The organism is Micromonospora sp. C95 (genome assembly GCF_018070465.1).
Lineage (GTDB): Bacteria > Actinomycetota > Actinomycetes > Mycobacteriales > Micromonosporaceae > Micromonospora.
On the sequence record NZ_JAGPXT010000003.1, the window covers coordinates 57,672 to 115,342 of the forward strand.

Annotated in this window: 25 protein-coding genes (2 of these 25 cut by a window edge); 6 read left to right on the forward strand and 19 right to left on the reverse strand. The window is 71.5% G+C overall.

Features of this window, described 5'->3' with window-relative positions; genetic code table 11:
- The 8 genes from KBX00_RS29615 to KBX00_RS05115 form a co-directional block, all read right to left on the reverse strand.
- Positions 1 to 2,059: the 5' portion of an AMP-binding protein gene (locus KBX00_RS29615; protein WP_307868089.1), read on the reverse strand. 1,160 nt of this gene lie to the left of the window's left edge; only the first 2,059 of its 3,219 coding nucleotides appear in the window; its start codon is at positions 2,057 to 2,059; the stop codon falls past the left edge of the window.
- A gap of 187 nt (positions 2,060 to 2,246) precedes the next feature.
- Entirely contained in the window at positions 2,247 to 5,366 is a 3,120-nt protein-coding gene (locus KBX00_RS05085) for a type I polyketide synthase (RefSeq protein ID WP_210823769.1), read from the reverse strand.
- 1 nt (position 5,367) lies between these two features.
- On the reverse strand, positions 5,368 to 11,922 hold the full coding sequence (locus tag KBX00_RS05090) for a type I polyketide synthase (protein WP_210823771.1): 6,555 nt from the start codon (positions 11,920 to 11,922) through the stop codon (positions 5,368 to 5,370).
- Between the two features lie 10 nt (positions 11,923 to 11,932).
- Entirely contained in the window at positions 11,933 to 16,642 is a 4,710-nt protein-coding gene (locus KBX00_RS05095) for a type I polyketide synthase (protein WP_210824167.1), read from the reverse strand.
- Positions 16,633 to 19,677, reverse strand: coding sequence for a type I polyketide synthase (locus KBX00_RS05100; RefSeq protein ID WP_210823773.1), 3,045 nt, complete (start codon positions 19,675 to 19,677; stop codon positions 16,633 to 16,635). Before KBX00_RS05100 ends, KBX00_RS05095 begins: the two co-directional genes overlap by 10 nt.
- A 51-nt stretch (positions 19,678 to 19,728) precedes the next feature.
- A complete protein-coding gene (locus tag KBX00_RS05105; protein WP_210823775.1) occupies positions 19,729 to 20,457 on the reverse strand; it encodes a thioesterase II family protein in 729 nt (242 codons plus the stop codon).
- Positions 20,454 to 21,704 carry a cytochrome P450 gene (locus KBX00_RS05110; RefSeq protein ID WP_210823777.1) on the reverse strand — a complete coding sequence of 417 codons (1,251 nt, stop codon included), beginning with the start codon at positions 21,702 to 21,704 and terminating at the stop codon, positions 20,454 to 20,456. Before KBX00_RS05110 ends, KBX00_RS05105 begins: the two co-directional genes overlap by 4 nt.
- Positions 21,701 to 21,991, reverse strand: coding sequence for an acyl carrier protein (locus KBX00_RS05115; protein WP_210823779.1), 291 nt, complete (start codon positions 21,989 to 21,991; stop codon positions 21,701 to 21,703). The genes KBX00_RS05110 and KBX00_RS05115 overlap by 4 nt, the downstream gene beginning before the upstream one ends.
- A 383-nt stretch (positions 21,992 to 22,374) precedes the next feature.
- Here KBX00_RS05115 and KBX00_RS05120 point away from each other — a divergent pair, with 383 nt between their 5' ends.
- Positions 22,375 to 23,895, forward strand: a complete 1,521-nt coding sequence (locus KBX00_RS05120) for an FAD-dependent monooxygenase (RefSeq protein ID WP_307868096.1) — start codon at positions 22,375 to 22,377, stop codon at positions 23,893 to 23,895.
- 71 nt (positions 23,896 to 23,966) lie between these two features.
- On the opposite strand, the gene KBX00_RS05125 is transcribed toward KBX00_RS05120, so the two are convergent.
- The 10 genes from KBX00_RS05125 to KBX00_RS05170 all read right to left on the reverse strand — a co-directional run bounded on the left by KBX00_RS05125 (position 23,967) and on the right by KBX00_RS05170 (position 49,015).
- Positions 23,967 to 24,704: a thioesterase II family protein gene (locus KBX00_RS05125; protein WP_210823783.1), complete on the reverse strand. Its 738-nt coding sequence runs from the start codon at positions 24,702 to 24,704 to the stop codon at positions 23,967 to 23,969.
- 35 nt (positions 24,705 to 24,739) lie between these two features.
- Positions 24,740 to 28,552, reverse strand: a complete 3,813-nt coding sequence (locus KBX00_RS05130) for an amino acid adenylation domain-containing protein (RefSeq protein ID WP_210823785.1) — start codon at positions 28,550 to 28,552, stop codon at positions 24,740 to 24,742.
- A 4-nt stretch (positions 28,553 to 28,556) separates the two neighbouring features.
- On the reverse strand, positions 28,557 to 36,320 hold the full coding sequence (locus KBX00_RS05135) for a non-ribosomal peptide synthetase (RefSeq protein WP_210823787.1): 7,764 nt from the start codon (positions 36,318 to 36,320) through the stop codon (positions 28,557 to 28,559).
- A gap of 10 nt (positions 36,321 to 36,330) precedes the next feature.
- A complete protein-coding gene (locus KBX00_RS05140) occupies positions 36,331 to 44,082 on the reverse strand; it encodes a non-ribosomal peptide synthetase (protein WP_210823789.1) in 7,752 nt (2,583 codons plus the stop codon).
- A 40-nt stretch (positions 44,083 to 44,122) separates the two neighbouring features.
- A complete protein-coding gene (locus KBX00_RS05145) occupies positions 44,123 to 45,310 on the reverse strand; it encodes an NAD(P)/FAD-dependent oxidoreductase (RefSeq protein WP_210823791.1) in 1,188 nt (395 codons plus the stop codon).
- A 120-nt stretch (positions 45,311 to 45,430) separates the two neighbouring features.
- The gene (locus tag KBX00_RS05150) at positions 45,431 to 45,661 is read right to left on the reverse strand and encodes an acyl carrier protein (protein WP_210823793.1); all 231 of its coding nucleotides are present in this window, start codon (positions 45,659 to 45,661) and stop codon (positions 45,431 to 45,433) included.
- Positions 45,662 to 45,678: 17 nt separating this feature from the next.
- Entirely contained in the window at positions 45,679 to 47,253 is a 1,575-nt protein-coding gene (locus tag KBX00_RS05155; RefSeq protein WP_210823795.1) for an amino acid adenylation domain-containing protein, read from the reverse strand.
- A 74-nt stretch (positions 47,254 to 47,327) separates the two neighbouring features.
- On the reverse strand, positions 47,328 to 48,035 hold the full coding sequence (locus tag KBX00_RS05160) for an LmbU family transcriptional regulator (RefSeq protein WP_307868097.1): 708 nt from the start codon (positions 48,033 to 48,035) through the stop codon (positions 47,328 to 47,330).
- 80 nt (positions 48,036 to 48,115) lie between these two features.
- Positions 48,116 to 48,766, reverse strand: a complete 651-nt coding sequence (locus KBX00_RS05165; RefSeq protein WP_301547387.1) for an FMN-binding negative transcriptional regulator — start codon at positions 48,764 to 48,766, stop codon at positions 48,116 to 48,118.
- A 33-nt stretch (positions 48,767 to 48,799) separates the two neighbouring features.
- Positions 48,800 to 49,015: an MbtH family protein gene (locus KBX00_RS05170; protein ID WP_164449084.1), complete on the reverse strand. Its 216-nt coding sequence runs from the start codon at positions 49,013 to 49,015 to the stop codon at positions 48,800 to 48,802.
- A gap of 382 nt (positions 49,016 to 49,397) precedes the next feature.
- Between KBX00_RS05170 and KBX00_RS05175 the strand changes: the two genes are divergently transcribed.
- The 4 genes from KBX00_RS05175 to KBX00_RS05190 all read left to right on the forward strand — a co-directional run bounded on the left by KBX00_RS05175 (position 49,398) and on the right by KBX00_RS05190 (position 53,931).
- Positions 49,398 to 50,351 carry an ATP-binding cassette domain-containing protein gene (locus tag KBX00_RS05175; RefSeq protein ID WP_210823797.1) on the forward strand — a complete coding sequence of 318 codons (954 nt, stop codon included), beginning with the start codon at positions 49,398 to 49,400 and terminating at the stop codon, positions 50,349 to 50,351.
- Positions 50,348 to 51,109: an ABC transporter permease gene (locus KBX00_RS05180; RefSeq protein WP_210823799.1), complete on the forward strand. Its 762-nt coding sequence runs from the start codon at positions 50,348 to 50,350 to the stop codon at positions 51,107 to 51,109. Before KBX00_RS05175 ends, KBX00_RS05180 begins: the two co-directional genes overlap by 4 nt.
- A 186-nt stretch (positions 51,110 to 51,295) precedes the next feature.
- The gene (locus KBX00_RS05185; protein ID WP_210823801.1) at positions 51,296 to 52,252 is read left to right on the forward strand and encodes an ABC transporter ATP-binding protein; all 957 of its coding nucleotides are present in this window, start codon (positions 51,296 to 51,298) and stop codon (positions 52,250 to 52,252) included.
- Positions 52,249 to 53,931, forward strand: a complete 1,683-nt coding sequence (locus tag KBX00_RS05190; protein ID WP_301547388.1) for an ABC transporter permease — start codon at positions 52,249 to 52,251, stop codon at positions 53,929 to 53,931. The genes KBX00_RS05185 and KBX00_RS05190 overlap by 4 nt, the downstream gene beginning before the upstream one ends.
- A gap of 82 nt (positions 53,932 to 54,013) precedes the next feature.
- Here KBX00_RS05190 and KBX00_RS05195 read toward each other — a convergent pair whose 3' ends face one another.
- The gene (locus KBX00_RS05195; protein ID WP_210823802.1) at positions 54,014 to 55,225 is read right to left on the reverse strand and encodes a sodium:proton antiporter; all 1,212 of its coding nucleotides are present in this window, start codon (positions 55,223 to 55,225) and stop codon (positions 54,014 to 54,016) included.
- 197 nt (positions 55,226 to 55,422) lie between these two features.
- Between KBX00_RS05195 and KBX00_RS05200 the strand changes: the two genes are divergently transcribed.
- Positions 55,423 to 57,671, forward strand: the 5' end (the start) of a protein-coding gene (locus KBX00_RS05200; protein ID WP_210823805.1) for a SpvB/TcaC N-terminal domain-containing protein. It continues 5,011 nt past the right edge of the window; only the first 2,249 of its 7,260 coding nucleotides appear in the window; the start codon lies at positions 55,423 to 55,425; its stop codon lies off the right edge, out of view.

The window sequence follows — 57,671 nt, forward strand, 5'->3', positions numbered from 1 at the left end:
TCTGCTCGACCACGACGACCCGGCCGCCGGTGAGCAGGGGCATCCACAGTTCGAGCGCGAGCGCGTCGGAGGCGGGCGACGTGTGCCACAGGACGGTGTCACGGCCGTCGCGTGGCCAGCGTCGGTCCAGGACGAAGCGGGCCAGGTTCCGCTGGGTGACCACGACGCCCGTGTCCGGGTCGGCCGAGGCGGAGCCGTACAGCACGGCGACCGCGCCGTCGGGATGGGCCCGGGCCGGCGCGGCGCCATCGCTGGCGGATGCCGCAAGGTCGTGGCACATCACCACCGGCACCGTCAGGTCGGCCCGGAGCCGGTGGGCCGGCGCGGCGTCGACGAGCAGCATGCTGGCGGCGGACGTGTCGAGCTGCGCGCGGAGCTGGTCGACCGGCAGGCCCGGGTCGACCGGCAGGTAGGCGGCGCCCGCCCGGACCACGCCCAGGAGCGCGACGACCAGGTCCACCGATCGGGCCATCGCCACCGCCACCACGGTCTCGGGTCCGATGCCGCGGCCGCGCAGCGCCGCGGCCAGCCGGCCGGATCGCTCGTCCAGTTCCCGGTAGGAGACCGACGAGTCGCCGGCCACCAGGGCGACCGCGTCGGGGTCCCGCGCCACCCGCCGCGCGAACAGCTCCGGAACCGTCGGAACCGAGGCCGACGTCTGCTCCGGCACCGTCAGCATCCGGTCCCGCTCGGTGTCGCCGGCCACGTCCAAGGCGCCGATCGGCTGCGCGGCGCCGGCGACGACAGCCCGGATGAACGCGATCAGATCCTCGCCGATCAGGCGCAGCTCCGCCCGCGAGTACAGGCTCGCGGCCGCGTCCAGCCGGATGAACAGGTCGCTGTCGGGGGTTCCGTCGCGGTACACGCCGATCGACAGCTCGTTGAAGCTTCCGGTCGTCGCCCCGGAGTAGCGCGCCGGGTGGTCGGCGAAGTGGATCTGGTCGACGAACTCGATGACGTTCATGACGACGCCGAAGCTTCCGCGTTCGCTGGGAGTCACCGCGATCGCGCGCTGGATGTCGGAGTAGTGGCGCAGCGTGTGCCCGGAGATCTCGTAGGTCTCCTCGACGATCGCGTCGGCCAGCTCGGCGACGGTCGCGCTCAACGGCACGCGGATCCGCACCGGCACCACGTTGACGGCCAGCCCGGGAGTCGTGCCCGCCGGTCCGCTCCGGTTGCCGGCGGCCAGGGAGAGCAGGAACTCGGGAAGGTCACAGCGGTGCCGCAGGAACGCCGCCGCGGCCGTGGTCAGCACGGACGACATCCACACGCCCATCGACTCCGCGGCAGCGGCCCACGCGTCGGCCTCGGCTCGTGCGACGGTAAGCGTCCGGCTGGCCATGCCGATCGCGCCGGCCACCTCGGCCCAGCTGTCCGCGCTGCTCATCGGGGCTTCCAGCTCGGGTCGCCGCGCATCGGGGACGACGATCCGGGGGACCTGCGCCGGCGGGGGTGCTTCCTTCAGGTAGTCCTGCCAGAACTCCGCGTCCGCGGTGGACTGATCCGAGGCGAGGTAGTCGGTGGCGAGCGCCGCGAACGACTCGACGTCCCAGCGGTGCGGCAGCGCCGGGATGTCCTGTCCCCGTACCAGCGCCGTGTACACCTCGGCCAGGCGCCGCGACAGCAGGCCGCCGGCACCGTAGCCGTCGGCGATGAGGTGGTGGTAGGCGATCACCAGCAGCGACCGGTTCGCGGCGAGCCTGACCACGCCCAGCCGGAACAGCAGGTCGCGCGTCACGTCGAACGGCTTGCTGATCATTTCGGCCAGCGCGTCCCGGGCGGCCTGCTCGGGATCGCCCGCGTCCGCGAAATCCAGGAAGAACGGCCGCCAGTCGGTCAGTTCCCGGGGCACCAGCTTCAGTCCGTCGCCGTCGTCGGCGAAGGTGACCCGAAGGATCTCCGCCTCGTCGAGGACGTGCCGGAACGCCGACGCGATGGCTGTCTCGTCCAGCTCACCCGCCACGTCCCACATCGTCAGCGCGTGGTTGAGCGTGGCGGACGCCATGCCGTCCGCCAGCCACAGTCCCTTGTGTGCGGGCGACGCATCGAACGAGCGCACACGAATCACCCCTCAGCAATAGCGCGGGAATCGAATAAGTTCGCCAACCACCTCCCACATTCCGCGAGGTGATCCAGCTTTACAAGCCATCTGGAAAGCGGGGGCGGCCTGCTCGCCGCCAATACCCGCCGCGTCCCGCTGGCGGGACAATGCATCGGCGGCAGAGCCCGGAAGGCCCCTTTTTACGCTATTGCGGCTCGCCGGCCGCAAGAGTGGACACGATATGCCCGGCGACCATTCGTGGTGACGGATGGCGCAACACCAGGTTCGCCCGGAGTTTGACCCCGGTCGAGGTGGTGAGACGCTTACTCAGCTCCATGGAGAGCAGCGAGTCGAATCCGATCTCCTTGAACTGCTGGTCCGGATTGATGGTGGTGCCGCAGCTGCGCCCCAGCACGACGGCGACCTTGTCGAGGACGTGCGCGAGGACGAGTGCCGTCGCGTCCTCCGCGGGCAGGGCGGAGATCTGGTCGGACAGCGGCGCCTGGGGCTCGTCGGCCGTCGGTGGCACCGTCGACGGCAGGTCCGACACGGCCTCGCGGCGTACGGAGTCCACCCAGTAGCGTTGCCGCTGGAAGGCGTAGGTCGGCAGATCCACCCGGCGGCTCGACCCGACCAGGGCGGTCCAGTCCACCGCACCGCCACGCACGTGAAGTTGCCCGAGCGAGCCGAGCAGGGTAGCCACCTCGTCACGATCGCGGCGGGTCGACGACAGGACCAGCGCGTCGTCGAGATCCTCGACGATCTCCTGCACCGGAACGGTCAGCACCGGATGCGGACTCATCTCGATGAAAAGGCGGAATCCGTCCTCGGTCGAGCGTCGCACTGCGGATTCGAACAGCACCCTTTCACGCAGATTGTCGTACCAGTACTCCCGGTCGAGTTCGGCGGTGTCCAGGCGCCTGCCGTGCAGCGTCGAATAGAGCGGCACCGGGGCGGTGACCGGCGCCACGCCGTCCAGCGCATCGATCACCTTGTCGCGGACCCGGGTCACCTGGTGCGAATGCGACGCGTAGTCGACGGAAATCCTGCGCGCCTGGATGTCGTCGGCCTGCATCGCCGCGATGAACTCGTCGAGCGCCTCCGGCTCGCCGGACACCACCACCGAGCGAGGGCCGTTGACGACAGCGATGCTCACCCGCCCCTGCCACGGGGCCAGGCGCTGCGCCACGACGTCGGCACCGGCCACGACCGAACCCATGCCGCCGTGCCCGATCAGGTCCACGAGTGCCTGGCTACGCAGGGCCACGATCCGGGTGGCGTCCCGCAGGGACAGGGCACCGCAGACATGGGCCGCGGCGATCTCGCCCTGGCTGTGCCCGATCACCGCAGCCGGTACCACCCCCCATGATCGCCAGAGGGCGGCCATGGACACCATCACGGAGAACAGCACCGGCTGCACCACGTCGACCCGGTCCAGCGTCGGCGCCCCGGCCACGCCGCGCATGACATCCAGCAGGGACCAGTCGACCCACTCGGCCAGCGCCGCGGCGCACCCGTCGAACGTGGTGGCGAAGGCCGGGAAGGAGTCGTACAACTGCCGGCCCATGCCGACCCACTGCGAGCCCTGCCCGGGGAACAGGAAGACGGCCCCGCCCGGGTTGCCGGCGACACCGCGCACCACCGAGGGAGAGTCCGCACCGTCGCGTACCGCCGTCAGGCCCTGGAGCAGCTCGTCCCGATCGCGGCCCAGTACGACCGCCCGATGCGGGAACCGCGTACGGTGCGAGATCAACGACCAGGCGACATCGGCGACGTCGGCGGCGGCATCGCCGGCGACGAAGTCGTGCAGCCTGGCGGCCTGCTGCGTCACAGCGGCGGCGCTCTTGCCCGACACCACCCACGGCACCAGCCCGCCGGGCACCGCCGCACGCGGACCGTGCTCGTCCGCCTCGGCGGCCGCCGGCTCCTCCAGGATGACGTGGGCGTTGGTGCCGCTGACCCCGAACGACGACACGGCGGCCCGCCGTGGCCCGTCCGCCCGGTCCCACTCGCGCCCCTCGACCAGTAGCTGGACGGCACCGGAGGACCAGTCCACGTGCGCGGAGGGCGTGCCCACGTGCAGCGTCTTCGGCAGGTACCGGTGTCGCATCGCCAACACCGCCTTGATGACACCGGCGACGCCGGCCGCGGCCTGGGCGTGACCGATGTTGGACTTCAGGGAGCCCAGCCAGACCGGGCGGCCCGCCGCCCGGTCCCGGCCGTAGGTCGCGAGCAGAGCCCCGGCCTCGATCGGGTCACCCAGCACCGTTCCGGTTCCGTGCGCCTCGACCAGGTCCACCTCGGACGGCGACACTCCGGCGTTGACCAGCGCCCGCCGGATGACCTCCTGCTGGGCCCGGCCGTTGGGGGCGGTCAACCCGTTGCTGGCCCCGTCCTGGTTAACCGCGGATCCGCGCAGCACGGCCAGCACCGGATGGCCGTTGCGGCGCGCGTCCGACAGTCGCTCCAGGAGCAGCACGCCCACCCCCTCGGCCCAGCCCGTGCCGTCGGCGCCGTCCGCGAAGGACTTGCACCTGCCGTCGGGCGCCAGCCCGCGCTGTCGGGAGAACTCCACGAAGATGGACGGCGTCGACATCACCAACGCCCCGCCGGCCAGCGCGAGCGAGCACTCCCCCGCGCGCAGCGACTGCGCGGCCAGGTGCAGGGCCACCAGCGACGAGGAACACGCCGTGTCGATCGACACCGCCGGCCCGGTCAGCCCCAGCTCGTACGCCACCCGGCCGGAGGCGACGCTCAGGGTGCTGCCCTGCAGCAGGTAGCCCTCCAACGCGCTGGGCCCGTCGAGCAGTCGCGTCCCGTACTCCGACGAGCTCACCCCGGTGAACACGCCGACCTCGGCACCCCGTACCTCGGCGGGCACGATGCCCGCCCGCTCGAACGCCTCCCACGAGGTCTCCAGCAGCAGCCGTTGCTGCGGATCGACGGCCAGCGCCTCGCGCGGCGAGATGCCGAAGAAGTCGGCGTCGAACCCGGCCATGTCGGTGAGGAACCCGCCCTGCCGCACGTACGAGCTGCCGGTGGTGTCGGGGTCGGGGTGGTAGATGTCGCGCCAGCCACGATCGGTGGGAAAGTCCGACACGACGTCCCGGCCGGCGCGGATCACCTCCCACAGTTCCTCAGGTGACGAGACACCGCCCGGGTAGCGGCAGGCCATCGCCACCACCGCGATCGGCTCGCCTCGGCCGGCCTTCAGGGCGTCGTTCTCCTGGCGGAGCCGGTCGCGTTCGGCCAGCAGGGCGCGCAGGGCCTGTTGCACCCGGTCCCCGCCCGCGCCCACGGTCGGACCGTCATTGGTCTCGCTCATGTCAGTTGTTCCTCCCGTCGAGAGCCAGGTCCAGCAGCGCCTCCAGGTCCAGCTCCGCCAGTTCGTCCGGCTCGGCACCGGCCCCCGCAACCGGACCGTCCGGTCGTACCGGTTCGGCGCAGGCCAGAATCTGCTCGAGAATGCCCAGGCCACGCAGCCGGTCGATGGAGACCGTGCGCAGCACTTCGCGGATCGCCTCGTCCCCGACCTCGACCTCGTCATCGGCGGCCGGGCCGGGCTGCGGCTCCGGACGCAGCAGGTCGTTGAGGTGCCGCGCCAACTCGTCCGGGGTGGGATAGCTGAAGACGAGCGTGGAGGGCAGGCGCAGCCCGGTCGCCGACGCCAGCCGGTTGCACAGCTCCACCGAGGTCAGCGAGTCGAACCCGAGAACGGTGAACGGCTGCTCGGCGTCGACCACCGCACCGGCCGGATAGCCGAGCACGACGGCGACCTGTTCGCAGACCCACTCCCGTACGGCCGCCTGCGCTTCGTCGCCGGGCAGCGTCGCCAGCCGGTCGCGCAGCCCGCGGGAGCCGCCGTCGGACGCCCGGCGGGAGCCGGAGCGTACCGGTCGACCGCTGTCGGCGAGTTCACGCAGCACCGGGGGCAATTCCTCGGCGGGCCTGCCGCGCAGCGCCGCGGTGTCCAGTCGCGCCGGAATCAGCACCGACGTGTCGAGCGCGCAGGCCGCGTCGAAGAGGGCCAGCGCCTGCGACGTCGGCAACGGCGCGACACCCATCCGCCGCAGCCGGGACAGGTCGGCCTGGTCCAGGTTTCCGGTCATGCCGCTGCTCTGCTCCCACCACCCCCAGCACAGCGAGGTGGCGACGCGGCCACCGGCTCGACGCCACGACGCCAGCCCGTCGAGGAAGGCGTTCGCGGCGGCGTAGTTGGCCTGACCCGCGGTGCCCAGCGTGCCGGCGAGCGCGGAGAACTGGACGAACGCCGACAGGGGGCGATCCCTGGTCAGCTCGTGCAGGTTGACCGCACCGCCGACCTTGGCCCGAAGCACCCGGTCGAGGCTCTCCCGGTCGAGCGATTCGATGGTGCCGTCCGCCAGCACGCCCGCCGCGTGCACGATCGCCGTCAGCGGGTACCGGCCGGGCACGGCGGCCAGCAGCTCCGTCACGGCCTGCCGGTCGGCGACGTCGCAGGCCACGACCCGGACCGCCGCGCCGGTGCCTTCCAGCTCCGCGACCAGCTCAGGCACTCCGGGGGACGCCGAGCCGCTACGGCTCGCCAGCAGCAGACTGCGTACGCCGTGCTCGGCGACGAGATGCCGCGCCACGAGCGAGCCCAGTCCCCCGGTACCACCGGTGACCAGCACGGTGCCGCCGCCCAGGCCGCCGCCCACATCGAGGACCAGCTTGCCGACATGGCGGCCCTGGCTCATCTCGCGGAACGTCCGACGCGCGTCACGGACGTCGCGCACCGAGACCGGGTTCAGCCGCACCCGCCCGTCGGCGAACAGCTCCATGACCTTCTCGAACATGTCCCGGAGCGCGTCCGGACCCGCCTCGTAGAGGTCGAAGGCCGTGTAGTCGACGCCCGGATGCTCGGCCGCCACCCGGTGCGGGTCCCGGATGTCCGTCTTGCCCATCTCGATGAAGGTTCCGCCCCGGGGCAGCAGCCGCAGGGAGGCGTCCACGAAGTCGTGCGCGAGGGAGTTCAGCACCACGTCGAGGCCGCGACCGTCCGTGGTGGTCGAGAACTTCGTCGCGAAATCCAGATCGCGCGACGAGGCCAGGTGCTCGTCGTCGATGCCCAGGGCCCGCAGCGCGGGCCACTTGCCGGGGCTGGCGGTGGCGTAGACCTCGGCACCGACGTGCTTGGCCAACTGGACCGCGGCCATACCCACGCCGCCGGCACCGGCGTGGACCAGGATGCGCTGCCCGGCCGCGAGCCTGGTCACCTCGAAGAGGGCGTAGTAGGCGGTCAGGAAGGCGCTCGGCATCGACGCCGCCTCGGCGAAGCTCCACCCGTCGGGGATCGCGGTGAGCAGGCGGTGGTCCGCCACGGCCACCGGCGCGAACGCGCCGGGGAAGATGCCCAGCACCCGGTCGCCCGGCGCGAGGCCGGTCACGTCGTCGGCCACCTCCAGCACGACGCCGGCACCCTCGCTGCCGAGCCCGGCGTCGAAGGCGGTCCGCTCCACCAGCCCGAGGGCGATGGTGACGTCCCGGAAGTTGAGGCCGGCGGCCTGCACCGCGACCCGTACCTGTCCGCTCGTCAGGGTGGCCTGCGCCTGCGGGCCCGGGATCCAGGTCAGGTTCTCCAGCGTTCCGGCGCTCGACATTCCCAGCCGGTGAGCGTCGTCCGGTGGCGGTTCGAGCTGGTGCTCCGCGGGCGTGACCGGCACCATCCGGGGCACGAGGTACGCGCCGCCGCGTACCGCCAGTTGTTCGTCGCCCGCGGCGAGCACGGCCGGGAAGCAGGCGCGGGTGGCCGGATCGTCGTCGACGTCCACGATCCGGAACCGGCCGGGGTGCTCCGTCTGGGCGGAGCGGATCAGGCCCCACGCCGACGCGCCGGGCAGGCTGTGGACCCCGTCGCCGGTGTCCACGGCCGACCGGGTGATCACCACGAGCGTCGTGGCGGCCAGCCGCTCCTCGGTCAGGAATCGCTGCACCAGCGTGAGTACACCGTTGGTCGCGGCGCTCACCTCGGTCACCGGGTCGCCGCCGACGACCAGATCGTCCACGCCGATCACGAGGTGCCGCGGCGGGCCGGCCGCGATCGCCGCGTCGAGGGACTCGTAACGGGTGACACCGCCGCCCTCGCCCGTCTCCCGGAGGCGGGCCGCCGGGCCGTCCTCGGCACCCAGCACCGCCCACTGTCCGGGGTGAGCTCCCCGTTCGGGCAGCTCGACCGGGCGCCACCGGAGCTCGAACAGCGACTGCTCCGGACTGCCGGCGGCCGCGCGGACCTGCTCCGCACTGACCCGACGGAACGTCAACGCGTCGACGTGCGCGACCGCACGACCGCGCTCGTCGGCGACGGTCACCGAGAAGGCGCCTTCACCGACCGGGGACAGCCGGACCCGGACCGACGGTCCGCAGTCGCCGGCCAGCCGTACGCCGGACCAGGCGAACGGCATCCAGCCCTGCTCGCCCCGTACCTCGATGGCGCCGCCGGCCACCAGGGCGTGCAGCACCGTGTCCAGCAACGCCGGGTGCAGCGCGAATCCGCTGCCGGACGAGGTCTGCGCGGCCTCGGGCAGCGTGGCGGCGGCGAACAGGTCGGCACCGTCCTGCCACACCTCGGCCAACCCGCGGAACGCCGGACCGTAGTCGAATCCCGCATCCGCGAGAGAGTCGTACAGGTCCGGCAACTCCAGCCGTCGAGCACCGGCCGGGGGCCACTGCGTGACGGTCCGGGCGGGCGGTGGCGAGGCCACCGGAGCCAGCCGGCCGATGGCGTGGCGGGTCCACGCCCCTGCCGGCTGGTCGTCGCCGGAACACGAGTAGACGGTCAGGCAGCGGCCGCCGGCCTCGTCCGGTGCACCGGCCACCAGCCGCACCCGGACGTCACCGGCGTCCGGGAGAATCAACGGGACCTCCAGGGAGAGTTCCTCGACCGCGGCGCAGCCGACCTGGTCGCCCACCCACAGCGCCAGATCCAGGTACGCGGTCGCCGGCACGACCACCTGGCCGTACACCGTGTGGTCGACCAGCCACTGGTGGGTCCGCACCGACCACCGGTCGCTGAACATCACCTCGCCGGTGTCGGGGTGGTCGACCACGGCTCCGAGCAGCGGATGATCGGGGGCCGCCAGGCCGGCGGTCGCCACGTCCGCCGTCGTCCCGGCCTGGAAGTCCAGCCAGTAGCGTCGACGCTGGAACGCGTACGTGGGCAGCTCGATCCACTGGCGCGTACCGAGCAGGTCGGCCCAGTTGATCGCGCCGCCCCGCACGTGCAGCTGCGCCAACGCGTCGGCAAGTCCCGCCGCGGCCTCGCGACCGCGCCGCGCCGACGACACCACAAGCGCGCCGTCCACGTTCGCGGTGGCGAAGGCGTCCTTGGTGATGCTGGCTAGCGTCGAGCCCGGCCCCACCTCGAAGAACACGTCGACGCCGGCGGCGCGGGCCTGCTCCACGGCGGCATGGAAGCGGACCGGTTCGCGTACGTGGTTCACCCAGTGGTCGACGGAGGTCAACTCGGCCAGGGTCGCTTCCCGGCCGAGCCGGGTCGACAGGATCGGGATCGCCATCGTGCCCGGCGCAAGCTCGCCGATCGCGTCGGCGAACTCGGCCAGGACCGGGTCCATCAGCGGGGAGTGGAACGCGTGGTCGACGTCGAGCAGCTTCGCCGACACGCCACGGGCGAGCAGCCGGTCACGTAGGTCGTGCACGTCGTCCCGGGTGCCCGAGGCGACCACCGAGTCCGGGCCGTTCACGGCGGCGACGGCGACGCGGTCGTACCGGTCGAGCAGCTCGCCGACCGTCTCCTCGTCGGCGCGCACGGCCAGCATGGCGCCGCGTTCGCGGACCGTCTGCATGATCCGCCCCCGGGCGGCCACCAGCCTGGTGGCGTCGTCGAGACTGAGCGCACCGGAGACGTGCGCCGCGGCGATCTCGCCGACGGAGTGACCGATCAGGTAGTTCGGTCGCGGACCGTACCGGCTGATGAGCCGGTACAGGCTGACCTGGAGGGCGAACAGGGCCGGCTGGGCGATGTCCGTCCGGTTGTGGTCCGCGGGCTGCTCGGCGAGCAGGATGGGCTTGAGGGCGAACGGGAGGTGTGCGTCGAAGCGCGCGCAGATCTCGTCCAGGCTCCGCGCGAAGTCGGGGAAGGCGTCGTACCACTGCCGCGCCACCCCGGTCCAGCGCGCTCCCTGGCCGGGGAACATGAAGGCCGCGCCGCCCAGTTCGGTGGCGACGCCACGCACGACTCCTACACTCTCCGCACCGTCGGCGGTCGCGGTGAGTCCGGCCAACAGCTCGTCGCGGGTGTGGCCGAGGACCACCGCCCGATGCTCGAACAACGACCGCGTCGACAACAACGAATGCGCCACATCCGCCACATCCACATCCGGCGCACCCACCACAAAATCCCGCAACCTGGCCGCCTGCGCCCGCAACGCCGACTCCGAACGCCCCGACACCACCCACGGCACCACACCACCAACAACCGGCACCCCAGAACCCGCCACCGGCCCCTCCAACGCCGGCGCCTCCTCCACAATCACATGCGCATTCGTCCCACTGGCGCCGAACGCCGACACACCCGCCCGACGCACCCGACCCCCACCACCAACCCACGGCCGCGCCCGCGTCAACAACTCCACCGCACCCGCCGACCAATCCACATGCGACGACGGCCGATCCACATGCAACGTCCGCGGCAACACCCCACACCGCAACGCCATCACCATCTTGATCACACCAGCCACACCCGCCGCAGCCTGCGTATGACCAATATTCGACTTCAACGACCCCAACCACACCGGCACACCAGAACCCCGACCCTGCCCATACGTCGCCAACAACGCCTGCGCCTCAATCGGATCCCCCAACCGCGTACCAGTCCCATGCGCCTCCACCACATCCACATCACCAACACCCAAACCCGCATCCGCCAACGCCGCACGAATCACCCGCTGCTGCGCCAACCCATTCGGCGCCGTCAAACCATTCGACGCACCATCCTGATTAACCGCCGAACCACGAATCACCGCCCACACCCGACGACCAAGACGCCGCGCATCCGACAACCGCTCCAAAACCAAAACCCCAGCACCCTCCGAAAAACCCGTACCATCCGCCGCATCCGCAAACGCCTTACACCGACCATCGGCCGACAAACCCCGCTGCCTGGCGAATTCCCGGAACACCTGCGGCGTCGCGGTGACGGTCACGCCGCCGGCCAGGGCGAGGTCGCACTCGCCCTGGCGCAGCGAACGCACCGCCTGGTGCACGGTGACCAGCGACGAGGAGCAGGCGGTGTCGGTCGAGACCGCCGGGCCCTCCAGGCCCAGCACGTACGACACCCGGCCCGACGCCACGCTCGCCAGTGATCCGGTCTGCGCGTACCCGGAGATGACCTCGGGGGTGACGAAGTGGTTGCCGTAGCCGAAGTAGGCCAGGCCCGCGAACACGCCCGTGCGGCTACCGCGCAACGAGTGCGGGTCGATGCCGGCCCGTTCCAGCGACTCCCACGACACCTCCAGCAGGAGCCGCTGCTGCGGGTCGGCGGCCAGCGCCTCGCGCGGGTTGATGCCGAAGAACTCGGCGTCGAAGTCTCCGGCGTCGCTCAGGAAGCCGCCGGTACGGGTGTAGCAGGTGCCGGGCCGACCGGCGCTCGGGTCGTACAGCTCGTCGAGGTCCCAGTTCCGGTCGGTGGGAAAGTCGGACATGACGTCCGCGCCCGACTCGACAAGGTCCCACAACGCCTCCGGAGTCACCGCGCCGCCCGGGAACCGGCAGGCCAGGCCGACCACCGCGATCGGCTCGCTGGCGGCCTCGGTCAACTCGCGCAACCGCTTGCGCGTCTCCATCAGCTCGATTGACGTCCGACGGAGGTATTCCAGGACGTCGGCATTGTTGTCGTTGGTCATCGCTCTTCCCCTAGCCGAGCTCGTGGTCCAGCAGCGAGAGAAGCTCTCCCGCCGAGGCCGAACTGATCCGGTCGACGATGCCGACCGGTGCGCCCACGCTCGCCTTCGCCGTCACCCGGCCGCGCAACTCACCCAGCAGGGCGGCGATGGTGGCCTGCTCCTCGGGCCCGAGGCCGAGGTACACGTCGTCGAGCTGGTTGCCCAGCGCCTCGATCTCCCTGGTCAGCCGATCGACGACGGAGCCGGTGTCGGTGCCGGCGTCCGGAGTGATCCGGGTGAGCAGGAACTTGGTGAGCGCGCGGGGGTTCGGATGGTCGAAGACCATCGTGGCGGGCAGTTTGCCGCCGACGATCGCCGACAGCTTGTTCCGCAGTTCCAACGCGGTGAGCGAGTCGATGCCAAGTTCCTTGAAGGCGGTGGTGGCACCGGCCGTCTTGATGTCGGAGTGCCCGAGCACCATCGCGGTCTGGGTACGGACAGCGTCCAGCAGCACCGTCTCCGCCTCGTCCGGCGGCAGCGCGCGAAGTCGCTGCACGAGTGCCGGCTCGGCGGCGTCAGCCGTCGGATCGACGGCCTCGGCCGGCGCCGCGAGCAGACCCCGCAGCAGCGGCGAGGCCAGCCGCTCGGTGACGGGCGTGTGCGGCGACGGCTGCCACAGGCGGGCGGGCACCAGCACCGCCCGGTCGTGGCCGAGTGCCGCGTCGAAGAGCGCGAGCCCCTGCTGCGAGGAGAGCGGCAGCACACCCTGCCGACGCAGCCGAACCAGGTCCGCGTCGCCGAGTTCGGCGACCATCTCGCTGCGCTCGGCCCAGAACCCCCAGCACAGGGAGCTGGCGGGCAGCCCTGCCGCCCGGCGGGTCTCGGCCAGGCCGTTGAGGAAGGCGTTGGCCGCCGCGTAGTTCGCCTGCCCGGCGGTGCCCAGCACGCTCGCGATCGACGAGAACAGCACGAACGCGGAGAGGTTCAGGTGGCTGGTCAGCTGGTGCAGGTGCCACGCGCCGCGCACCTTCGGCGCCAGCACCGTGTCGATCTGGTCCTCGGTCAGGGTCGCGACGACCCCGTCGTCCAGGACCCCCGCGCAGTGGATCACCGCCGTCAGTGGGTGGTCGGCCGGCACCGCCGCGATCAGCTCGGCGACCGAGGCCCGGTCGGTGATGTCACAGGCCACCACCTCGACCTCGGCGCCCGCCCCGGTCAGCGCCTCCCGTAGACCTGCCGCGGCCGGGGCCGTCGGCCCGCGGCGACTGGTCAGCAGGAGTCGACGGACGCCGTGCCGCCGTACGACGTGGCGGGCCAGCATCGCGCCCAGTCCACTGGTGCCACCGGTGATCAACACCGTTCCGGCTCCGAGCGTGGCGTCTCCCGGGCGCGACGGCGGTTGGCCGGAGTGGTGCGGCGCGGAGCGGTCGCCGTCGGCGTGGGCCAGTCGCGGCGTGCTCGGCACGCCGCCCCGGATCTTGATCTGGGTCTCTCCGGTCGCCACGGCCGCCGGGACCAGATCCCACGACGCGGGTTGCTCGTCGATGTCGACGAGCGTGATCCGGTCCGGGTTCTCGGTCTGCGTGCTACGCACGAATCCCCAGATCGCGGTCGCGACGAGATCCGGGGTGACGACCTGCTCGTCCTGGATCGCGTCGCGCGTGACGATGGCCAGCCGGGAGTCGGCGAACCGGTCGTCGCCGAGCCAGCGCGGCAACCACCGGAGCAGCCGGTGCAGACGGTCCTCGACGGTCGCCGGTGTGTCCGCGTCCGCCGCGGGCGCACCCGCGACCGCGACGATGACGACCGGGGGTGGGTCGGCGAGGCCGGCGAGGGCCGTCTCGGACGGCTCCAGTACCACGTGCCGCCCGGCCGGCTCGGCGGTGTCGATCGCCCGGGGCTGCCAGTCCACCTGATACAGCCGGTCGGTCCGCTGGTCCGGTCCGGGCTCGGCGGCACCGTCGTGCGGCGTGTTCAGCCAGTAACGCTGTCGCTGGAAGGGGTAGGTCGGCAACGGGGTCCACCGACCGTCCCGGCCGGGCAGCGCGGCGTCCCAGGACACCGGCAGGCCCGCCACGAACGCCTCGGCCGCCGACCGGAGCAGGCGATCGAGGCCGCCCTCGTCGCGGCGCAGCGTGCCCACCACCGTGCCGGTGAGGTCCGTGCTGTCCAGCGTCTGGGTGATGCCGACGGTCAGCACCGGGTGGGCGGAAGCCTCGATGAAGACGTTGAAGCCCTGGTCGGCGAGGGACCGGGTGGCTTCTTCGAAGCGGACGGTGTGCCGCAGGTTGGTGTACCAGTACTCGGCGTCGAGCCGGGTGGTGTCCAGCCAGTCGGCGGTGACCGTCGAGAAGAACGGCACCTCGGACGGTCGCGGGGCGATTCCCGCCAGCACCCGGGACAGTTCGTCGCGCACGTCGTCCACCTGGGCGGAGTGCGAGGCGTAGTCGACCGGGATCCGGCGGGCCCGCACGCCCTCCGCGTCGCACCGGGCCAGCAGCGCGTCGAGCGCGGCCACCTCACCGGAGACCACGACCGACGACGGCCCGTTGACCGCCGCCACCGACAGCCCTTCGGTCAGGCGGGCCCGCACGGCGTCGACCGGCAGTCCGACCGACACCATGCCGCCGCGACCCGACAGCGCCAGAATCGCCTTCGACCGTAGTGCGACCACCTTGGCCGCGTCCGGCAGGGTCAGGGCGCCGGCGACGCAGGCGGCGGCGATCTCGCCCTGCGAGTGCCCGATCACGGCCGCCGGTTCGACGCCGTACGAGCGCCACACCTCGGCCAGCGACACCATGACGGCCCATAGCACGGGCTGGATGACGTCCACCCGGTCCAGTGCCTCGGCGTCGTCGAGGACGTCCAGCAGCGACCAGCTCACGTGGGGCGACAGCGCGTCGGCGCATTCCTGCATGCGGCGCGCGAAGGCCGGCGACGACGCGCACAGCTCGCGCCCCATGCCCACCCACTGCGAACCCTGCCCGGGGAAGACGAACACCGTCCTGCCGACGGGCGTCGCCGGTACGGACGGGCCGTCGGTTCCGTCGGCCGTCGCGGTGAGTCCGGCCAACAGCTCGTCGCGGGTGTGGCCGAGGACCACCGCCCGATGCTCGAACAACGACCGCGTCGACAACAACGAATGCGCCACATCCGCCACATCCACATCCGGCGCACCCACCACAAAATCCCGCAACCTGGCCGCCTGCGCCCGCAACGCCGACTCCGAACGCCCCGACACCACCCACGGCACCACACCACCAACAACCGGCACCCCAGAACCCGCCACCGGCCCCTCCAACGCCGGCGCCTCCTCCACAATCACATGCGCATTCGTCCCACTGATGCCGAACGCCGACACACCCGCCCGACGCACCCGACCCCCACCACCAACCCACGGCCGCGCCCGCGTCAACAACTCCACCGCACCCGCCGACCAATCCACATGCGACGACGGCCGATCCACATGCAACGTCCGCGGCAACACCCCACACCGCAACGCCATCACCATCTTGATCACACCAGCCACACCCGCCGCAGCCTGCGTATGACCAATATTCGACTTCAACGACCCCAACCACACCGGCACACCAGAACCCCGACCCTGCCCATACGTCGCCAACAACGCCTGCGCCTCAATCGGATCCCCCAACCGCGTACCAGTCCCATGCGCCTCCACCACATCCACATCACCAACACCCAAACCCGCATCCGCCAACGCCGCACGAATCACCCGCTGCTGCGCCAACCCATTCGGCGCCGTCAAACCATTCGACGCACCATCCTGATTAACCGCCGAACCACGAATCACCGCCCACACCCGACGACCAAGACGCCGCGCATCCGACAACCGCTCCAAAACCAAAACCCCAGCACCCTCCGAAAAACCCGTACCATCCGCCGCATCCGCAAACGCCTTACACCGACCATCCACCGACAAACCCCGCTGCCGGCCCAACTCGACGAGCACGCCCGGCGTCGGCATCGTGGACACCCCGCCGGCCAACGCGAGCGCGCACTCCCCGGAGCGCAGGGAACGCACCGCCTGGTGGATGGCGGTCAGCGACGACGAGCAGGCCGTGTCGGTCGACACCGCCGGGCCCTCCAGGCCCAGCACGTACGACACCCGGCCCGACGCCACGCTGGGGTACGTTCCGGTGAGCGTGTACCCCTGGACCTCGCCGGCGGCGCCGCTGCCCATCCGGGGGCCGTAGTCGACGGGGTAGAGGCCGGTGAAGACACCGGTGTCGGTGTCGCGCAGTGCGGTCGGGTCGATTCCCGCCCGTTCCAGGGCCTCCCAGGAGATCTCCAGCATCAACCGTTGCTGCGGGTCCATGGCCAGCGCCTCGCGCGGGCTGATCCCGAAGAACGGCGCGTCGAAGCCGGCGACGTCGGTCAGGAAGCCGCCGGCCTGCGGGTAGGTAGTCCCGGCCGGGTCGGGTTCCGGGCCGGTCAGCGACGCCAGGTTCCACCCCCGGTCCAGCGGCAGGTCGCTGAGAGCGTCCACGCCGCCGGAGACGATGTCCCACAGGTCCTCGGGAGACGCGACGCCGCCCGGGAAGCGACACCCCACGCCCACCACCGCGATCGGCTCGCGAGCGGACTCCTCCAGGTGACGCACCCGGTCGCGCAGCTGCTGCGCGTCACTGACGGCACGTCGCAAGTAGGACCGGAGCTTGTCGAGATCCTCCACCGGGCCCTCCCTAACGTTTACGGACGAGAACGGACGGACTACAGGTATCCGCGGTCGATGAGCGCGTACAGCTCGTCGTCGGCGCGGTCGTCGAGACCGATCTCCTCGGCCGGCGGGTCCGGCTTCGGCGGTTCGACCAGGGTGAAGATGTGTCCCGCGAGCGCCTGCGGCGTGGGGTAGGTGAAGGCGACGGTGGCGGAGAGCCGCAGCCCGGTGACCGCGGCGAGCCGGTTTCGCAGGCCGACCACCATGGCGGAGTCGAAGCCGAGGTCCCGGAAGGTCTGTGCCGACCGCGCCGTGAGTACGGCCGGCGTCAGGCCAGGCTTCGTCGTGCTCACCATCGCCGCCGCCTCGGCGCACACCAGGCTCAGTGCGGACGCCTCACTGTCCGGGCGCACGCCGTCGGCCGGTGCCGGAGCACCGGGCGAGGTGGCGGCGTCGTCGGCGGTCAACCAGTACCGCTGCCGCTGGAACGGGTAGCTCGGCAGGCTGATCCGGCGGGCGGGCCGGACGCCGCAGCCCGCACTCCAGTCGACTGGCAGGCCCCGCACGTGCAGCTCGGCGAGCGAACCGAACACCTTGAGCAGGCCGCCGTCGTCCCGGTGCAGGGTGTTGACCAGCACCGGGGAGGCGGCCCGCGCGTCGGCGGTCTCGGCCATCGCCAGCTGGAGCACCGGATGCGGGCTGACCTCCACGAACACGGTGCCGGGCACCGCCATCAGCTGCTCGACGACCTCGCCGAACCGGACCATCGAGCGCAGGTTGGCGTACCAGTGGGCACTGTCCAGCCCTCGGGTGTCGAACAGGCCACCGGTGACGGTCGAGTAGAACCTGACCGCCGACTCCCGGGAGGTGACGCCCGCGATGGCGTCGAGCAGCCGGTCCCGGAGGGGTTCCAGGTAGTGGGAGTGGCCGGCCAGGTCGACCCTGACCCGGCGTACCCGGACGCCCTCGGCGCCAGCCAGCTCGGCGAACTCGTCGAGGGCCGGTCCTTCGCCGGAGATCACCACGGACGACGGCCCGTTGACCGCGGCGACCGACAGCCGCCCGGACCACCGCGCCAGCCGATCCCGGACCCACTCCGGCGATGCGGCCACCGCGCTCATCCCGCCGCAGCCGGTCAGCTCGGCCATGGCCTGGCTGCGCACGCTGACGATCCGCGCGGCGTCGTCGAGCGAGATCGCCCCGCAGTCGTACGCCGCGGCGATCTCGCCCTGCGAATGCCCGACCACCGCGTCGGGCACCACGCCGAGCGAGCGCCACACCCGCGCCAGTGACACCATCATCGCGAACAGTGCCGGCTGGATGACGTCGATCCGGTCCAGCGAGGCCGCCGAATCGGCACCGGTCACCACGTCCACCAGGGACCAGTCGAGCCACGGCTGGAAGGCCCGGGCGCAGTCGTCGATGGCGCGGGCGAAGACCTCGGACTCCGCGTACAGCTGCCGTCCCATGCCCTGCCACTGCGATCCCTGGCCGGGGAAGACGAAGACGGTCGGGCCGACCGGCCCGTCGACCACCCCGCGGACCGCCTGGGCGGCGCTCTGCCCGCCGGCGACCAGGTCGAGCCCGGCCAGCGCCGCCTCGCGTCCGTCGCCGAGCACCACCGCGCGGTGCTCGAACATGGTCCGCGTCGCCACCAGCGAGTACGCCACGTCGGCCGCCGACAGCGACGGGTCCGCGGCGACGAACTCCCGCAGCCGGGCCGCCTGCGCCCGGAGCGCCTCCGCCGACCGGGCCGAGAGCACCCACGGCAGCACTCCGGCGGTCGGCGCGGCGGTGGGTGCGGACGGTTGCCCGGGTGCCTGTTCGAGGATCACGTGTGCGGTGGTGCCACCCATGCCGAACGCCGACACCCCGGCCCGGCGCGGCCGGCCGGGCTGCCCCGGCCAGGGCTGGGCGACGCGGGCGACCTCGAAGTCCCGCGCGAAGTCGGCGACGGCGGGGTTCGGCGACCGGAAGTTCAGGCTCGGGACCAACTGACCCCGGTCCACGCAGAGCGCCGCCTTGACGAAGCCGACGATCCCGGCGGCCGGTTCCAGGTGCCCCACATTGGTCTTCACCGACCCGACGGCCAGCGGGCGGGTGCGGCCGGTCTGCCGGAAGACCTCGCGCAGGCCGGCGAGTTCCGCCGGGTCGCCGAGCCGGGTGCCGGTACCGTGCGCCTCGACGTAGTCGACGTCGTCGAAGTCGACGGCGGCCCGCTCCAGCGCGGTGCGGGTGGCCGCGGCCTGCCCGCCGGGGCTGGGGTCCGGCATCCGGCTGGAGGCTCCGCCGCTGGCGACGCCCCAGCCCCGGACCACCGCGTAGATGTGGTCGCCGTCGGCGACGGCGAGGTCCAACCGCTTGAGCACGACGATCGCGCCGCCTTCGCCGCGGACGAAACCGTTGGCCCGGTCATCGAAGGTGAAGCAGCGGCCGTCGGGCGACAATGCGCCCAGGTTGGCCAGGCTGATGCCCGCCTCAGGGTCGGTGATCAGGTGTACGCCGCCGGCGATGGCCAGCTCGACCGCGCCGCTGCGGATCCGGTCGCAGGCCAGCGCCAACGCCACCAGGGAGGAGGACTGCCCGGAGTCCGCGCAGAAGCTCATGCCCCGGACGTCGAGGAGGCTGGAGATCCGGTTCGCGATCAACGCACCACTCGACCCGAGCGCGGCGTAGTGGTCGTCCCGGTCACTGCCGGACAGCTTGCGGAGCAGGTCGTATCCGGACGGCGCGGTGCTCACCACGACGTCGACCTCGCGACCGGCGAGCGCGGTCGCCGGGATGCGGGCGTCCTCGACGGCCTCCCAGGCCAGCTCCAGCCCCAGCCGCTGGGTGGGGTCCATGGCCGCGGCCTCCGCGCCACCGGTGCCGAAGAACGCCGCGTCGAAGCCGTCGATGGCGTCGAGGAACGACCCGGTCATCAGGGTCGGGGCGTCCGGGTGGGACGAGACCGCCGAACCGGTCAGCCGGTGTTCCGGGAACGTCGCGACGGTCGACTCGCCGTCGACCAGCAGACGCCAGAACTCCGGCAAGCCGGGCACGCCGGGAAAGCGGCACGACATCCCGACCACCGCGATGTCCGCTCCTGCCCTAACCATGCGATTTCCTTCCGCTCCGCCCGGCGGACGACTCGTCCCGCCGTGCCGCCGTCACCGCCAGGTGGTCAACAGATCTCGAAGTTCGTCGGGCGCGTCCATGAAGTCGTAGTGGCCGCCGGCGACGACCCGGAACTGCACCGAGTCGGAGTAGTGGCGCCATCCGGCCAACTCGTCGAGGCTCACCTCGGGGTCGTCCCGCCAGTGCACGACGACGATCGGGCAGGCCAGCCTGACCGGCTCCGACCGCCGGTACCGCGCGGCGGCGGCATGGTCGTCGAGCAGCACCGACAGACCCATGTCGATCATGTCCGGCCGGGGGTCGATGCCCCGCCCACGCAGGAACGCCGCCACCTCCTGGCGCAGTTCCGGCTCGCTCATCGCCAGCATCCGGTCGCGCGAGGCGTCGTGCGGGGCCGGCTGGCCCGACACGAAGAGGCACTCCGGGCCGGGCAGGCCACGGGCGGCGAGCCGAACCACGGCCTCGAAGGCCGGCAGCGCGCCGGCACAGTGGCCGAACAGCGCGAACGGGCGGTCGAGCGTCGGTGTCAGCGCCTCGACCAGGCCGTCGGCGAGGTTCTCGTAGGTGCCGTAGTGCGGATGGGCCAGCCGGTTCTCCCGGCCGGGGAACTGCACCGGGCAGATCTCGGTGTCGCCGAGCGCGGCGGGCCAACCGTTGAAGGCCGAGGCCCCGGCCCCGGAGAAGGGCAGGCAGAAGATCCGGGACGGATGCGCGGTGGACGGTTGCCGGATGAACCACGGCGAGACGGTGGTGACGGTCATGATGTCGGCCGTTTCTGGGCAACGATGGGCAGGTGGGTCATCCCGGCGATGAAGTACGAGCGCAGGTGCTGCGGCTCACCGGCGAGTTCGATGGCGCCGAACCGGTCGAGCAGCTCCTCGAAGAAGATGCGCAGCGTCATCCGGGCCAGCGGCGCGCCGATGCAGAAGTGCGGGCCGAAGCCGAAGGCGACCTGACGCTTCGCGCCGACGCGGTTGATGTCGAACACATGCGGATCGGGGAACTGCAACTCGTCCCGGTTGGCCGAACCGATCCAGGCGACGACCGCAGCGCGCGCCGGGATGGTGCCGCCGCCGATCTGGACGTCGTCCACCGCGTACCGCATGAAGTTGCACGCCGCGGACGTCCAGCGCAGTCCCTCCTCCACCAGGTTCGGGATCAGCGACGGGTCGGCCTGCGCCCGGGTGAACTGCTCCGGCCGCTCGACGAGCGCCTCGACCGTGCCCGACACGGTGTGCGGTGTGGTCACGTTGGCGCCCAGCAGGATGCTGTAGCCGTCGAGGGCGATCTCCTCGTCGGTGAGCGGTGCGCCCTCCACGCTGATGTTCATCAGGTGGTCGAGCAGACTCCCGTCGTCGCCACCGCCCGCTCGCCGCCGGCGTACCCACTCGGTGACGTAGGTGATCAGCTCGTGGTGGGCGATCGCCAGGGTCGCGGCCTCGCTGCCGTGCTTGAAGTGCGGGTCGGCGGGAGCGGTCACCATCGCGGTCAGCTCCACCAGTTCCTGCCAGTCCCGCTCGGGGATGCCGAGCAGGGGGCCGGTTACCAACGCCGGCAGCAGCAGCGCCCGGTCGGCCAGGTCGAAGACCTCCCCGTCGAGCGCCGGTTCGAGGAAGTCCACGACGGTGGTGCGGATGGTCTCGGCCCAGGGCGCCACCGCCCGCGCGGTGAGTTTGGCGCCGATGGCGCGGCGTACCCGGGTGTGGCGCGGCGGGTCGGTGGAGGTGAGCAGCCTGCCCGCGGCCGGGTCGTCCGTGCCCAGGTGGGTCGGGACCGTGCCCCGCTCGGAGGTGAACTCCCGGTGGTCGCCGAGCACCCGGCAGACGTCCTCGTAACGGGTGACCGACCAGAACTCCCGGCCGTCGGGCAGGACCTGGTGGTGCAGCGGAGCCTTGGCCCGCATCACGTCCCAGACGGGATGCGGGTCGCCGTGGGAGTAGAGGTCCAGGTCGAACAGATCGACGGCGTCCAGGTCGATGTCGCGGGCCGGTCCCGGGGTGAGCCTCACGTCCCGGCCCTGCCCTGTGCGATCAGCTCGGCGACCCGGGCCGGTGTCTGCGCCAGGTAGAAGGCCCGAACGGACAGCCGTACGCCGTAGTCGTCGGCCATCCGGTCGATGATCTTGATACCGGCCAGCGAGGTGCCGCCGAGCGCGAAGAAGTCGTCGTCCTCCTTGGCCTCGGCGCCGAGATACTCCGACCACAGGTCCGCTATGGCCTGCGCCTGCGGGACGGGTCGCGCCACGGCTGCGCCGCCGCCACCATTCTGGTGGTCCGTCCGTGGTGACGATTCCATTCTTCAGCTCCCTTTGGTCCGCCGGTCGGGATTGCCTTTCCGATCCTTTTCGGCCCGATTCGGGCCGGCACCGCCGACACCACCATGCGGCGTGCGAAAAGTGCCACTGACGGGAGTCACCTCACCTGGCGAGGCAATTCCTCGGTGACCGGTTCGAGTGTGGCGCGATTCTTCGTGCGGGAACACCGGTAAAGGCGATTACAGGGGTTCACCGGGGGTGCGGTCGAGGTGGCCCGCGCGTGGCCGTCCCGCTGGCGGGACAGTACAAGGTGCACCGGCCGTTACGCCGCGTCGGCGTCGCCGACGGTTGCCCCGGGACCGCCGGCGGGTGACCGTGACGGTAATTCGACAACACACTGCGCAGGGACGTGAGGGGAAACGACGTGGAAGAAAGCGGCGTGGATGCGGACGTGGTCATCGCCGGTGCCGGACCCACCGGGCTGATGCTGGCCGGCGAACTCCGCCTGGCGGGTGTCGATGTGCTGGTGGTGGAGCGGCTCCCGCAGCGAACGGGCGAGTCACGGGCCGGCGGAATGCACTCGCGCACCCTGGAGGTACTGGACCAGCGCGGGATCCTGGACCGCTTCACGGAAATCGGCGTTCCGCAACCCGTAGGCCACTTCTCCGGTCTTTATCTGGAGTTCGACGAGGCGGAATCGCGGCACCCCTATCCGTTGATGATCCTGCAGACCGACATCGAACGGCTGCTCGAAGAATGGGCCGTCGCGCTCGGTGTGCGTATCCAACGGTCGTCCGAGGTGACCGGAATCAGCCAGGCCGGTGCCGGGGTGACCATCGAGCTGGGCACCGCGCCGGGACCGACGCGCACGCTGCTCGCCCGCTATCTGGTGGGCTGCGACGGCGGACGCAGCACCGTACGCAAGCTGTCGGGCATCGACTTCGTGGGCACGTCGGCGACGATGACCGCACTGATCGGCGACGTCGAGCTTCCGGAGCTGACCGAGGACTACATCTGGGTGCGGCGCTGCCCCACCGGCGACTATTCGGTGATCGCCTTCGAGCCGGGCTGGTACCGGGTCATCGCCTCCGAGTACGACCGCGTCGTCGACCGGGACGAGCCGGTGACGTTCGAGCAGCTCCGCGAGTCGCTGGTCAGGCTCGCCGGCACCGACTTCGGGATGCGCAACCCGCGGTGGGTCTCCCGGTTCAGCGACGCCGCGCGGCAGGCCGACCGGTACCGGGCCGGTCGGGTGCTGCTGGCGGGCGACGCCGCGCACATCCACTTCCCGGCCGGCGGCCAGGGGCTGAACCTGGGCGTGCAGGACGCGGTCAACCTCGGGTGGAAGCTCGCCGCGGTGGTCAACGGCCAGGCCCCGGAGAGCCTGCTGGACACCTATCACCACGAGCGGCACCCGGTCGGCGAGCGCGTGCTGCACAACACCCGGGCGCAGTCGGCGCTGGCCCGCCCCGGCCCGCACACGGACGCGCTGCGCGACGTCTTCGGCGAACTCCTCCAGTTCGACGACGTCAACCGGCAGCTGTGCGGCAAGCTGACCGCGCTGAACCTCCGCTACCCGGTCGACGGCGATCACCCGTTGGCCGGTCGCCGGGTGCCCGACGTCGACCTCAAGACGGCCGACGGCGCCACCCGGATGTACGAGTTGCTGCACGCCGCCCGACCGGTGCTCGTCGATCTGCGCGGCAGCGTCGAGGTGACCACGGCGGCCGACGGCTGGGTCGATCGGGTCGACCTGGTCGAGGCGACGAGCGTGGACGACCACTGGATCGTCCCGGACCTCGACGAGCTGCCTGCGCCGGCCGCGCTGCTCATCCGCCCGGACGGTCACGTCGCCTGGGCGGCCCCCGCCGACGAGCCACTGGACACCTCGGCACTGCGGGCCGCCCTCGCCGCCTGGTTCGGTCCGGCCCGGCCGGGTCGATGACGCCACCCGGCACCACGACGGGGCCCCGAGTGTCCGCTCGGGGCCCCGTCGTTCGTCGGTCGCGGTCAGCCTCAGACCGGTGCCGGGCTCCTGCCGGTGGTCACCTGCTCGATGACGTCGAGCACCTCCCGGCCCTGATCCACCAGGTACATGTGGTCGCCGGGAAACTCCACGTAGCTGAACTCACCGGTGGTCGCTGTCTGCCACTGCCGAGCCTCCGCGGCGGTCACCAGGCCGTCGGAACCGCCGCGCAGCGAGCAGATCGGCACCGGTACCGGCCCGTCGAAGCTCGGCACGTACGCCTCGTGCATCTCGCAGTCGGCCTGCAACGCGGGAAGGATCAGCTCCCGCATCTCCGGGTGGTCGAGCGCCTCGTGCCGGAAGCCGGCGAACTCCTCCACCCGGGCGAGGAACTCGTCGTCCGGGAGCCCGGCCGCCCGCCGCTCACGCTGCGTCCACGGCCCCGGTGAGCCGCTGACGATCAGCCGCTCCACCACGATGCCCCGGCTGCTCAGCAGGGGCACCAGCTCGTAGGCGAGCACCGCGCCCAGGCTGTGTCCGAACAGCACGGTCCGGGTGCCGGCGCCGAGGTCGGCGGCGATGGCGTCGACCTCGGTCCGGGCCGCCTCCACCACGTTGCGGTACGGCTCCTCCAGGAATCGCCGTTCCCGGCCCGGCAGCTCGACGGAGGTGACGCGCCACCGGCCGGCCGCCAGCTCGCGCCACGGGTGGAAGAAGGAGGCACCCGCTCCCGCGAACGGCACGCACAACAGCGTGCCGCGCTCCCGCGCCTCGCCCTGCCCTGTCATCTCAGATCAACTCCTGTCCTTCGCCGTTGTCCGGTTCACTGCGCCGCGAGCTTGCGGTTGATGACCTCGAAGATCTCGGCCACCGGGCCGGGCAGGTTCATCTCGTGGTGCGTGGCGTGCACGTCGTGTTCCTCGATGGCGCCGAGCACGTACGGCCGCCACAGCTGCGCGTACAGGTCGTCCTTGAGCACCGCGTTGAAGAACAGCACGTCACCGTCGTAGACCGGCGACTCGAACGTCATCATCAGCTGGGAGTTGTTGGCCAGCACCCGGGCCATGACGTCGATGGAGTCCTGCTGGTTGTCGGTGCCGATGTACTGGCCGAAGAAGTCCTCCAGCTCGTCCCGGTAGTCCTCGACGGTCTTGTTGGCGTGGATCTCGGACCAGCCGTGCCCGCCGGGCTGCGAATCGAGGATGGCCGTCAGGGCGATCTGGTGACCGCGCCGGGCGAGGCCGGCCGCGACGGCCTGGGCCACGGTGCCACCGTAGGACCAGCCGATCAGGTGGAACGGGCCGTCCGGCTGGATCTTCAGCATCTCCTCGATGTAGCCGTCGACCATCTCCTCGACCGAGGTCACCAGGTCACCCACGCCGTTGTAGCCGCGCGCCTGCAGGGCGTACGCCGGCCGGTCCGGCACGTGCACCACGAAACTGAAGTACGCCCAGCCGAGCCCGCCTCCCCCGTGAAAGAACCACAGCGGTGGCTTGCCCGTGCCGGGGTCGATGTTCAGCGGCAGCACCACGCCGAGCGGGTCGGCGATCTCCCCGGCGGGCTGACCGATCAGCAGCAGCGACGCCAGCTCGGCCACGGTGGGGAACTTGATGATCGTACGGAGTGGGAACTCGATGCCGAACTCCTTGCGGATGCGCACGCTGAGCCGGGTGGCCAGCAGCGAGTGCCCGCCGAGGGCGAAGAAGTCCTCGTCGACCCCGACGGTCTCCCGGCCGAGCAGCTCGCCGAAGATCGCGCACAGCCGCTGCTCCTGCGAGGTACGTGCCTGTCGACCGGTCGCCTTGCTGGTGTCCTCCTCGGGCAGCGCCCGACGGTCGAGCTTTCCGTTGGGGGTGAGCGGCAGCTCGGCGAGGGCGATCACCGTGGCCGGCACCATGTAGTCCGGCAGGCGTCCGCGCAGGTACGTGGTGAGCTCGGTGCGCAGCTGGTCAGCCGCGACACCGGCGGTGGGCGCCGGCACCACGTAGCTCACGATGCTCTTGTCGCCCTGCTGGTTCTCGCGCACCACGACCGCCGCCTGCGCCACGCCGGGGTGCCCGGCCAGCACGTGCTCGATCTCCCCCAACTCGATCCGGAAGCCCCGAACCTTCACCTGGAAATCGGTGCGCGCGATGTACTCCAGCTGACCGGCCCGGTTCCACCGCGCCAGGTCTCCGGTCCGGTACATGCGCGATCCGGCCGGCCCGAACGGGTCGGCCACGAACCGCTCGGCGGTCAGGTCCGGTCGGCCCTGGTAGCCGCGGGCCAGGCCGTCGCCGGCGAGGTACACCTCCCCGGCGACGCCGCGCGGCACCGGGCAGAAGCGCGAGTCGAGCAGATACACCTGGGTGTTGCCGATCGGGGTGCCGATCGCCACCGGTGCTCCCGGGGTCAGCGGCGCCATGGTCGACCAGGTCGTCGTCTCCGACGGGCCGTACCAGTTGCCCACCTCGGTGGCCTGCCCGGCCAGCGTCTCGGCGAGACGGGCGGGCACCGCCTCCGCCCCGGTCATGATGCGCAGGCCCCGCGCGGCGTCCGGGTCGTGGGCGAGCAGCATCTGCCAGAAACCCGGCGTGGCCTGTACCACGCTGACCCCGTTGCGCCGGATGAACCCCAGCACGGCCGCCGGATCGGTGACGGTCTCCTTGGCCGCCATCACCATCGTCGCGCCGCTGACGAACGGCAGGTACAGCTCGGTGTTCGCCATGTCGAAGGAGACCGTCGTGCTGAACAGCATCCGCTCCCCCGGCGACAGCGGGAACCGCCGCTGGACCGAGGCCAGGAAGTTCGCGACCGCGCCGCGCGGGATCGTCACGCCCTTCGGCGCGCCGGTGGAACCGGAGGTGTAGATCACGTACTGGGTGTTCGCCGGGTGGATGACCACCGCCGGCGGCAGGTCCGGGTAGCCCGAGCAGTCGGCGCCGGCGAGGGTGTCGTCGTCGAGCACCAGCACCGGCTTCGCCTGCGCCAGGATGTGGTCGATGCGGGAGCGCGGGTGCTCCGGGTCCAGCGGTACGTAGGCGCCGCCGGCCTTGAGGACCGCCAGCAGCGCCACCATCAGGTTCACCGTTCGGGGCAGGCACACGGCGACCATCGACTCGGCTCGCACGCCGCGCTCCACCAGCCAGTGCGCCAGCCGGTTCGACCGGACGTCCAGCTCCTGGTAGGTGAGCGAGTCGTCCCCGGTGAGCACCGCGAGTGCCTGGGGTGACTCCTGGACCCAGCGGCTCACCGCCGCCAGCAGGCCGCCGTCCAGCGTCGGCTCGGCGGTGTCGTTCACCTCCACCAGCAGTCGCTCGCGCTCCGCCGCGGTGAGCACGTCGACGTCGCCGACGCACCGGCTCGGGTCGGCGACCAACTGCTCCAGGACGCGGACGAACCGGGCGGCCATGGCCTCCACGGTGTCCCGGTCGAACAGCCTGGTCCCGTACTGGATGTCGCCGTAGAGCACGCCCGCCGCGTCGTCCAGGGTCATGCTGAAGAAGAGGTCGACCATGGCCTTCGTGGTGAGGGCCTGCTGGAACTCGGCCGTGAGCCCCGGGAAGTCGAGCACCGGCTTGGCGAAGTTCTGCCAGCCGCACATCACCTGGAACATCGGCCGGTACGTGGCGGAGCGGTCCGGGTTGATCTCCTCGACCAGCACGTCGAACGGCACGTCCTGGTGCTCGTACGCGGTGAGTGCCTTGTTGCGCACCTGGGCGAGCAGGTCCAGGAAGGTCGGGTTGCCGGACAGGTCGACGCGCAGCACCAGGTTGTTGACGAAGCAGCCGACCAGGTCGGCCAGCGCCTCGTCGGTCCGCCCGGCGATCGGGGACCCGATCGGCACGTCCTCGCCGCCGCCGAGCTTGCTCAGCAGCACCGCCAGCGCGGCCTGCACGATCATCGACATGGTCATGCCCCGCTCGGCGGCGAGGCGTTCCAGCCCGGCGGTGACGGCGGGCCGCACCTCGAAGGCCACCGCGTCGCCGTCGGTGCTCAGGTCCGCCGAGCGCGGATGGTCCAGCGGCAGGTTCAGCGGCTGGGGTACGCCGGTGAGTTCCTTGCGCCAGTACTCCAACTGCGCCGCGGCGAGGCTGTTCGGATCCTTCAGGTCACCGAGCACCTCCCGCTGCCACAGCGTGAAGTCCTTGTACTGCACGGGCAGCGGCTCGAACTCCGGGGCCCGGCCCGCCCGCCGGGCGCCGTACGCGGTGGCCAGGTCCCGGGCCAGCGGAAAACTGGAGCTGCCGTCGGTGGCGATGTGGTGGATGGCCAGGACGAGGACGTGCTCGCGGGGCGAGGAGCGGATCAGGCTGGTCCGGAACGGAACCTCGGTCGCCAGGTCGAAGGTGTGCGCGACCGCCCTGTCGACCGCACCGGACACCTCCTCCGGTGCCACCTCCAGCACCGGCGTCTCCACCCGGGCCAGCGCCTCGGCCACCGGCAGGATCCGCTGGTGCGGCTCGCCCTGGTCGTCCACCACGTAGGTGGTGCGCAGGATCTCGTGCCGCTCGACCACGTCCCTGATCGCCGCGTCCATCGCGGACAGGTCCAGGTCCCCGGTCAGCCGCAGGGCCGCCGACATGTTCCAGGTCTCGCCACCCTCCAATTGGTGCAGGTACCAGTAGCGGCGTTGGGCGAAGGACAACGGAATCATGTGCTTACTCCTCTACGGTCATCTTGCGCAGGCGAGGGCGACGCGGAGCTGCCGGTGCTTCCGGTCCCGCCCGGTCCAGCCAGTCGGCGAGCGCGGCCACCGTGGGCCGGTCGAAGATCGTGCGGATGGGGATCTCCGCTCCGGTTTCCGCCCGGGCCCGGCTGATCAGCCGGGTGGCGAGCAGCGAGTGCCCGCCCAGATCGAAGAAATCGTCGTCGACGCCGACCCGCTCCAGCCCCAGCACTTCGGCGAAGAGCCTGGTCAGGCACTCCTCCCGCGGGGTGCGCGGCGCCCGGTAGTGGGTACCGCCGAACTCCGGCTCGGGCAGCCCGGCCCGGTCCAGCTTGCCGTTGGCCAGCAACGGCAGCCGGTCCAGCAGCACGAAGGCGGAGGGCACCATGAACTCCGGCAACCGCTCGGCGGTGTGCCGGCTGAGTTCCGCGGCGTCGACCTCGCCCCCGGCCACGACGTAGGCGGCGAGCCGGGCACCGGTGCCCGCGCCCGGCCGGGACACCACGACGGCCTGGTCGACCGCCGGGTGCGCGCCGACGACCGTCTCGACCTCGCCCGGCTCGATCCGGAAGCCGCGCACCTTGACCTGTGCGTCGCCCCGGCCCGCGTACTCCAGCTGCCCGTCGTCGTTCCACCGGGCCAGGTCGCCGGTGCGGTACATCCGGGCGCCGGGCGGGCCGAAGGCGTCGGCGACGAAGCGCTCGGCGGTCAGGTCGGCCCGGCCATGGTAGCCACGACCGACGCTGCCGCCGACGTACAGTTCGCCGACCACCCCCGGCGGTACCGGCGCCAGGCCGGGGCCCAGGACGTAGGTCCGCATGTTGCCCAGCGGGGTGCCGATCGGCACGCTTCCCGCCGGGTTCGCCGCGTCCTCGGCGACGGTGCAGGTGGTGGCATAGAACGACTCGCTCTGCCCGTAGGCGTTCACCACCCGTACCCCGGGGAAGGCCTGCCGCGTCTTCTCCACGAGCGAGACGGGCAGGGCCTCACCGGCGAAGACGACGGTCTCCACACTGGTCCGGCCGGCGATCTCGGCGACGAGTTCGGCGAAGGCGGACGGCACGGTGGAGATGACGCTGCCGTGCCAGCCCGCCGGCTCGGCCAGGGCCAGGACGTCCCGGACCACCTCGACGACGCCGCCGGTGGCCAGTGTCGTGAAGATCTCGAACGCCGAGACGTCGAAGTTCACCGAGGTGCCGGCGAGCAGCCGCTTGCCGGGTGCCAGGCCCACCCGGGACGCGAGCCGCAGCACGCCGTTGACCACGTTCGCGTGCGTGATGGCCACCCCCTTGGGCCGGCCCGTGGAGCCGGAGGTGTACATCACGTACGCCAACTGCTGTGCCTGCACGCGCGGTTCGACGCCGGTGTGGTCGCCGGACAGGTCGAGCGTGTCGAGCAGGACGTCCGGTGCGCCGTGCTCCGGCAACTCTGCGACCGTCGCGGAGTCGGTCAGGACGAGGCACGGCCGGGCCTCCCCGAGGATGGCGGCGGTGCGGGTGCTGGGATACCGGGGGTCGACCGGCAGGTACGCGCCGCCCGCCCGCAGGATCGCCAGCAGGGCGACGACCAGGTCCGCCGAGCGCGGCAGCGACACCGCCACCACCGACTCCGGGCCCACGCCACGGCCAGTGAGTTCGTCCGCCAGGCGGGCGGCCCGGGCGGTCAACTCGCGGTACGTGAGCGACTCGCCCCCGGCGACCACGGCGACCTCGTCCGGGGTCCGCGCCGCCTGGGCCCCGACGAGCCCGACGATCGTGGTCTGCGGGGTCGGCGTGGCCGTGTCGTTGACCTCGGTGAGCAGCAGGTGGCGTTCGGCCGCGTCCAGGATGTCGAGCTGCCCGACGGTCAGGCCGGGGGTGGCCACGAGGTGCCGCAGGACGCGGGCGAGGCGGGCTGCCAGCGCCTGCACCGCGTCCGGACCGAAGACGCCCCGCGCGTACTGCAGGAGGAGTTCGAGCTGCGGATCCGCCGCCGCCATCAGGGTCAGCGGATAGTTGGTGGCCGTCGACGGGCGCAGGCCGGTGAAGGCGACACCGTCGGCGGCGTCGGTGGCGGCGTCGAGCGCGTCCCGGTCGACCGGATAGGACTCGAAGACGACGAGTGTGTCGAACAGCGACGGCAGGCCGACCGCCTGCTGGATCTCGGTCAACCCGAAGTGGTGGTGCTCCAGCAGGCGGGCCTGCCGACCCTGCAGCCGGGTGAGCACCGCCGCGATGGTGTCGCCGGGTGCGTACTCGACGCGCACCGGAAGGGTGTTGATGAACATGCCGACCGTCGAGTCGACGTCGGTCACCGCGGGCGGGCGCCCCGAGACGGTCGCACCGAACAGTACGTCCTGGCGGCCGGTGAGCTGGCCGAGCAGCAGCGCCCAGGCACCCTGCACCAGGGTGTTGACGGTGACGCCCCACTCGGCTGCCCGCCGGACGAGGGCCTGCGCCTCGTCCGGGTCGAGCGCGACGGTGACCTGACCGACCCCCTCGACGGCCGCCTGGTCCGAACCGGGGGCGAGCAGGGTGGGCTCCTCGACCCCGGCCAGCTCGGCCGCCCACACCCGCGATGACTCCTCGTCGTCCTGCTGGGCGCGCCAGCGCAGGAACTCACCGAAGTCGCCGGGCGCGGGCAACGCGGCCGGGTCGCCGCCGGAGGCGTAGAGCAGCAGCAGGTCCCGCATCAACAGCGGCATGGACCAACCGTCGATCAGCACGTGGTGGGCGGTCAGCACCAGTTCCGCGCGGCCGGGCGTCGGGACGACCAGGGCCATCCGGATCAACGGTGGGCTGCCCACGTCGAAGTGCGCGGACCGGTCGCCGGCGAGGAAGCGCTCGAACCTCTCGGTCCGCTCCGCCTCGTCCAACGTGGTCAGGTCGTGGTACTGCCACGGCAGGGACACCTCCTGCGGCACCACCTGCACCACGCCGCCGTCCGCGCGGTCGACGAAGGCGGCCCGGAGGCTGGCATGGTGCCCCACCAGCGCCTGCGCGGCGCGGCGCAGCCGCTCCGGGTCGACCGCGCCGGACAGGTGGAAGACCAGCTGCATGTGGTACGCATCGAACGACGACCCGGCCAGCGCGGTGTGGAACAACATCCCGGACTGCACCGGCGTGGTCGGCCAGACGGTGGCCAGCGCACCGAACCGGCTCTCCCACCCGTCGATCTCCGCCTGACTCACCTCGACCAGGGGCGCGTCGCTCGGGGTCAGCCCACCGGCGTCGGGGGTGGTGGCGTGCCGCGCCAGGGCGGTAAGCGCGTCGACCCACAGCCCGGCCAGCTCGGTCACCTCGTCACGGTCGAGCACGCCGGTCGGGAAACCGAAGTAGGCGGTCAGCTCGTCACCGTCGCCGGTGCTCGCGGCGACAGCGTTGATCTCCAGCGCCGACAACGCCGGCATGTCCGCGTCCGGGGCGGCGATCAGATCCCGGTACGTGGTGTCCGGCGCCCAGCCGAGGCCGCGAAGATCCTCAGGAATGTCCGCGCCGGAGGCGCGGCCGAGGTAGTTGAAACCGATCTGCGGCTCAGGCATGCCGGCCAGCGCGGCGGCGGTGTGCGTGTTCAGGTGGCGCAGCAGGCCGTATCCCATGCCGTTGTCCGGCACGGCCCGCAACTGTTCCTTGACGGCCTTGATCGCCCGGCCGGCGGCCGGGCCACCGGCGAACGCGTCCACCAGGTCGACGCCCGTCAGGTCCAGCCGCACCGGGAACATCGCGGTGAACCAGCCGACGGTGCTCGACAGGTCGGCGCCGGGGAGCACGTGCTCGGCCCGGCCGTGCCCCTCCAGCCGCACCCGCGTCGAGGCGCCCTGCGCGCCCCGCGTCTCGTGCCAGCGGCTCAGCGCCAGCGCCAGGCCGGCCAGCAGCCCGGTGTCCACACCGGCCCGGAACACCGTGGGCACGGTGGTCAGCAGGGTCCGGGTGACCTCCGGCGGCACCTGGACACGCAGCGTGTCGACGGTGGCCGCGACGTCGCGGGCCGGATCGAGCGGACGAGCGCCCAGCACCGGCTCGTCGGCCCGCAGGATCTCCTGCCAGACGGGAAGTTCCGCCACTCGTTGCGGGCTGGTCGCGGCATCGGCCAGCCCCCACATCCACCGCCGCAGCGAAGTGCCCACCGCGACCGGTGCTGCGGCATTGCCGCCGCTGACCCGCTGCCAGGCGGACACCAGGTCCGGGACCAGGATCCGCCACGACACCCCGTCGACGACCAGGTGGTGCAGCACGATGAGCAGCCGGTCCATCTCCGCGTCGGAGGTGAATCGCACGAACTGGGCCATGACGCCCGCGTCCGGATCCAGCCGGTCGGCCGCCGCGTCCAACTCGGCCCGCACATCGACGTCGCCGAGGGTGACCTCGCGCAGCAACGCGGCGGCGTCCACACTGCCGACGGCCGCCATGACGATGCCCGACCCGGCCCGGTCGAGCCGGGACCGCAGCACGTCGTGTCGGTCCAGCACGGCCTGCAGGGTCGCGACGAGTCCGGCGTGGTCGATGCCCTCGGGCAGGGTGAGCATCGCGGACATGCAGAAACGGCCGACGCCCCCGCCGAGCGCGAGCACGTGCGCCGCCGTCGGCGGCAGGGGCGCCCAGCCCACGCCACCACCGGGCAGCTCGGCCAGGGTCACCGGCTCCTCGTCCGCCCGGCCGTCGACCAGCTCGGCGAGCCGGGCGACGGTGCGGTGCTCGAAGATCTCCCGTGGGCTGAGGACCAGCCCACGGGTCTTGGCCCGCGCGGCGACCTGGATGGAACGGATACTGTCGCCGCCGCTGGTGAAGAAGTCGTCGTCGATCCCCACCGGCCCGCCGCCCAGGACGTCCGCGTACACCTCGGCCAGCAGCTGCTCCACGGCGCTGCGCGGCGCCCGATGCTCGGTGCCGGCGAACTCCGGCACGGGCAAGGCGCCCCGGTCCAGCTTTCCGCTCGCCGTCAACGGCAGCCGGTCCAGCACCACGAACTGGGCAGGAACCAGGTAGTCCGGCAGCCGCTCGGCCGCGAACGCGCGCAGTTCCGCCGGGGACAGACCGGCCGCCCGTCGTCGCGGACCGTCGCCGGTGGTGCTGTCCGCCGGCGCCACGTAGCCGACGAGCCGGGTCCGGCCGTTGCAGTCCTGACACACGGTCACCGCCGCCCGGCCGATCTCGGGGTGTCGGCTGAGGACGGTCTCGATCTCGGTCGGCTCGACCCGGATGCCGTTCACCTTCACCTGCGTGTCGACGCGTCCCGCGTACCGCAGGTGGCCGTCGTCGTCCCACCGGGCCAGGTCGCCGGTGCGGTACATGCGCGCGCCGGCCGGCCCGAAGGGACAGGCGACGAACCGCTCGGCGGTCGACCCGGCGTCGCGGTGATAGCCGCGGGCGAGCCGACCTCCGACGTACAGCTCACCGATCACGCCGGGCGCGACCGGAGCGAGTTCGGGCCCCAGCACGTAGGCGCGCATGTTGGCCAGGGGTGCTCCGATCGGTACCGCTTCGGAGCCGGCCAGCTGCTGCGGAACCGGGTAGGTGGTGGCGTAGAAGCTCTCCGTCTGCCCGTACGCGTTGACGACGCGGACGCCGGGCAGGGCGCGCCGGACCTCGTGGACCAGATCCGCCGAGAGGGCCTCACCGGCGAAGACGACGGTTTCCACGTCGAGTGCGGGGCGTGCCGGCGTGCCCGCACCGAGCTGATCCAGCAGGGCGGAGAACACCGCGGGCACGGCGCTGACGGTGGTTCCCGACCAGCCGCCCCGTTCGGCGAGTTCGAGCACGTCACGGACGATCTCGATGCTCGCGCCGGTGGTCAGCGCGGTGAAGGTCTCGAAGACCGAGACGTCGAAGTTCACCGACGTCGCGGCCAGCATCCGGGAGCCCGCCTCGACCCCCACCCGGCGGCGCAGGTCCCACACGCCGTTGACCACACCGCCGTGGGTGACCGCGACCCCCTTCGGCACGCCGGTCGACCCGGACGTGAACATCACGTAGGCGAGATGCTCCGGCCGCACACCGGCCGCCGGCAGCTGCGCCACCGGGCCGTCCAGGCACAGGTCGTCGAGCCGCAGCACCGGCTGCGTGCCGGCGACCACCGCCGCCGTCGCGGCATCGGTCACCACCAGGGCCGGTCGGGCGGACTCGAGCAGGAGGGCGACCCGCCCGGCCGGGTAGCTGGGGTCGACCGGCAGGTAGGCACCGCCGGCCTTGAGCACGCCCAGCAGCGTGACCACCAGCTCCACCGACCGTGGCAGGGCGACGGCGACCAGGACGTCCGGTCCGACACCGCGCTGCCGCAGCAGCGCGGCCAGCCGGCTCGCGCGGACGTCGAGTTCCCGGTACGACAACGTGGCCGGTCCGCACACCACCGCCGTCGCGTCCGGGGTGCGGACCACCTGGGCGGCGACCAGCTCCGCCACCGTGGCGTCCGGCACCGGTGCCGTCGTCCGGTTCAGCCGGGCCAGCCGGTCCCGCTCGGCGTCGGTGCGCAGGTCCACGGCGGCGAGCCGCGCCGCGGGATCGGCGACCACCTGCCGCAGCACCCGCAGATAGCGGTCGACGAGGCGCTCGGCCGTGGCCGGGTCGAACAGTTCGGTCGCGTACTCCAGCCGCCCGTAGGCGCCGCCGGCCGGGGCCGGGACGATGTTGAAGAAGAGGTCGAACTTCGCGGTCCCGGTGCCCGCCGGGACCGGGGTGACCCGCAGCCCCGGCAGCTCGACCTGCGCCCATTCGAACTGCCAGGCCAGCATCACCTGGAACAGCGGCTGGTAGGCGGTGGTCCGGTCCGGGCTCAGCAGCTCCACCAGACGCTCGAACGGCACGTCCTGGTTGTCGTACGCGGCCAGGGCCCGGTCCCGGACCTGCCTGAGCAGATCCTCGAACGTCGGGTTCCCGGACAGGTCGACGCGCAGCACCCAGGTGTTGGCGAAGAAGCCGATCAGGTCGTCGAGTTGCTCGTCGGCGCGCCCCTCGATCGGGCTGCCGATCGTCAGGTCGTTGCCGGCGCCGAGATGGTGCAGCAGCACCGCCAGCGCGGCCTGGGCAACCATCGGGGCGGTGGCGCCGTGCTGCGCGGCGATCTTCGCGACGCCGGTCAGCAGCTCCTCGTCCAGCTCGAAGTCGACGTGACCGCCCTGGTGGCTGGCGGCCGTCGGACGCGGCCGGTCCAGCGGCAGGTGCACCGGTTGCGGCACGTCGGCCAGCTCCGTACGCCAGTACTCGACCTGCGCCGCGGCGATGCTGTCCGGGTCGGACTCGTCGCCGAGCAGCTGTTGCTGCCAGATCGTGTAGTCCTTGTACTGCACCGGCAGCGGGGCCCACTGTGGTGCGGCACCCCGCAGGCGGGTGGTGTACGCCGTCACCAGGTCCCGCAGGAACGGACCCATCGACGCCCCGTCCGCGGCGATGTGGTGGAACACGAACGCCACCAGGTGCTCCTGCGCAGCCTCCTGGAAGATCGTGGCTCGCAGCGGAATCTGCGTCTGCAGGTCGAACCCCTGGCGTACCGCGGCCTGCACCGCGGCGGGCGAGGCGTCGCGGGCGACGGTGAGGAACCGGCTCTGGAAGACGGCCTCCTCCGGCGACAGCACCCGCTGTTCGGGGGTGCCGTCCGCGTCCTCGACGATGAGGGTACGCAGGCTCTCGTGCCGGGCGATGACATCGGTGAAGGCCGCGCACAGCGCCGCGGTGTCCAGTGGCCCGCTCAGGCGCAGAACGAACGGAATGTTGTACGTCGCGGACGCGCCCTCCAGGCGGTGGAGGAACCACATCCGGCGTTGGGCGAAGGACAACGGGATCATCGACGCACTCCTACACGTTCATCGGGCGCAGCTGAGGGCGACTTGAGGTGGAGAGCTTCCCGATCTGCGCCGCCAGCTGGGCGACTGTCGGACTGCGGAAGACCATGGTGACCTTGACGTCGACCTTGAGTTCCTTGCGGATCCGGCCGATCAGGCGAGTGGCCAGCAGGGAGTGGCCACCGTGCTCGAAGAAGTCGGCGTCGATACCCACCTCGTCCACCCCGAGCAGCTCGGCGAAGAGCCGGCAGAGAACCTCCTCGGTGTGGTCACGCGGTCCCCGCCCGGTCGTGGTGGTGGTCTGTTCCGGGGCGGGCAGTGCGTTGCGGTCGAGCTTCCCGCTCGACGTCAGGGGAAGCTGAGCCAGCGGGACGATCGCCGAGGGGACCATGTACTCGGGGAGGTTCTGCCGGGCCTGCTCGGTCAGCGCCGACAGGTCCAGCCGTGCCGAGTCCCCGGCCGGGTCGGCCGGCACCACGTACGCGACCAACCGCTGGTCGCCGGGGCGGTCCTCGCGCAGCACGACCACCGCGGTGCCGACCTGCGGGAGTGCGGTGAGCACCTGTTCGATCTCGCCCAGCTCGATGCGGAACCCGCGAACCTTGACCTGGAAGTCGGACCGCCCGAGGTACTCGACCTGGCCGTCCTGGTTCCAGCGCACCAGGTCGCCGGTGCGGTACATCCGGGATCCGGGCGTGCCGAACGGACAGGCGACGAACCGGCCGGCGGTCAGCCCGGTCTGTCCCAGGTAGCCGCGGGCCAGCCCGGCGCCGGCGAGGTACAACTCGCCGACCACCCCGGGCGCGACCGGGCGCAGCGACCCGTCGAGCACGTAGACCTGGGTGTTCCACACCGGCGCGCCGATGGGCACCCGGTCCGCGCCCGGCACGTGCCGCCACGCCGTGACCTCGACGGCGGCCTCGGTCGGGCCGTAGAGGTTGTGCACCTCGCAGCCGGGCAGCAGGTCGACCGCCGCGTTGGCCAGGGCGGCCGGGAACGCCTCCCCCGCGACCTCCATCCAGCGCAGGCTGTCGCACTCCTTGGCCGTCGGCTCGGTCAGGAAGGCCTCCAGCAGGGAGGGCACGAAGTCCGCGCCCGTCACCCGTTCCCGCTGGATCAGGTCACTGAGGTAGGCGGGATCCCGGCGTCCGTCCGGCCGGGCGATCACCACGGCGGCGCCGACCTGTAGCGGTGCGAACAGCTCCGGCACCGACACGTCGAAGCTCGCCGTGGTGCTCAGCAGCACGCGGTCCTCGGCGCCGACGTCGAAGTGTGCCAGGCCCCACCGGAGCCGGTTCATGATCGCCCGGTGCGTCACCTGCACGCCCTTGGGCATGCCGGTCGAGCCGGAGGTGTAGATGACGTATGCGGCGTTCTCCGGCGACAGCGTGCGCCGTGGGTTCTCCGTCGGGCAGCCGGACACGTCGGGCAGGTCCTGGTCGAGCACCAGCAGCGGCTTCGCGCTGTCCAACACCTTTCGGGTGCGGTCGGCCGGCAGCTCGGTGTCCAGCGGCAGATAGGCCGCGCCGGCCTTGACCACCGCGTAGATCGCCACCAGGAGTTCCACCGAGCGGGGGATCCGCACCGCGACCAGTTGCTCGGGTCCGGCACCCTGCTCGATCAACCAGTGCGCCAGCTGGTTGGCGCGCCGGTTGAACTCGCCGTACGTCAGGTTCTCCCGCTCGTGGATCAGCGCCAGCCGGTCCGGGTCGCGTGCCACCTGGGCCTCGAACGCGCCGGGCAGCGTGTCCGCGGCCACCGGGTGGGTGGTGTCGTTGACCTGGCGCAGCAACCAGTCCCGCTCGTGGTCGGAGAGCACGTCCACGGCGCCGACGGCCGTCGTCGGGTCGTCGAGCATCTGCTCCAGCACCCGGACGAGTCGCGCGGCGATCACCTCGGCCGCGTCCCGGTCGAACAGGTTGGTCTGGTAGTCCAGGGAGAGCCGCAGATAGGGATCGGAGGAGTTCAGCGTGAGCGGGTAGTGCGAGCCGGCGAGCGGCCGGATGCGGTCGATGGTGAACCCGGCGGCGACGTTCGCCTCGACGATGCCGACCCGGTCGATCGGATAGTTCTCGAACACGACGATCGTGTCGAACAGGGCGGGGAGCCCGGTGCCCCGCTGGATGTCGGCCAGCCCGTAGTAGTGGTGGTCGAGCAGCGCGACCTGCCGGTTCTGCAGCTCGGTGACGACCTCGCCGAGGCTGTCGTACGGCCGGCAGTAGGCCCTGGTCGGCAGGGTGTTGATGAACAGGCCGACCATCTCGTCGGAACCGGTGAGCTCCGCCGGACGGCCGTTGACCGCGGCGCCGAACACCACGTCCGGCCGGCCGGTCAGCTTCGACAGCAGGATCGCCCACGCGCCCTGCAGGAGCGTGTTCAGGGTGACCCCGAGTTGCCCGGCCCGCCCGGCGAGCTCGCGGCCCTGGTCGATCGAGAACGGCACCTCGACGCGCCCGAGCGCGGACGCCTCCTCGGCGATCGGGGTGTCCGGCGCCACGATGGTCGGCTGGTCGAAGCCGGCGAGTTCGGCCTGCCACCGGGCGGCCGACTCCTGGCGGTCTTGGCGGGACAGCCAGGCCAGGTAGTCGCCGTAGTCGCGGACCGGAGGCAGCGCCTGGTTGTCGGCGTAGAGCTGGACCAGGTCCTTGATCACCAGCGGCGACGACCAGCCGTCGAACAGGGTGTGGTGTGCCGTGATGACCAGCTTGGCCCGCTGCGGTCCGCAGGTGAGCAGGGCCAGGCGCAGCAGCGGCGGCCGGGCGGGGTCGAGCCGGTCGGCCCGGTCCTCGGCCAGCAGGCGGTCCAGCGCGGCGTCTTGTTCCGCGTCGCCCTGCCCGGTCAGGTCTATGTGCCGCCAGGGCAGGGCGACGTGTTCCGGCACGACCTGGACGGGATCGCCGTCGGTCGCAGTGAGGAACGCGGAGCGCAGGTTCGGGTACCGGCGCAGCAACGCCTGTCCCGCCGACCGAATCCTCGTGGGTTCGACGGGTCCGGACAGGTGCAGCACGAATTGCATGTGGTAGACGTCGAAGGTGTCGTCGGCGAGCGCGGCCTGGAACTGGATGCCGGACTGGCCGGGCGCCTGCGGCCACACCTCGGCCAGCCGGCCGTAGCGCTGCTCCCAGCTCTCGATCTCGTCCTGCCGGACCGAGACCAGCGGGGCGTCCGAGGGGGTGAGGCCACCGATGGGCGTACGGGCGGCGTACACGGCCATGCCCCGCAGCACCTCGGCCCACAGGTCGGCCAGTTCGGTGACCCGCTCCCGGGACAGCACCCCGGACGGGAACATGAAGATCGTCTGGAGCTGGGTGCCGTCGGCGGTGTCCACGGCGACCGAGTTGACCTCCAGTGCGGACAGGGCTGGCAGGTCCGGGTCGGGCATCGCGATCAGCTCGGTGGACCAGGACGCCGGCACCCACCCGTGGGTACGCAGGTGTTCGGGCACATCGGTGTCGGAGATCCGGCCGAGGTAGTTGAAGCCGATCTGCGGTGCCGGGTAGTCGGCAAGCTGCTCGGCGGTCTCCGGGTTGAGGTAGCGCAGCAGTCCGTAGCCCAGGCCCTTGTCGGGCACCTCGCGCAACTGCTCCTTGACCAGCTTGATCGCCGTACCGGCGGCCGGGCCGCCGACCAGCACGTCGGCGAGGTCGACCCCGGGTACCGCCACCCGGGCCGGGTACATGCTGGTGAACCACCCCATGGTCCGGGACAGGTCGGCACCGGGCACGACGTCCTCCTCGCGGCCGTGCCCCTCCAGCCGGACCACGGTGGGTTGCGGCGCACCGCGCCACCGGTCCAGGGCCAGGGCCAGCGCGGCGAGCAGCACGTCGGTCCCGGTCGCCCGGAACGCCGCCGGAAGCTCGGTCAGCACGACGTCGGTGACCTCGGCGGGCAGCCGCAGCCGCACGGTGTCGACGGTGCCCATCAGGTCCACCGACGGGTCGAACATCCGCTGTCCCAGCGGCGGGTTCGGCAGCTCCAGCAGGTCCCGCCAGTAGGCCAGTTCGGTCTCCCGCCGCGGGGAGATCGCCTCGTCGGCCAGGGCAGCGGTCCACCGGCGAGCCGACGTGCCGACCGCGGGCAGTTCGGCCGGGCGTCCGGAGCCGATCCGGTGCCACGCCTCGGCGAGGTCCGACATCAGGATGCGCCAGGAGACGCCGTCCACGACCAGGTGGTGCAGCACGATGAGCAGTCGACCGGTGCCGTCGGTCGCGGCGAACCAGACGAAGTCGGTCATGATCCCGGCTTCCGGGTCGAGCCGGCCGAGCGCGGCCTGCAGCTGCGCCTGCGCCTGCGCCAGCGCCGCTGGCTCCGCCCAGTGGCCGTCGCAGGTGACCGGGTGCAGCAGGTCGCCCGCCCGTACGCTGCCCGGCGGGCGGACGTCGAGGCTGAGGTCGCCGTCGCGGACCAGCCGCGCCCGCAGCAGGTCGTGCCGGTCGAGGACGGCGTCAAGCGTCGCGGTCAGCCCGTCGGTGTCGATGCCGGCCGGCAGCTCCACCGTCATGGCCATGGCGAAGCGGTCGATCGCGCCGCCGTGTTCGAAGACCTGCCGGGCCACCGGGGGCAGCACCATCGGGCCGACCCCGCCACCGGCGTCCTCGACGAGCGCGGGGGTGCGGTCCCCTCGGGCGCCCGCCAGTTCGGCGAGCCGGGCCACGGTGCGGCCTTCGAAGATCTCCCGGGTGGTCAGGTGCAGGTTGCGCGCCCGGGCCCGCGCGACGACCTGGATCGAGCGCAGGCTGTCCCCGCCGATGCCGAAGAAGTCGTCGTCGATACCGACCCGGTCGACCCCGAGCACATCCGCGTACGCGGTGGCGATGATGGACTCGGCCTCGGTGCGCGGCGCCCGGTAGGTCCCACCGGAGAACTCCGGCTCGGGCAGGGCCGAGCGGTCCAACTTGCCGGTCGGACCGACCGGAAGTCGGCTCAGGGCGACGAACGCCGACGGCACCATGTAGTCGGGCAGCCGCGCCGCGACGAACTCGCGCAGTTCGGCTGCCGAGGCGCCGGCCTGCACGTCGACGTCGCCGATGCCACCGGCGCCGTCGTCGCCGACCCCACCGTCGCCGGTGTGCACCACGTAGGCGACGAGCCGCCGCCCGCCGCCGGGCACCTCGCGGGTGATCACGACGGCCTCGCTGATCCCGGGGTGCTGCGTACAGGCCGCCTCCACCTCGGCCGTCTCGATGCGGAAACCGCGCACCTTGACCTGGCTGTCGTCGCGACCGACGCACTCCAGTTGGCCGTCGGCCCGCCAGCGGACCAGGTCGCCGGTGCGGTACATCCGCTCGCCGGCCGGGCCGAACGGGTTGGCCACGTAGCGGTCGGCGGTCAGTCCCGGGTGACCGTGGTAGCCACGCCCGAGCGAGGCGCCGGCGACGTACAACTCGCCGAGCACCCCCTGCGGTACGGGCACCAGGCCCGGACCCAGCACGTAGGCGCGCACGTTGTCCAGCGGGGTACCGATGGGCGCGACGTCACTGTGCGTCCAGTCCTGCTCCGCCGGCAGGGAGAAGGTGGTGGCGTAGAAGCTCTCGCTCTGCCCGTACGAGTTGACGATCTGCACGTCGGGCCGGACCTCGCGGATCTGCCGCACCAGGCGACCGGGCAGCACCTCTCCGGCGAGGACGACGGTACTGACGTTCGGTGCCCGGTCCAGGTGGGCGGTCAGTTCGCCGAGCACCGACGGCACCGCGCTGACCACGTGGCCGTCCCAGCCGTCGCGCTCGCCGAGTGCCAGCGCGTCGGCCACCACCTCGACGGTGCCGCCGGTGGACAACGTGGTCAGCAGCTCGAAGACCGAGACGTCGAAGTTGACCGAGGTGCCGGCCAGCATCCGCCATCCGGGCGGCGCGTCCAGGCGGCGGGTCAACGCCCGCACTCCGTTGACGACGTTGCGGTGGGTTATCGCGACGCCCTTCGGCCTGCCGCTGGAGCCCGAGGTGTACATGACGTACGCGAGGTTGTCGGCGGCCGGCGGGATCGGGGACGTCCCGTCGGGTGCCGCCCACTTCTCGCGGTCGTCGAGGTTGACGACCGACATGTCGTCGTGGGGCAGCTCGGCCGAGGTGGCGGTGTCGGTGACGGCGAAGCGTGGACGCGCCTCGGCCAGCACGCCCGCGGCCCGCGCACCCAGATACCGCGTGTCCATCGGCAGGTACCCGGCACCGGACCTGAGGATCCCGAGGAGGCCGACCACCAGGTCCGCCGAGCGCGGCACCGCCAACACCACCAGGTCCTCCGGCGTGGCCCCGCGCCGCACGAGTTCCCGGGCGAGATGGTCCGCCCGGTCGTCGAGTTCGCGGTAGGTGAGCGTACGACCGTCGCAGACGAGCGCCACGGCGTCCGGTGTCCGGGCCGTCTGGCGCGCCACCAGCTCCGGGATCGTCTGCTCGTCGATCGTGGTGGCGGTGTCGTTGAACCGGCTGAGCAACCGGTCGCGTTCGGCCGGCGCGAGCACGTCGGTCCGGTCGACGTCGCGGTCCGGGTCGGCGACGAGCTGACGCAGCACCCGCGTGAAGCGGGCGGCGACGCCCTCGACCGTGTGCCGGTCGAACAGGTCGGTGGCGTACTCCAGGCGGACGCCGGCACCGCCGGAACCGTTCGGGATGATGTTGAAGAACAGGTCGAACTTGGCCGTCCCCGTCTCCAGGGTCTCCGACTCGGTCTCCAGACCGGCGAAGGCGAGCTCCCCCAGGGGTTCCTGCCAGGCGAGCATCACCTGGAAGAACGGGTGGTACGCGGTGGAGCGGTCCGGGTTGAGCAGTTCCACCAGTCGTTCGAACGGCAGGTCCTGGTTGTCGTAGGCGCCGAGGCAGCGATCACGCACCCGGTCGAGCAGCTGCCGGAAGGTCGGGTTGCCGCTGAGGTCGACCCGCAGCACCCAGGTGTTGACGAAGAATCCGACCAGGTCACGCAGTTCCTCGTCGACCCGGCCGGCGATCGGCGCACCGATCGGCACGTCGTCGCCGCAGCCGAGGTGGCGCAGCAGCACCGCCAGCGCGGAGTGCATGACCATCGACACCGTGACGTCCTGCTCGGCGACGAGTCGCTGCACGGCCGCGAGCAGCTCGGGCTCGATCGGGAACTCCACCAGGTCGCCGTGCGAGCGCATCACTCGCGGACGGGGCCGGTCCGTCGGCAGCGCCAGAGGCTGTGCCAGACCGTCCAGCGCCGCACGCCAGTACGCCAACTGCCGAGCGGCCACGCTCTGCGGGTCGGACTCGTCGCCGAGCATCTCCTGCTGCCACAGCGTGTAGTCGGCGTACTGCAGCGGCAGCGGCGCCCACTGCGGGGCCCGCCCCTGGCGACGCGCCGCGTACGCGATGCTCAGATCGCGCAGCAGCGGCCCGAGCGACTCCCCGTCCAGGGCGATGTGGTGCACCACCAGGACGAGCGTGTGTCGACCGGTGCCGGTGCGCAGCAGCCGGGCGCGGATCGGGGTGTCTGCGGCCAGGTCGAAGGTCTCCTTGGCCACCGCGTCGACCGCCGCCGGCAGGTCCGCCTCCGCGATCTCGACGGCCGGCAGGTCGAACGGCCTGGCTCCGGATGGCAGCACCTCCTGGTACGGGATTCCGTCGTCGCCTTCGACGATCACCGTACGGAGAACCTCGTGCCGGTCGATGACGTCCCGGAGCGCTGACTCCAGCGCACCGACGTTCAGCTCACCGGTCAACCGCAAGGCGAAAGCGCCGTTATAGGTCGGCGACGGGCCCTCGAACCGGTCCACGAACCACAACCGGCGCTGCGCGAACGACAACGGAATCATTGTTTCTCCAAATCGGCGAACCTGGGGAGCAGAACGTCGGTCAGTCCTGGTCGAGCAGGGCCAGAAGTTCCTCGTTGTAGAAGTCGTCGATGGATATCGCTCCCGACAGGGTCGAGAAGTAGCGATCGATGTGCTCCTGGTGGCCGACCAGCTTGCGCAGCATGTCCGTGCGACCCTCGGGCTTGAGTTCGGCCACGTTGAGAGCACCCTGGTAGTGGTTGAGCGCCTCGTTGCTCAGGCTGCGCTCGTAGCGCCGCAGCGCCGACCGGAGCGCCCGGTCGTCGTGCAGGTCCGCGCCGATGTGGTCGGTGAGCGTCTGCGCCTGCACCCACGCCTCGGTGATGCCCCGCGCGGTGATCGAGTCCTTGTGGTTCACCGCGTCGCCCACCAGCACCCAGCCGGGCCCGTACGCCTTGCGGAAGTAGTTCTCCTGGTGCCCGGTGCCGTAGAGCTGTTCCACCCGCTCGCCGGACCGCATCCGCTCGTACAGCTCAGGTGCCGTCGAGCGGAACGCCTCCAGGTAGGCGGGCTCCACCGCCTTGCGGACGTCACCGAAATCGGCCTGCGGGAAGTAGGTCATCAGCAGGGTCAGGTCGTTGTTCGTGGGGACCACGCCGATCCAGCGACCGGGCCGCTCGTAGAGCTCGAAGTTCGCCGGCACCCCGGCCCAGTAGCTGTAGTAGACGCAGGTCAGCCGGGCGTGCTCGATCACGTTCGGCGCGCCGACCTTGCGGGCGACGAGCGAACGCATGCCGTCCGCGCCGACCACGAGCCGGGCCCGTTCGGTCGTCTGCACGCCGGCGGGCGTGGTGTACCTGACCCCCACGACCCGGTCGTCCTCGTAGATGAGGTCGTTGACCGTGCACGACTGCCGGAACTCGGCGCCGGCCCGCGCGGCACCTGCCGCGAGGATCGGGTCGAGGACGTACCGCCGCGGCGCGTACGTCGTCCGCAGGCCGTTGATCGGCAGGGAGAACCCCTCCACACGCACCCCGGGTGCCTCGTACACCTGGTGGGTGATGGGCTGGACATCGGTGGCGCGCAGCTCGTCGAGCAGCCCCCACCGGTCGAGCAGCGCCACGCCCTGCGAGTGCAGGTAGTGCGAGGAGAGGGTGTCCTGCGGGAACTTCGCCTTCTCCAGGAGCAGGACCCGGTACCCCTGCCGCGCGAACAGCATGGCCGTCGGCGAACCCGCGCAACGGGCACCTATGACAATGACGTCGTACATGGCGCCTCTCTTAACCAGGCTTCACGATTGACACGGCCCCGGATGGGGCCGGCTGAGGTATGCGTTCACACAGCGCGCGGAAACAGCCGCTGTCGAGCGTCGGCAGGCCGGTATGCGCCGCTATCCGGTGGCGGCCCGCGAAGATTCGATGTACGCCGAGATGGACGCCACCGTCGGGTTACGGAACAGCTGGTCCACGGGCACCTCGACACCCAGTTCGACGATGAGGGACCGCTGAATTCGGGCCATTATCACCGACTGGCCGCCGAGGGCGAAGAAGTCGTCGTCGACGGCCACATCGTCCCGCCCGAGTTCGCGGCGCCAGATCGCGTGCACTCTTTCGGTAATCATCACGTTTCCTTCGTCGGTCATCGGGCCGGTACGCCGGTCCGCAGCTCGTCGAGCAGCGCCGCGCGGTCGACCTTCCCGTGCGGGGTCAACGGCAGTCGGGCGATGGTGCGGAATCTGGCCGGCACCATGTTCCGCGGCAGGGTCTCCAGCAGCCGGGCCCGCACGTCGTTGTCGGCCAGCGGGTCACCGGTCGGCACCAGGAAGGCGGTCAGCTCGCAGTCGCCGGAGCCGTCGGGGCTCACCACGACCGCGGCCTGCCGGACTCCGGCCAGCCGGCCCAGCGCCCGTTCGATCTCGTGCGGATCGATGCGCATGCCGCGCACCTTCACCTGCGTGTCCATCCGCCCCAGGACGATGAGCTGGCCGGTCTCGGTGACGTATCCCCGGTCGCCGGTGCGGTAGATCCGCACCGGAGCACCGTGGACCTGGATCGTGGTGAAGCGCGCCGACTCGGGACCCGAGCCGTTGAGATAGCCCGCGCCGACGCTGCGGCCGGCGATGCAGATCTCGCCCGGTTTCCCGGTGCGCACCCCACGCAGTTGCTCGTCGAGGATGTGGATGTCGGTGTTGTAGCCGGGCCGGCCGACCGGTGCGACGTCGTGCTCGTCGCTGCGATAGTCGGCGAGGTCGTACGAGGTTGCCACGTCCGCGCACTCGGCGACGCCGTACTGGTGCAGCAGGGTGCAGGTGTTCCCCTCGGCCCTGGCCCACTCCAGGACGCGTTCGACGTGCAGCGGCTCCCCGCCGAACAACATGTAGTCCAGCCGGGTGAGGGCGTTCCCGCCGCTCGCGATCTCCCAGTCCACCAGCACGTAGAGCGTGGACGAGGCGCAGTTCACCGTCCGGATGTCATGCTCGGTCAACATCCGGTACGCCATCGCGGCGTCGAAGTTCCGGCTGGCCATCAGGTACTGGGTGGCGCCGCAGAACAACGGCATCATCAGGCTGCGCTGCGAGAGGTCGAACCCGAACGCGCTGACCACGAGGTTGTGCGACTCACGGTGCAGGCCGAACTCGAAGGTCAGCCAGTTCAGGAGGTTGAACCAGTTCTCGTGCCGGACCGCGGTCAGCTTCGGCGTACCCGTCGAGCCGGAGGTGAAGACCGCATAGCAGAGATCCTCGCCGGTGACCGGCACGTCCGGGTCGACCACCGGCATCGCCGCCAGCTGGTCGGACATCTGCGCCAGGTCGATGACGGGGGCGTTCGCGCACTCCACCAGCTCGACCGTGGCGGGCGCGGCGACGATGGCGGCGAGTTGCGGTATCTGACCCAGCAGCAGCCGCAGGCGGGCGGCCGGGTAGGCCGGGTCCAGCGGCACGTAGGCCGCACCCGCCTTGAGGGTGCCCAGGATGGCGACCAGCATGTCGGCCGAGTAGTCGAGGCAGACGCCGACCTTGGCGCCACGTCCGTGGCCACGCTCGACGAGCAGATGCGCGAACTGGTTGGCTCTGGCGTTCAGGTCTCGGTACGACAGGCGCTGCCCGGCGCAGTGGACCGCGGTGGCGTCGGGGGTGTCCGCGGCGTGCGCCTCGAACCGGCGGTGGACCACCGGCACCGCGGGCAGCGGTACTCGTTTACCCGGAAGAATCATCAACCTACTCCGATGTGACGGGTGGCCGGCCGGCCTGGTTGCCGGATCACCACGAGGGGGACGGTGCAGCGTCGTCAGGCGACGCGCCGATCGACGGCGTCGAGGACGCGGGTGACCCATTCGTCGACCGAGAGACCGCGCGCGGCGGCCAACTTCGAGTAGCAGTCGAGTTGGTTCGCGGACAGCTCGATAGTGATCTTGGTGGTCGACGCCTGGCGTTGTTCGGCGTCCACCGCGGCTGCCAGCTGTGCGACGCCCTGGCTCTGGTCGCCGTCGGTGACCGGCGGTGCGGCGTTCGCGCCGCGCTCGGCCAGACTGGCCCGAACCGCCTTGCGGAGCTCGTTGCGCGACCACTTCTGCTGCTCCGCCTTGCGCAGCCAGTAGTCCTGCTCCGCCGGTGCCAGGCGGGCCAGCTCGGCGTGATGGGCGAAACTGAGCGTGTCCCGCCGGCGGCCGTGCTCGAACCGCCGGGCAACCCATGCGTAGTTGCGCAGGGTCTGGTAGTCCAGGCCGGTCCGCTCGATGGCCTCCCGGTACCGCCGCCACCCGTACGTGGTCTCTCCGAAGATCAGCCAGTCGGCGAGCCACCAGGCCGACGAGTTCGCCAGCTCGCGGAGGCTGCTGCCGATCTGTTCCCAGGATCGCTCGGACAGACCCTGCGGGAAGACCATTCCCGACTTCCGTACCGTCGTCTGGTTGCCGACGAACGAGACCACGAGATCGTGCTGCGTGTGTCCGCCGGCGCTCAGCGGTCTGGTTCGGCATTCGTCCACGGTCTTCACGGATGTCCCCCATTCCTTGTCGAAACCAGAGGTGGGTGGCGTCTGAATTCACTCGATCGAACTTCCCGCCACCGGATTTCTCAGCCGCGCTCGGCCATCCTGGTCATGTATTCCGCCACTTCGCGCTGCCCCCCGGCCGCTTCCTGGAAGTGTCGGCACACCTGGCCCTGTGTCTCGCGGTTCTGTTCCTGACTGAGCTTGAAAATCGCCTCGGACCGGTTGACCGTGAAACGGAAGGCGCCCACCCCGGGAAGAATCCGGCGGAAGTGGCCCATCGACTCGGTCATGTCCCAACCGTTTCCGAAGTCGGCCTCCAACGTCCCCGCGGTCGCCCGCACGACCGACAGCGTCTCCTCCGCGGACTCGATCGGCTCGATGACGCCGCGCAGCTGCACCGCGGTGTAGTTCCAGGTCGGCGCCGCGGGCGTGAACGGGTACAGCGTCGGCGAGACGTATCCGTGCGGGCCGGCGAAGCTGAGCACCGCGGGCGTGCCGTCGTGCAGCGCCTTCCACTGCGGATTCGCCCGGTTCATATGGCCGAGCAGTGTGCTGCCGGTCAGGTCCGGCGAATCGTCGCCGGCCCGTCCCGGATCCGCGATGACCGGCAGGTGGGTGCCGAACGGTCCGTCCGCGTCGGCACCGTTCGTCATCAACAACGCCAGCGGGTTCCGCCGAACCAGCTCCCGGATCCACCGTGGATCCGGCTCCCGGTACATGCTTGGCACGAACATGACGCTCCACTCCTCCGCGAGATGCGACGACGGTCAGTTCGCCGCCATGGCCTCCCGCAGACTCCGCGGGCGCAGGTCGGTCCAGTTCTGCTCGACGAATTCCAGGCAGGCGGCCTTGACGTCCGCGCCGAAGACGACCCGCCAACCGGCCGGCACCTCCGCGAAGACCGGCCACAGGGAGTGCTGGTCCTCGTCGTTGACCAGGACGTAGAAGCTGCCGTTCTCGTCATCGAAAGGGTTCGTGCTCACGTGCCACCGTCCTTGAAATCGTCGCGGAATGACTCGGGTTCGAATCGAGATGACGCCCGACATTCGACGGCCGCCGAAATAAATGCCAGGCCATCGTAGGCGCCGGCCGCAGACGCCTGTCAAGGACGGTGATACCCCTGTTCAGGAGACCTCTCCCCCAAACCATTTACGGGTCCCCTGTCGCAGAAACCGGGCCCGTCCCGAGTCGGCCCCTAATCTCGTCCGGCAACCCCTATACGCAGCTTCGGGACGTAGACACCGCATTGGAGACAAATACGCTTACTACTCGGCAGACGCTGAGCCTGACCATCCTGAGAGGGACGCCGGGTGCCCGATCAAGGCAAACGCGCTGCGTTTCGGACACGACGAGGACGGTGGAGAAGTGAGACGTTCAGCGGTTTCTGTTTCAGGGCTGCGCAAGAGCTACGGCGACAAGGTGGTCCTCGACGGCATCGACTTCGACGTCCCCGCGGGATCGGTCTTCTCCCTGCTCGGCCCGAACGGGGCAGGCAAGACCACGACCGTGAACATCCTGACGACCCTGATGCGAGCCGACGCCGGCACGGTGCACGTCGCCGGACACGACGTGACGACCGCGACCAGGCAGGTGCGCTCGGCAATCGGCGTGACCGGCCAGTTCGCCGCGGTGGACGAACTGCTGTCGGGCCGGGAGAACCTGCGCCTGGTCGCGGACCTGAAGCACCTGCGTGCCGGTGACCCGGTCGTCACCCGGCTGCTGGAACGCTTCGACCTGGTGGAGTCGGCGGACAAGTTGGCCTCGACCTACTCCGGCGGCATGCGACGCAAGCTCGACCTGGCGATGACGCTCGTCGGCAACCCGGACATCATCTTCCTGGACGAGCCGACGACCGGCCTCGACCCGCGCAGCCGGCGCACGATGTGGAGCATCGTCCGCGAGCTGGTCGCCGAGGGCACCACGATCTTCCTGACCACCCAGTACCTCGAGGAAGCCGACCAGCTCGCCGACCAGGTCGCGGTCCTCAACCAGGGCCGGCTGGTCGCCCAGGGCACCCCCGAGCAGCTCAAGCGCCAGGTCCCCGGCGCGCACCTGCAACTGCGGTTCGCCGAGGTGCACGACCTCGACGCGGCGGCCCGGGTCCTGGGTGCCGTCACTCGGGACGACGACGAACTGACCCTGCAGGTGCCACACGACGGTGAGCCCCGGTCGCTGCTGACCCTGCTCAACCGCCTCGACGAGCAGTCGATCAATCTCCGGGAGTTCGCCGTACGGACCCCCGACCTCGACGACGTCTTCCTGTCCCTGACCGAGCACTCCGCCACCAGCCACCGCCGTGAGGAGGCGATCGTCCGATGAGCACTGTCGCGACCTCGTTCGGTGACTCGACCGTCATGCTGCGCCGCAACCTCCGGCACACCCTGCGCAACCCGACCACGGTGTTCAACGCGATCCTGTTCCCGATCGTGATCATGCTGATGTTCGTCAAGGTGTTCGGCGGCGCGTTCGACGTCGGCTCCAGCTACATCGACTACGCGACACCGGGCCTGCTCGTGATGGCGGTCAGCTACGGGCTGGGGGCCACCGCGACGGAGGTGAACTCCGACATGACCAAAGGCATCATCAATCGTTTCAAGGTCATGGACGTCTCTCGGGGTTCCGTGCTGACCGGGCACGTGATCATGACAACCCTGCGCTGCCTGGTGGCCTGCGCGGCCATCATCGGAGTTGCCTTCGGACTGGGCTTCCGCCCCAGTGCCGGCCCCGTCGACTGGCTCGCCGCGATCGGCGTGATCGTGCTGCTCGGCTTCGCGGCCGGCTGGCTCACCGTGGCGTTGGGGCTTGCCGCGAAGACCGTGGAGTCGGCCGGCATCGCCACCGTACCGCTGATCATGCTGCCGTTCCTGAGCAGCGCGTTCGTGCCGGCGGAGTCGATGGGAGCCGGCGTGCGGCAGTTCGCGGAGTACCAGCCGTTCACCCCGATCATCGAGACGCTGCGCGGACTGCTGATGGGCCAACCCTCGACCGGTAGCGCGCTGGCAGCCGTCGCCTGGTGTCTCGGGCTGGCGTTCATCGGATACCTGTGGTCGGTCTCCACCTTCAACAAGCGGGCGTGACACACCGAGCCTCGACAATGTAGTTGGGCTCGGGCACCACCGGGGCGGACGCCCTCCGGTACCTCGGCCCCCGTGGCGCCGGCTCGACGAACCTTGATCGCCGAGCCGGTGCCGCACGGTCGACCTGCCGCGCCGACCGGCCAACGCTCATCACCGCGGCACCCGCCTCTCTCCCTGGGAGTGACAATGACAGCGAACCCCGTCGAAATCGCCGACCTGCGCAAGTCGTTCGGCTCCGTCAAAGCGCTCGACGGCCTGCACCTGACCGTCCGTCCCGGTGAGATCGCCGGCTTCCTCGGCCCCAACGGCGCCGGGAAGTCGACCACCATCCGGGTGCTGCTCGGCCTGCAGCACCGCGACTCGGGTACCGCCCGGCTCTTCGGTGGCGACGCGTGGCGCGACGCCGTGGCCCTGCACCGCCGGCTCGCCTACGTCCCCGGTGACGTGAGCCTGTGGCCCAACCTCACCGGCGGCGAGGCCATCGACTACCTGACCCGGCTGCACGACACGTCCGACCGGGCGGAGCGCCGAAAGCGCAAAGCCGCCCTGCTGGACCACTTCGAACTCGACCCGACCAAGAAGGCACGCACGTACTCGAAGGGCAACCGCCAGAAGGTGGCGCTCGTGGCCGCCTTCCTCATCGACCCCGAGCTCTACATCTTCGACGAGCCGACCTCCGGCCTGGACCCCCTGATGGAGGCGGTCTTCACCGAGCACGTCCAGCAGGTCAAGGACGCGGGACGTGCGGTACTGCTCTCCTCGCACATCCTGAGCGAGGTGGAGAAGGTCTGCGACACCGTCACGATCATCAGGAACGGTCGCACGGTCGAGTCCGGCACCCTGACCGAGCTGCGACACCTGACCCGTACCACCGTCAGCGCGCTCGTCGTCGACGACCCGGCGGCCATCACCGGACTCGCCGGTGTCCATGACGTCACCACCACCGCCGGAGGCGGCGACGTCACAAAGGTCGACCTCTCCGTCGACAACGCACAGATCGGTGCGGTCCTGGCCGCGCTGTCGCGGCTGGACGTACGCGGTCTCACGGCCACCCCACCGTCGCTGGAGGAACTGTTCATGCGGCACTACGGCGCCGACCCGGCCGCTGCGGCGCCCCGAGACGTCGAGGCGGTGACCCGATGAGCACGCCGACCACCCACGTCGCTCGGCAGGCACCGCCCACCCGCCCCGCCGAGGCGCGGACTCCGGCCTCCACCTCCACCCTGGCGGGCACCGGCTACCTCCTGCGGTTCATGCTGCGGCGCAACCGGGTCCGGCTGGCGGTCTGGACGGGCTCCCTGGTGGCGTTCTGCGGTTACTACGTGGTCGCCATCGCGGCGGTCTACCCCACCGCCGCCGACCGGCAGAACCGGGCCGAGTCGATCGACAACGCCGGTGGCACGCTGCTGGCCGGACCGGGCTACGGGCTGGAGGACTACACCATCGGCAGGATGTTCGCCAACGAGATGTCGCTGTGGTTGATGGCGCTCCTGGCGACGATGAACATCCTGCTGATCGCCCGCAACACGCGCGCCGAGGAGGCGAGCGGCCGCACCGAACTCGTCCGGGCCCTGCCCGTCGGACGACACGCGGGGACCGTGGCGGCGTTCCTGGTGGTGGTGATCGCCGACGTTGCCTTCGCCCTGTTCGGTAGCGCGCTCATGATCAGCGCCGGGCAACTCGCCGCGGTGGACACCATCGTTCTGCTGACCGGTGTGATGCTCACCGCCCTGGTCTTCGCCGCCGTCACGACGGTGACCAGCCAACTGACCGTGCACAGCCGCGGCGCCTCCGGCCTCGCCTTCGCGGCACTCGCCGCCGCGGTGCTGATCCGGGGCATCGGGGACATCCAGCAGCAACACGGCAGCTGGCTGTCCTGGCTGTCCCCGATCGCCTGGGCGCAGCAGACCAGACCGTACGCCGACGTCCGGCTCTGGCCGCTCGGCCTGAGCCTGCTGGCGATCCTCGTGGCGCTGGCTGTCGGGGCCGTCCTGGCATCCCGGCGTGACCTCGGGGGCGCCCTCCTGCACGGCCGGCCCGGCCCCGCCGCCGCCGCGCCGTCGCTGGCCAGCCCGTTCGCGCTCGTCGTCCGCCAGCAGCGCGGGGCGCTGCTGTGGTGGCTCGTGGGGTGTGTGGCGATGTTCGGCCCCGCCGGACTGTTCCTCGGCGCGGACTCCGGTGACGCCCTCCAACGGATCGCCGAGCAGAACGAACTCACCGAGACCATCTTCGGCGACGACCCGATCATGGCCTTCCTGGCCATCATGATGCTGCACAACGCGCTCGCGGTGGCCGTGTTCACCACCGCGTCGGTGCTGCGCGTGCAGACCGAGGAGGACGAGGGCCGACTCGGGCTGGGCCTGTCCCGGCCGACGTCGAGAACCAACGCGCTGCTCGCCCACCTGGCCGTCGCCGGGATCGGCGCGCTCGTGCTGCTCGTCGCCGGCGGTGCCCTGCCGCTCTGGATCGGCGCCTCCCTCTCCGGCGGCGACACCAGTCTGCTGATCCTGCTCAACAGTGCCGGCGCGTTCGCGCTCGGCATCGCGGTCCTGATCGGCTTCACTGCGGCGCTCTACGCCTGGGTTCCCCGGGTGAGCGCGCTCGCGTGGGTGTTCTGCGGGATCATCGTGGTGGAGCGGTTCTTCGGATCGGTCCTCCAGCTACCCACCGCGGTCAAGGCCCTGTCGCCGTTCTGGTGGGTCGGCAACTACCCGAACGCGTCCCTCGATCCGGCGCACCTGGCGGGTCTCGGCGTGGCCGCGGCGGCGCTGGTGGCGCTGGCGGTCGCCGGCTTCCGCCGACGTGACCTCAGCGCGGGCTGAGCACCTGATCGACCGCCCAGCGTGGGGCGGTTCCCGATGGCCCCGGCCCGACGGCCGGGGCCATCGGCGTGCGGTCACGGGTTCACCCGGTGGATGCCGGCGGCCGCCGGGCGTACCAGCGACGGCCTGGGGTGGCGGTGACACCGTGCACCACCGTGCTCGCCACCACCGCCAGGCTCCCGGCAGCCCACAACCGGGTGTCGGCGACCCCGTTCTCCTGACTGTGCGTGAGATAGAACAGCGCAGACACCCCGATCGGGCCGAACCAGCCGAGAAACACCGTGCTCCGCCAGGACATCCCCAGCAGCGGCTGCAGCGCCAGCACCACCGGTAGCCGGCGCAGCAGCAGCACCGCGACGGCGAAAGCGACGACCGGCCAACCGAGATCGACCCAGTCGTGCCACGGCACCTCGACACCGAGCAGGAAGAACAACGGCAACACCAGGTAGCGGGTCAGTGCGTCGTCGAGCCGTTGCTGCGACGCGCGGGAGCGGCCACCGACGACCGCGTTGTACGCGAGACCGGCGACGAAGACCGCGAGGATCCCGTCCGTGTACGCCGACCGGGCGACGCCCAGCGCGGCGACGCCGAGCACGATCGTGAAGACCAGCAGGGAGCCCCGGTCCACGTCCTCCCGCTGCTCCGCGGCCAGGATGGCCCGGCCCGCGGCCCAGCCGACGGTCACGCCGATAAGCAGCGCGCCAGCGACCGCCCAGATCACCTCGACCAGAGCGCCACGCAGCGACCCGGACGTGACGACGGACAGGGCGAGCACGACGAAGGCGAAGGCGAGGCCGTCGTTGGCGCCGGACTCGCCGCTGATCACCTGCCGCAACCGCGCCGGGAGCTGCCGCTCAGCGGGCCCACCGGAGACGACGCTCGACGCCAGCACCGGGTCCGTCGGTGTCACGCAGGCGCCGAGCAGCACCGCGAGGGCCAGCGGAAGACCGAGGACGAGCCAGGCCAGACCGGCGCTGACCACCGCCATGCCGACCATCGCGACGGCGAGCAGCACACCGACCGGACGGATCACCGACCGGTAGTCCGACAGCGGAAAACGCAGCGCGACCGCCATCAGCGAGATGGCCAGCAGTATCCGACTGGACTCCAGCATCAGCGCCGTCATCTGGTCGGCGGGCAGGTCGATCAGGCCGAGCACCGGACCGGCGAGGACGCCCAGGAGGAGCGCGAGCAGCGGCTCACTGACTGGTGCCCGTCGCACGGAACTGGACCAGAAGGCCAGCACCAGCGCCAGGACCCCCACCAGGGCGTAGCTGAGATGCAGCCGGTTCATCCCTGGTCGTTACCCCCCTTTCTCCCGCCGCATACCAGCCGACTGCTGCGCCAACGGGTGGATCGTCCCGGTCCCGCCCGACTCGATCCCCACCAGCCCCGGTACCCGCGGTTGTCGGGTTGACATCAGATCGGTGTGCGGTCCCGCGCCGGTCGCATAGCCTCCAGCCACCTGCCAGACGGCAATCGGGAGGCGCGGTGGCGACCCGGGACCGGCATGACGCCCAGCCGCCCACGGTCGGCGGCCGGCCAGCCGTGGCGCTACCGACGCCGGGCGGCGCGATCCGCGGCCTCGGTGAGAAGTTCGCCGCCAACCCGGTGACCGGCAGCGCCTCGCTGAGTGTGCCGCTCGGCGCCACCGCCGGCCGCTCCGACTTCGGCCCGGACCTGACGATCGGCTACGACTCGGCGGCCGGGCAGAGCGTCTTCGGCTACGGCTGGCAGCTCGACCTGCCGACGGTCAGCCGGCAGACCGAGCGGGGTGTGCCCCGCTACCGCGACGACACCGACGTCTTCGTGCTCTCCGGCGCGGACGATCTGGTCCCGGTCCCCGACGCCGCAGTGCTCCGCGACGGCTACCGGATCCAGCGGTACCGACCCCGCATCGAGTCCGGCGACGCACGCGTCGAACGGTGGAGCAGCATCGCCGACCGGGCCGATGTCCGCTGGCGGGTGATCAGCGCGGACAACGTCACCTCCTGGTACGGCCGCGACCAGGCCAGCCGGATCGTCGACCCGACCGAGCCGGGACGGATCTTCAGCTGGCTGCTCTGCCAACGCCATGACGACCGGGGCAACGTCATGGTCTTCGAGTATCAGGCCGAGGACTCCTCCGGGGTGGACACCCACGGCGTCGACGAACACCACCGCACCGACGCCGGCCGCGGCGCCAACCGGTACCTCAAGCGGGTGCGCTACGGCAACGAGACGCCGTACCACCCGGACGACGGGGCGGCACTGCCCACCACGTGGCACTTCGACCTCGTTCTCGACTACGGCGAGGACGGCGACGGGGCCTGGCCGGTCCGCGCGGACCCATGGTCCAGCTATCGCGCCGGGTTCGAGGTCCGGACCTACCGGCTGTGCCGGCGTGCGCTGATGTACCACCGGTTCCCGTCCCTCGGCGACACCGCACAGCTGGTCGCGTCAACCGACTTCGGCCACCAGGTCCGCGACGGGTACACGTTCCTGGCGACGGTGACCCGACGCGGGTACGACGGCACCGCGAGCGGCGAGCTGCCACCGCTGTCGCTGTCGTACCAGCAGGGCGTGGTGGACCCGGTGGCGCACGAGGTGACCGGTCTGCCGTACGGGTTCGACGAGACGGCCCGGTTCTGGGTCGACCTCGCCGGTGAGGGGGCCGCCGGCCTGCTCACCCGGCACCGCGGCGCCTGGTGGTACGCGCGCAACCTGAGCCCGTCGACCGGCCGGGGGCAGTTCGCGGCACCCCGCCCGACCACGGCCCGACCCAGCGGGGAGGCCGGCGGTCTGCTGCTCGACCTCGACGGCTCCGGCGCGCCCGACCTGGTCCGCCTGACCGGCACCGGATCGGTCGTCGCCCGCCGCGCCGACGACGGCACCTGGCGGGCGGCCGAGCCGCTGGCGGCGGCACCGATCCCGGCTGGGGATCCCGACGGCGCGCGCCTGCACCTGGCCGACCTGACCGGCGACGGCCTGCCGGATCTCGTCGCCGAGAACGCCAGCGGGGCGCGGTGGTACGCGTGTCTGGGCCGGGACGGTTACGCCGCGGCGATGGCGCTCGTGGACGGCGAGACCGGCGCGACGCTGCCCCGCTTCACCTCGGGCGAGGGCACCGAGCTGGTGCAGTTCGCCGACATGAGCGGCGACGGCCTGCCCGACCTGGTGCGCGTCGGCAACGGCTCGGTCCGGTACCGGCCCAACCTGGGGCACGGTCGGTTCGGCACCTGGGTCCGGATGGCCGACGCCCCCTGGTTGGACCAGCCCGGCCAGTTCGACCCACGACGGGTGCTGCTCGGCGACGTCGACGGGACCGGCCCGGTCGACCTGGTGTACCTCGCGGCCGACGCGGCCCGGCTGTACGTCAACCGCAGCGGCAACGGTTTCGCGCCGCCCCGCAGGCTCACCGGCGTGCCCACCCCCGACCGGGTGACCGGTGCGGCTCTGATCGACCTGCTCGGAGTCGGCACCGCCTGCCTGGTCTGGTCCACGCCGCTGCCGGCCGGCGGGCGGACACCGCTGCGCTACCTGGACCTGATGGGCGGGGTGAAACCGCACCTGCTGATCGGCTACGACAACGGGCTGGGCGCGCAGGTGCGGATCGAGTACCGCCCGTCGACCGCCTTCTATCTGGAGGACGAGGCGCGGGGGCGGCCCTGGGCCACCCGGCTGCCCTTCCCGGTGCAGTGCGCGTACCGGGTCACCACCACCGACCGGGTCCGGGAGACGGTGTTCGTCCGCCGCACCTC

What these genes read in the sequence shown, in the direction of transcription:
- KBX00_RS05085 (WP_210823769.1), bottom strand. Translation starts at nt 5,366, where the DNA reads ATGAGCGAGACCAATGACGGTCCGACCGTGGGCGCGGGCGGGGACCGG.
- KBX00_RS05090 (WP_210823771.1), bottom strand. Translation starts at nt 11,922, where the DNA reads ATGACCAACGACAACAATGCCGACGTCCTGGAATACCTCCGTCGGACG.
- KBX00_RS05100 (WP_210823773.1), bottom strand. Translation starts at nt 19,677, where the DNA reads ATGGTTAGGGCAGGAGCGGACATCGCGGTGGTCGGGATGTCGTGCCGC.
- KBX00_RS05105 (WP_210823775.1), bottom strand. Translation starts at nt 20,457, where the DNA reads ATGACCGTCACCACCGTCTCGCCGTGGTTCATCCGGCAACCGTCCACC.
- KBX00_RS05115 (WP_210823779.1), bottom strand. Translation starts at nt 21,991, where the DNA reads ATGGAATCGTCACCACGGACGGACCACCAGAATGGTGGCGGCGGCGCA.
- KBX00_RS05125 (WP_210823783.1), bottom strand. Translation starts at nt 24,704, where the DNA reads ATGACAGGGCAGGGCGAGGCGCGGGAGCGCGGCACGCTGTTGTGCGTG.
- KBX00_RS05130 (WP_210823785.1), bottom strand. Translation starts at nt 28,552, where the DNA reads ATGATTCCGTTGTCCTTCGCCCAACGCCGCTACTGGTACCTGCACCAA.
- KBX00_RS05135 (WP_210823787.1), bottom strand. Translation starts at nt 36,320, where the DNA reads ATGATCCCGTTGTCCTTCGCCCAACGCCGGATGTGGTTCCTCCACCGC.
- KBX00_RS05140 (WP_210823789.1), bottom strand. Translation starts at nt 44,082, where the DNA reads ATGATTCCGTTGTCGTTCGCGCAGCGCCGGTTGTGGTTCGTGGACCGG.
- KBX00_RS05145 (WP_210823791.1), bottom strand. Translation starts at nt 45,310, where the DNA reads ATGTACGACGTCATTGTCATAGGTGCCCGTTGCGCGGGTTCGCCGACG.
- KBX00_RS05150 (WP_210823793.1), bottom strand. Translation starts at nt 45,661, where the DNA reads ATGATTACCGAAAGAGTGCACGCGATCTGGCGCCGCGAACTCGGGCGG.
- KBX00_RS05155 (WP_210823795.1), bottom strand. Translation starts at nt 47,253, where the DNA reads ATGATTCTTCCGGGTAAACGAGTACCGCTGCCCGCGGTGCCGGTGGTC.
- KBX00_RS05165 (WP_301547387.1), bottom strand. Translation starts at nt 48,766, where the DNA reads ATGTTCGTGCCAAGCATGTACCGGGAGCCGGATCCACGGTGGATCCGG.
- KBX00_RS05180 (WP_210823799.1), top strand. Translation starts at nt 50,348, where the DNA reads ATGAGCACTGTCGCGACCTCGTTCGGTGACTCGACCGTCATGCTGCGC.
- KBX00_RS05185 (WP_210823801.1), top strand. Translation starts at nt 51,296, where the DNA reads ATGACAGCGAACCCCGTCGAAATCGCCGACCTGCGCAAGTCGTTCGGC.
- KBX00_RS05190 (WP_301547388.1), top strand. Translation starts at nt 52,249, where the DNA reads ATGAGCACGCCGACCACCCACGTCGCTCGGCAGGCACCGCCCACCCGC.
- KBX00_RS05195 (WP_210823802.1), bottom strand. Translation starts at nt 55,225, where the DNA reads ATGAACCGGCTGCATCTCAGCTACGCCCTGGTGGGGGTCCTGGCGCTG.